65 protein-coding genes, 2 tRNA genes and 1 pseudogene (1 of these 68 only partly in view) are annotated in these 52,629 nt (G+C 63.7%); 45 read left to right on the top strand and 23 right to left on the bottom strand.

What is annotated here, in order from left to right:
• A protein-coding gene (locus J0I42_RS20510) for a threonine aldolase family protein (RefSeq protein WP_366509855.1) crosses the window boundary here: on the top strand, positions 1-816 show its 3' portion. It extends 276 nt beyond the left edge of the window; 816 of the gene's 1,092 nt are visible here — the last part of the coding sequence; the start codon falls outside the window, past its left edge; the stop codon is at positions 814-816.
• A 93-nt stretch (positions 817-909) separates the two neighbouring features.
• Complete coding sequence (locus J0I42_RS20505; RefSeq protein WP_291657555.1) at positions 910-1,878, top strand: hypothetical protein; 969 nt, start codon at positions 910-912, stop codon at positions 1,876-1,878.
• Between the two features lie 66 nt (positions 1,879-1,944).
• Here the strand turns inward: J0I42_RS20505 and J0I42_RS20500 are convergent, their stop codons facing one another.
• Positions 1,945-2,412, bottom strand: a complete 468-nt coding sequence (locus J0I42_RS20500; RefSeq protein WP_291657554.1) for an Hsp20 family protein — start codon at positions 2,410-2,412, stop codon at positions 1,945-1,947.
• 264 nt (positions 2,413-2,676) lie between these two features.
• Between J0I42_RS20500 and J0I42_RS20495 the strand changes: the two genes are divergently transcribed.
• On the top strand, positions 2,677-3,732 hold the full coding sequence (locus J0I42_RS20495) for an alpha/beta fold hydrolase (RefSeq protein ID WP_291657553.1): 1,056 nt from the start codon (positions 2,677-2,679) through the stop codon (positions 3,730-3,732).
• Here J0I42_RS20495 and hisN read toward each other — a convergent pair.
• Together hisN and J0I42_RS20485 are read right to left on the bottom strand one after the other, a co-directional pair.
• Complete coding sequence (gene hisN / locus J0I42_RS20490) at positions 3,637-4,419, bottom strand: histidinol-phosphatase (protein WP_291657551.1); 783 nt, start codon at positions 4,417-4,419, stop codon at positions 3,637-3,639. The two genes, J0I42_RS20495 and hisN, sit on opposite strands and share 96 nt — an antisense overlap.
• Before the next feature lie 296 nt (positions 4,420-4,715).
• Positions 4,716-5,636 carry an N-formylglutamate amidohydrolase gene (locus J0I42_RS20485; RefSeq protein ID WP_291657549.1) on the bottom strand — a complete coding sequence of 307 codons (921 nt, stop codon included), beginning with the start codon at positions 5,634-5,636 and terminating at the stop codon, positions 4,716-4,718.
• Between the two features lie 223 nt (positions 5,637-5,859).
• On the opposite strand from J0I42_RS20485, the gene cpdR reads away from it, so the two are divergent.
• The 6 genes from cpdR to J0I42_RS20455 all read left to right on the top strand — a co-directional run bounded on the left by cpdR (position 5,860) and on the right by J0I42_RS20455 (position 12,486).
• Entirely contained in the window at positions 5,860-6,219 is a 360-nt protein-coding gene (cpdR, locus tag J0I42_RS20480) for a cell cycle two-component system response regulator CpdR (RefSeq protein WP_038363805.1), read from the top strand.
• Positions 6,220-6,387: 168 nt separating this feature from the next.
• Positions 6,388-6,462: transfer RNA gene (locus J0I42_RS20475), tRNA-Val, on the top strand.
• A 396-nt stretch (positions 6,463-6,858) separates the two neighbouring features.
• The gene (locus tag J0I42_RS20470; protein WP_291657531.1) at positions 6,859-7,677 is read left to right on the top strand and encodes an aspartate dehydrogenase; all 819 of its coding nucleotides are present in this window, start codon (positions 6,859-6,861) and stop codon (positions 7,675-7,677) included.
• A 195-nt stretch (positions 7,678-7,872) separates the two neighbouring features.
• The gene (locus tag J0I42_RS20465; protein WP_291657529.1) at positions 7,873-9,321 is read left to right on the top strand and encodes an efflux transporter outer membrane subunit; all 1,449 of its coding nucleotides are present in this window, start codon (positions 7,873-7,875) and stop codon (positions 9,319-9,321) included.
• Positions 9,318-10,523 (top strand): efflux RND transporter periplasmic adaptor subunit, encoded by a 1,206-nt coding sequence (locus J0I42_RS20460; RefSeq protein ID WP_291657527.1) that lies wholly within the window; start codon positions 9,318-9,320, stop codon positions 10,521-10,523. The genes J0I42_RS20465 and J0I42_RS20460 overlap by 4 nt, the downstream gene beginning before the upstream one ends.
• Positions 10,524-10,533: 10 nt before the next feature.
• Positions 10,534-12,486: a MacB family efflux pump subunit gene (locus J0I42_RS20455; RefSeq protein ID WP_291657525.1), complete on the top strand. Its 1,953-nt coding sequence runs from the start codon at positions 10,534-10,536 to the stop codon at positions 12,484-12,486.
• 18 nt (positions 12,487-12,504) lie between these two features.
• Here J0I42_RS20455 and J0I42_RS20450 read toward each other — a convergent pair whose 3' ends face one another.
• Together J0I42_RS20450 and J0I42_RS20445 are read right to left on the bottom strand one after the other, a co-directional pair.
• Positions 12,505-13,563: a phosphatase PAP2 family protein gene (locus J0I42_RS20450; protein ID WP_291657523.1), complete on the bottom strand. Its 1,059-nt coding sequence runs from the start codon at positions 13,561-13,563 to the stop codon at positions 12,505-12,507.
• A 145-nt stretch (positions 13,564-13,708) separates the two neighbouring features.
• Entirely contained in the window at positions 13,709-14,611 is a 903-nt protein-coding gene (locus J0I42_RS20445) for a LysR family transcriptional regulator (RefSeq protein ID WP_291657521.1), read from the bottom strand.
• A 90-nt stretch (positions 14,612-14,701) separates the two neighbouring features.
• Between J0I42_RS20445 and J0I42_RS20440 the strand changes: the two genes are divergently transcribed.
• Together J0I42_RS20440 and J0I42_RS20435 are read left to right on the top strand one after the other, a co-directional pair.
• The gene (locus J0I42_RS20440; RefSeq protein ID WP_291657519.1) at positions 14,702-15,724 is read left to right on the top strand and encodes a bile acid:sodium symporter family protein; all 1,023 of its coding nucleotides are present in this window, start codon (positions 14,702-14,704) and stop codon (positions 15,722-15,724) included.
• A 148-nt stretch (positions 15,725-15,872) separates the two neighbouring features.
• The gene (locus J0I42_RS20435) at positions 15,873-16,085 is read left to right on the top strand and encodes a DUF2934 domain-containing protein (protein ID WP_291657517.1); all 213 of its coding nucleotides are present in this window, start codon (positions 15,873-15,875) and stop codon (positions 16,083-16,085) included.
• A gap of 78 nt (positions 16,086-16,163) precedes the next feature.
• Here the strand turns inward: J0I42_RS20435 and J0I42_RS20430 are convergent, their stop codons facing one another.
• Together J0I42_RS20430 and J0I42_RS20425 are read right to left on the bottom strand one after the other, a co-directional pair.
• The gene (locus J0I42_RS20430; RefSeq protein ID WP_291657515.1) at positions 16,164-16,445 is read right to left on the bottom strand and encodes a hypothetical protein; all 282 of its coding nucleotides are present in this window, start codon (positions 16,443-16,445) and stop codon (positions 16,164-16,166) included.
• Between the two features lie 118 nt (positions 16,446-16,563).
• On the bottom strand, positions 16,564-16,773 hold the full coding sequence (locus tag J0I42_RS20425; protein ID WP_291657514.1) for a hypothetical protein: 210 nt from the start codon (positions 16,771-16,773) through the stop codon (positions 16,564-16,566).
• Between the two features lie 332 nt (positions 16,774-17,105).
• Here J0I42_RS20425 and J0I42_RS20420 point away from each other — a divergent pair, with 332 nt between their 5' ends.
• The 17 genes from J0I42_RS20420 (at position 17,106) to J0I42_RS20340 (ending at position 28,514) form a co-directional block, all read left to right on the top strand.
• A complete protein-coding gene (locus J0I42_RS20420; RefSeq protein ID WP_291657512.1) occupies positions 17,106-18,335 on the top strand; it encodes a tyrosine-type recombinase/integrase in 1,230 nt (409 codons plus the stop codon).
• A 96-nt stretch (positions 18,336-18,431) separates the two neighbouring features.
• Positions 18,432-19,190: a hypothetical protein gene (locus J0I42_RS20415; protein WP_291657510.1), complete on the top strand. Its 759-nt coding sequence runs from the start codon at positions 18,432-18,434 to the stop codon at positions 19,188-19,190.
• Between the two features lie 150 nt (positions 19,191-19,340).
• Entirely contained in the window at positions 19,341-19,550 is a 210-nt protein-coding gene (locus tag J0I42_RS20410) for a helix-turn-helix domain-containing protein (RefSeq protein WP_291657509.1), read from the top strand.
• A gap of 5 nt (positions 19,551-19,555) precedes the next feature.
• Complete coding sequence (locus tag J0I42_RS20405; RefSeq protein WP_291657508.1) at positions 19,556-19,756, top strand: hypothetical protein; 201 nt, start codon at positions 19,556-19,558, stop codon at positions 19,754-19,756.
• Positions 19,753-20,064, top strand: coding sequence for a winged helix domain-containing protein (locus J0I42_RS20400; RefSeq protein WP_291657507.1), 312 nt, complete (start codon positions 19,753-19,755; stop codon positions 20,062-20,064). Before J0I42_RS20405 ends, J0I42_RS20400 begins: the two co-directional genes overlap by 4 nt.
• Positions 20,061-20,393, top strand: coding sequence for a hypothetical protein (locus tag J0I42_RS20395; RefSeq protein WP_291657506.1), 333 nt, complete (start codon positions 20,061-20,063; stop codon positions 20,391-20,393). Before J0I42_RS20400 ends, J0I42_RS20395 begins: the two co-directional genes overlap by 4 nt.
• Positions 20,390-20,854 carry a hypothetical protein gene (locus J0I42_RS20390; protein WP_291657505.1) on the top strand — a complete coding sequence of 155 codons (465 nt, stop codon included), beginning with the start codon at positions 20,390-20,392 and terminating at the stop codon, positions 20,852-20,854. The genes J0I42_RS20395 and J0I42_RS20390 overlap by 4 nt, the downstream gene beginning before the upstream one ends.
• A complete protein-coding gene (locus J0I42_RS20385) occupies positions 20,851-21,108 on the top strand; it encodes a transcriptional coactivator p15/PC4 family protein (RefSeq protein WP_291657504.1) in 258 nt (85 codons plus the stop codon). Before J0I42_RS20390 ends, J0I42_RS20385 begins: the two co-directional genes overlap by 4 nt.
• Positions 21,105-21,350: a hypothetical protein gene (locus tag J0I42_RS20380; RefSeq protein ID WP_291657502.1), complete on the top strand. Its 246-nt coding sequence runs from the start codon at positions 21,105-21,107 to the stop codon at positions 21,348-21,350. Before J0I42_RS20385 ends, J0I42_RS20380 begins: the two co-directional genes overlap by 4 nt.
• On the top strand, positions 21,347-23,503 hold the full coding sequence (locus tag J0I42_RS20375) for an AAA family ATPase (protein ID WP_291657500.1): 2,157 nt from the start codon (positions 21,347-21,349) through the stop codon (positions 23,501-23,503). Before J0I42_RS20380 ends, J0I42_RS20375 begins: the two co-directional genes overlap by 4 nt.
• A 149-nt stretch (positions 23,504-23,652) precedes the next feature.
• The gene (locus J0I42_RS20370; RefSeq protein ID WP_291657498.1) at positions 23,653-23,976 is read left to right on the top strand and encodes a hypothetical protein; all 324 of its coding nucleotides are present in this window, start codon (positions 23,653-23,655) and stop codon (positions 23,974-23,976) included.
• Positions 23,973-24,599: an AsnC family protein gene (locus J0I42_RS20365; protein ID WP_291657496.1), complete on the top strand. Its 627-nt coding sequence runs from the start codon at positions 23,973-23,975 to the stop codon at positions 24,597-24,599. The genes J0I42_RS20370 and J0I42_RS20365 overlap by 4 nt, the downstream gene beginning before the upstream one ends.
• Positions 24,600-24,741: 142 nt before the next feature.
• A complete protein-coding gene (locus J0I42_RS20360) occupies positions 24,742-24,960 on the top strand; it encodes a hypothetical protein (protein ID WP_291657494.1) in 219 nt (72 codons plus the stop codon).
• Between the two features lie 185 nt (positions 24,961-25,145).
• On the top strand, positions 25,146-26,372 hold the full coding sequence (locus J0I42_RS20355) for a hypothetical protein (protein ID WP_291657493.1): 1,227 nt from the start codon (positions 25,146-25,148) through the stop codon (positions 26,370-26,372).
• A 104-nt stretch (positions 26,373-26,476) separates the two neighbouring features.
• Complete coding sequence (locus tag J0I42_RS20350; protein ID WP_291657491.1) at positions 26,477-27,337, top strand: hypothetical protein; 861 nt, start codon at positions 26,477-26,479, stop codon at positions 27,335-27,337.
• Positions 27,337-27,534, top strand: coding sequence for a hypothetical protein (locus tag J0I42_RS20345; RefSeq protein ID WP_291657489.1), 198 nt, complete (start codon positions 27,337-27,339; stop codon positions 27,532-27,534). The genes J0I42_RS20350 and J0I42_RS20345 overlap by 1 nt, the downstream gene beginning before the upstream one ends.
• A 179-nt stretch (positions 27,535-27,713) precedes the next feature.
• Positions 27,714-28,514: a hypothetical protein gene (locus J0I42_RS20340; RefSeq protein ID WP_291657488.1), complete on the top strand. Its 801-nt coding sequence runs from the start codon at positions 27,714-27,716 to the stop codon at positions 28,512-28,514.
• A 26-nt stretch (positions 28,515-28,540) separates the two neighbouring features.
• Here J0I42_RS20340 and J0I42_RS20335 read toward each other — a convergent pair whose 3' ends face one another.
• The 8 genes from J0I42_RS20335 to J0I42_RS20300 all read right to left on the bottom strand — a co-directional run bounded on the left by J0I42_RS20335 (position 28,541) and on the right by J0I42_RS20300 (position 36,854).
• Complete coding sequence (locus J0I42_RS20335) at positions 28,541-28,780, bottom strand: hypothetical protein (protein ID WP_291657486.1); 240 nt, start codon at positions 28,778-28,780, stop codon at positions 28,541-28,543.
• Positions 28,777-28,962 carry a hypothetical protein gene (locus J0I42_RS20330; protein ID WP_291657484.1) on the bottom strand — a complete coding sequence of 62 codons (186 nt, stop codon included), beginning with the start codon at positions 28,960-28,962 and terminating at the stop codon, positions 28,777-28,779. The genes J0I42_RS20335 and J0I42_RS20330 overlap by 4 nt, the downstream gene beginning before the upstream one ends.
• 365 nt (positions 28,963-29,327) lie before the next feature.
• Entirely contained in the window at positions 29,328-29,771 is a 444-nt protein-coding gene (locus J0I42_RS20325; protein WP_291657482.1) for a DUF5681 domain-containing protein, read from the bottom strand.
• Positions 29,768-30,415, bottom strand: a complete 648-nt coding sequence (locus J0I42_RS20320) for a hypothetical protein (protein WP_291657481.1) — start codon at positions 30,413-30,415, stop codon at positions 29,768-29,770. Before J0I42_RS20320 ends, J0I42_RS20325 begins: the two co-directional genes overlap by 4 nt.
• A gap of 137 nt (positions 30,416-30,552) precedes the next feature.
• On the bottom strand, positions 30,553-32,589 hold the full coding sequence (locus J0I42_RS20315; protein WP_291657480.1) for a hypothetical protein: 2,037 nt from the start codon (positions 32,587-32,589) through the stop codon (positions 30,553-30,555).
• Between the two features lie 5 nt (positions 32,590-32,594).
• Complete coding sequence (locus J0I42_RS20310; protein WP_291657478.1) at positions 32,595-35,222, bottom strand: hypothetical protein; 2,628 nt, start codon at positions 35,220-35,222, stop codon at positions 32,595-32,597.
• A gap of 6 nt (positions 35,223-35,228) precedes the next feature.
• Positions 35,229-35,741, bottom strand: a complete 513-nt coding sequence (locus tag J0I42_RS20305) for a hypothetical protein (protein WP_291657476.1) — start codon at positions 35,739-35,741, stop codon at positions 35,229-35,231.
• A 501-nt stretch (positions 35,742-36,242) separates the two neighbouring features.
• The gene (locus J0I42_RS20300) at positions 36,243-36,854 is read right to left on the bottom strand and encodes a hypothetical protein (protein WP_291657475.1); all 612 of its coding nucleotides are present in this window, start codon (positions 36,852-36,854) and stop codon (positions 36,243-36,245) included.
• A gap of 202 nt (positions 36,855-37,056) precedes the next feature.
• On the opposite strand from J0I42_RS20300, the gene J0I42_RS20295 reads away from it, so the two are divergent.
• Positions 37,057-37,773 (top strand): hypothetical protein, encoded by a 717-nt coding sequence (locus J0I42_RS20295; RefSeq protein WP_291657473.1) that lies wholly within the window; start codon positions 37,057-37,059, stop codon positions 37,771-37,773.
• Complete coding sequence (locus J0I42_RS20290) at positions 37,770-38,282, top strand: type II toxin-antitoxin system VapC family toxin (protein WP_291657471.1); 513 nt, start codon at positions 37,770-37,772, stop codon at positions 38,280-38,282. The genes J0I42_RS20295 and J0I42_RS20290 overlap by 4 nt, the downstream gene beginning before the upstream one ends.
• Positions 38,283-38,286: 4 nt before the next feature.
• On the opposite strand, the gene J0I42_RS20285 is transcribed toward J0I42_RS20290, so the two are convergent.
• The 4 genes and pseudogenes from J0I42_RS20285 to J0I42_RS20270 form a co-directional block, all read right to left on the bottom strand.
• On the bottom strand, positions 38,287-38,805 hold the full coding sequence (locus J0I42_RS20285) for a hypothetical protein (protein ID WP_291657470.1): 519 nt from the start codon (positions 38,803-38,805) through the stop codon (positions 38,287-38,289).
• A gap of 419 nt (positions 38,806-39,224) precedes the next feature.
• Positions 39,225-39,716 (bottom strand): hypothetical protein, encoded by a 492-nt coding sequence (locus J0I42_RS20280; RefSeq protein WP_291657468.1) that lies wholly within the window; start codon positions 39,714-39,716, stop codon positions 39,225-39,227.
• Between the two features lie 44 nt (positions 39,717-39,760).
• Positions 39,761-40,047: pseudogene (locus tag J0I42_RS24110) on the bottom strand (BrnA antitoxin family protein).
• A 22-nt stretch (positions 40,048-40,069) separates the two neighbouring features.
• Entirely contained in the window at positions 40,070-40,555 is a 486-nt protein-coding gene (locus J0I42_RS20270) for a helix-turn-helix domain-containing protein (RefSeq protein WP_291657466.1), read from the bottom strand.
• Between the two features lie 48 nt (positions 40,556-40,603).
• Between J0I42_RS20270 and J0I42_RS20265 the strand changes: the two genes are divergently transcribed.
• From J0I42_RS20265 to J0I42_RS20210, 12 genes are all read left to right on the top strand, one after another.
• Positions 40,604-40,870, top strand: coding sequence for a hypothetical protein (locus J0I42_RS20265; protein ID WP_291657465.1), 267 nt, complete (start codon positions 40,604-40,606; stop codon positions 40,868-40,870).
• A gap of 1 nt (position 40,871) precedes the next feature.
• Positions 40,872-41,072: a hypothetical protein gene (locus J0I42_RS20260; RefSeq protein ID WP_291657464.1), complete on the top strand. Its 201-nt coding sequence runs from the start codon at positions 40,872-40,874 to the stop codon at positions 41,070-41,072.
• 2 nt (positions 41,073-41,074) lie between these two features.
• Positions 41,075-41,449 carry a hypothetical protein gene (locus J0I42_RS20255; protein WP_291657463.1) on the top strand — a complete coding sequence of 125 codons (375 nt, stop codon included), beginning with the start codon at positions 41,075-41,077 and terminating at the stop codon, positions 41,447-41,449.
• Positions 41,446-41,685 carry a hypothetical protein gene (locus tag J0I42_RS20250; protein ID WP_291657462.1) on the top strand — a complete coding sequence of 80 codons (240 nt, stop codon included), beginning with the start codon at positions 41,446-41,448 and terminating at the stop codon, positions 41,683-41,685. Before J0I42_RS20255 ends, J0I42_RS20250 begins: the two co-directional genes overlap by 4 nt.
• 9 nt (positions 41,686-41,694) lie before the next feature.
• Positions 41,695-41,928 carry a hypothetical protein gene (locus J0I42_RS20245; RefSeq protein ID WP_291657461.1) on the top strand — a complete coding sequence of 78 codons (234 nt, stop codon included), beginning with the start codon at positions 41,695-41,697 and terminating at the stop codon, positions 41,926-41,928.
• A gap of 35 nt (positions 41,929-41,963) precedes the next feature.
• Positions 41,964-42,386: a hypothetical protein gene (locus tag J0I42_RS20240; RefSeq protein ID WP_291657460.1), complete on the top strand. Its 423-nt coding sequence runs from the start codon at positions 41,964-41,966 to the stop codon at positions 42,384-42,386.
• A 37-nt stretch (positions 42,387-42,423) separates the two neighbouring features.
• Complete coding sequence (locus J0I42_RS20235; RefSeq protein WP_291657458.1) at positions 42,424-42,792, top strand: hypothetical protein; 369 nt, start codon at positions 42,424-42,426, stop codon at positions 42,790-42,792.
• A complete protein-coding gene (locus J0I42_RS20230) occupies positions 42,789-42,962 on the top strand; it encodes a hypothetical protein (RefSeq protein WP_291657457.1) in 174 nt (57 codons plus the stop codon). The genes J0I42_RS20235 and J0I42_RS20230 overlap by 4 nt, the downstream gene beginning before the upstream one ends.
• Positions 42,959-43,294 (top strand): hypothetical protein, encoded by a 336-nt coding sequence (locus tag J0I42_RS20225; protein ID WP_291657456.1) that lies wholly within the window; start codon positions 42,959-42,961, stop codon positions 43,292-43,294. The genes J0I42_RS20230 and J0I42_RS20225 overlap by 4 nt, the downstream gene beginning before the upstream one ends.
• Positions 43,291-43,662, top strand: coding sequence for a hypothetical protein (locus J0I42_RS20220; RefSeq protein ID WP_291657455.1), 372 nt, complete (start codon positions 43,291-43,293; stop codon positions 43,660-43,662). The genes J0I42_RS20225 and J0I42_RS20220 overlap by 4 nt, the downstream gene beginning before the upstream one ends.
• A gap of 91 nt (positions 43,663-43,753) precedes the next feature.
• Positions 43,754-45,496 carry a DNA methyltransferase gene (locus J0I42_RS20215; protein WP_291657454.1) on the top strand — a complete coding sequence of 581 codons (1,743 nt, stop codon included), beginning with the start codon at positions 43,754-43,756 and terminating at the stop codon, positions 45,494-45,496.
• A 120-nt stretch (positions 45,497-45,616) separates the two neighbouring features.
• Positions 45,617-47,185: a hypothetical protein gene (locus J0I42_RS20210; RefSeq protein ID WP_291657452.1), complete on the top strand. Its 1,569-nt coding sequence runs from the start codon at positions 45,617-45,619 to the stop codon at positions 47,183-47,185.
• A gap of 145 nt (positions 47,186-47,330) precedes the next feature.
• On the opposite strand, the gene J0I42_RS20205 is transcribed toward J0I42_RS20210, so the two are convergent.
• Positions 47,331-47,420: transfer RNA gene (locus J0I42_RS20205), tRNA-Ser, on the bottom strand.
• A 294-nt stretch (positions 47,421-47,714) separates the two neighbouring features.
• On the opposite strand from J0I42_RS20205, the gene rplU reads away from it, so the two are divergent.
• The 3 genes from rplU (at position 47,715) to J0I42_RS20190 (ending at position 49,489) form a co-directional block, all read left to right on the top strand.
• The gene (gene rplU / locus J0I42_RS20200) at positions 47,715-48,203 is read left to right on the top strand and encodes a 50S ribosomal protein L21 (protein ID WP_291657450.1); all 489 of its coding nucleotides are present in this window, start codon (positions 47,715-47,717) and stop codon (positions 48,201-48,203) included.
• A 168-nt stretch (positions 48,204-48,371) separates the two neighbouring features.
• The gene (gene rpmA, locus J0I42_RS20195; RefSeq protein ID WP_291657449.1) at positions 48,372-48,638 is read left to right on the top strand and encodes a 50S ribosomal protein L27; all 267 of its coding nucleotides are present in this window, start codon (positions 48,372-48,374) and stop codon (positions 48,636-48,638) included.
• A gap of 155 nt (positions 48,639-48,793) precedes the next feature.
• Positions 48,794-49,489 (top strand): GNAT family N-acetyltransferase, encoded by a 696-nt coding sequence (locus tag J0I42_RS20190; RefSeq protein ID WP_291657447.1) that lies wholly within the window; start codon positions 48,794-48,796, stop codon positions 49,487-49,489.
• Between the two features lie 104 nt (positions 49,490-49,593).
• On the opposite strand, the gene denD (J0I42_RS20185) is transcribed toward J0I42_RS20190, so the two are convergent.
• The 3 genes from denD (J0I42_RS20185) to J0I42_RS20175 form a co-directional block, all read right to left on the bottom strand.
• Positions 49,594-50,574, bottom strand: a complete 981-nt coding sequence (gene denD / locus J0I42_RS20185) for a D-erythronate dehydrogenase (protein ID WP_291657446.1) — start codon at positions 50,572-50,574, stop codon at positions 49,594-49,596.
• A 34-nt stretch (positions 50,575-50,608) separates the two neighbouring features.
• The gene (gene denD / locus J0I42_RS20180; RefSeq protein ID WP_291657445.1) at positions 50,609-51,595 is read right to left on the bottom strand and encodes a D-erythronate dehydrogenase; all 987 of its coding nucleotides are present in this window, start codon (positions 51,593-51,595) and stop codon (positions 50,609-50,611) included.
• Between the two features lie 95 nt (positions 51,596-51,690).
• Positions 51,691-52,437 carry an SDR family oxidoreductase gene (locus J0I42_RS20175; protein WP_291657444.1) on the bottom strand — a complete coding sequence of 249 codons (747 nt, stop codon included), beginning with the start codon at positions 52,435-52,437 and terminating at the stop codon, positions 51,691-51,693.
• Positions 52,438-52,629: the final 192 nt, after the last annotated feature.

The raw sequence follows: 52,629 nt of genomic DNA, 5'->3' as shown, positions 1-52,629 counted from the left end.
GAGGAGGCGCATGTCGTCGAGGACGAATGCGGCGCGCCCGAGTTCTTCAGCAACGGCGCCAAGCTCGTCGACCTGCCCGGCACCGGCGCCAAGCTGAAACCGGAGACGGTGACGAAGGCGCTCTCGCATCTGCGCGCCGGCGACTTCCATCAGGTCCAGGCCCAGGCGCTGACGATCACGCAGGCAACCGAATGTGGCACGATCTATACGCCGGGCGAGGTGCGCGCGCTGAAGGACGCGGTCACACCGCGCGGGCTGAAGCTCCACATGGATGGCGCCCGCTTCGCCAATGCGCTGGTGACCCTCGGCTGCTCACCGGCCGAGATCACCTGGAAGGCCGGCATCGACGTGCTCTCCTTCGGCGGCACCAAGAACGGCGCGCTCGCGGCCGAGGCCGTGATCTTCTTCGACCCGGCTGACGCCGAGGAGATGAAATGGCGCCGCAAGCGCGCCGGGCAGACGCTCTCGAAGGGCCGCGTCCTCGGCGCCCAGTTCGAGGGCCTGCTCGCCGACGACCACTGGCTCGACCTCGCCCGCCACGCCAATGCCCGGGCGAAGCGCCTGGCCGATTCAGTCGCGCAGGGCAGCGAGGCCCGGCTCGCCTGGCCCTGCCAGGCGAACGAGGTCTTCCTCGTCCTGCCGCCAGCCGTCCGGCAGAGGCTGAAGGCGGCCGGCGTCGGCTATCACGACTGGTCGGCGCGCTCGCTGCCGCCGGAAGCACCGCTCAAGGACGGTGAGGTCGTCGGCCGCTTCGTGATGTCCTTCGCGACGCGAGCCGAGGATGTCGAACGCCTGGTCGCCGCGATCGCGGGCTGAACGGGCGCATTTGCGCCCCGTTTCCAGCCGCATACCTGCCGCAATCCCTAACAAGACTGAAAGGCAAGCATTCAGTTGTTAAGGGAACTTGGCATGGCAGATCGTTCGACCGCACCGGGGCGCATCGCGCTGATGGGCCTGGTCGTGGCCGGCGCAATGGCCGGCATGGCGGGCGCCGCCAGCGCCCAGTATTACTATTATGACGACGGCTACGAGCCCTACCCGGTGTACGGATACGGCTATGGCTACCGCTACGACTACGGCTATGCCCCGCGGCCACCGGTTGCCGTGCCCCGGGCGCCGGCTGCGGTCTCGCCCTATTCGGTCAACAGCCTCGCAGCCCGCCGTTACGGACTCGTACGGATCGAGCGTTCGATCCGCCGCGACGACACGTATATCGTCGACGGCGTCACGGCCGGCGGCCAGCGTCAGCGCCTGATCCTCGACGCCTATGCCGGCGAACTGATCCGTCGCATCCCCCTGCGCGGACAGGCAGCGCCAGCCCCCAGCGTCGCCCGCGCCGACCCGCGCGAGGAGCACGCGCAGCCACGCCAGCGCCTTGTGCCCCAGCCGCCGGAACGGCCGCCCGAGTTCAAGGGCCCGGCGGAAGCCAGCGCCCCCGCAACGACCGTGCTACCCTCCCCCGCCGCACCGCCCGCGCCCGAACCGGCCGCGCCCGTGGAAAAGCCGCCGGCAGAAGCGAGCGCACCTGCGACGACCTCACCGCCCTCGCCCGCCGCGCCGGCTGCTCCCGAACCGGTCAAACCCGCGGAAACCGGGCCGGCTGAGGCCAGCGCACCCGCGACGGCCGTGCCTCCGCAACCCGCAGCACCGGCAGAGCCGTCACCCGGCGCAACCAATCCGGAGACCGGCGCCGACAAGCCGAAGCTCGTCAATCCCAGCGACGTCAGGAATACCGAAGGCACCGACCGCAAGCCGCCCCTCTCGACCGCAGCACCCGGGCCCGCGACTTCGGCCATCCCGCCCGTGCAGCATGTCGATCCGAGTCCCTCCACGCCGAAGCCCGAAACGCCGATCGCCCCGGTCGCTCCGATGAACTGACCGGCCCACAAAAAAGGCTCCCGTTTCCGGGAGCCTTTCGCTTTCATCGAAAGCTTCTCGCGTGGATTACGCGGCCTTGGCGACCTTGGCCTCGAGAACCTTGGCCGAACCGCCGCCAATCGGAATCTGGCGGGGCTTCTTCGCCTCGGGGATCTCGCGCACGAGGTCGATATGGAGCAGGCCGTTCTCAAGGCTGGCGCCGGTCACCTGCACATAGTCGGCGAGCTGGAAACGGCGCTCGAAGGCGCGCGCGGCAATGCCCTGATGCAGGACCTCGCGCTTCTCGGCGCCCTCGACGATCTGCTTCTCGCCCTTGACGGTCAGCGCGTTTTCCTTGGACTCGATGGAGAGGTCGCCCTCGCCGAAGCCCGCGACCGCGACGGTGATGCGGTAAGCGTTCTCGGCGGTCCGCTCGATATTGTAGGGCGGGTAGCTCGGGGCGGATTCGTTACTCGTCGCCTGGTCGAGGAGATTGAACAGACGGTCGAAGCCGACGGTCGAGCGATAGAGCGGGGAAAGGTCGAAATGACGCATGATATGTCCTCCGAAGAAGCGACAATGGTATCGGTCCGCCTCGCCTGAGCGCGGACCTTGGCTGCTTTCGCGCAGCCGGTTCTGGCCTGCGCAGACCTGATCTAAGGAGGGCTTCAGGCTTTTCAAGAGCCGCATTTCCGGCACGCGAAATGAAAGCTCGCGTTCTTTTTCGACGTACCGACATGTTTTCGCAGGATATCCGGTGCAGGATGTCGGGCATGCAGCGGCCGTGATTCAGGATGCGGCCGTGATGCGGAGCACTAGATGGCCGAGGCCGCCTTTTTCGCCGATCCGGATTATCCCGTGCCGGGTCATGGCAAGACCTGGCTCGCGACGACGCAGGACGGCGCCGCCTTGCGCTTCGCGAGCTGGCGCCCGACGGTGAAACCCGTGCGCGGCACCATCGTCGTCGTGCAGGGCCGGGCCGAGTTCATCGAGCGTTACAGCGAAACCGTCGCGGAACTGCGCCGCCGCGGCTTCCATGTGCTGGCCTTCGACTGGCGCGGCCAGGGCGGGTCGCAGCGCTTCGTCCGGCGCACGCGCAAGGGCCATGTCGGGCGTCTCAGGCATTACGAAGCCGATCTCGCACTGGCGATGACCGAGATGCAGGCGAAATTCCCAGCCCCCTATTTCGCCCTCGCCCATTCGATGGGTGCCGCGCTCTGCCTGGACGCCGCCCGTTCCAACGCCCTGCCGGTCTCGCGCATGGTCGCGCTCGCGCCGATGCTCGGCATCGCGATGATCGCCCACCCCGGCCGGGCGAAAATCCTGGCGAGTCTGCTCTACTGGCTCGGCTTCGGCCGGGCTTTCGTGCCGGGCGGTGGCGATACCGCGATCGCGACGAAACCCTTCGCCGGCAATCGTCTGACCAGCGACCCTGTCCGCTATGCCCGGAACGCCGCGCTTTCTGCGGCTGCGCGCGAACTCAGCATCGGCGATCCCACCGTCGCCTGGATCAGGACCGCCTTCCGCCTGATGGCGCGCCTCGCCACGCCTTCCGCTCCGCTGGAGGTGAAGGTGCCCACCCTCATCATCGCCGCCGGCCGCGACCCAGTCGTCTCGACGGCGGCGATCGAGCGCTTCGCGGCGCGGCTGAAGACCGGCTCGGCGCTGATCCTGCCGACGGCGCGCCACGAAATCCTGATGGAAAGCGACAACATCCGCGCCCAGTTCTGGGCCGCCTTCGACGCCTTCATTCCCGGCGAGGACCAGGCCCGGCCCGGCTCAGCCGGCGAGTTTGGCCATGGCGGCCTCATGCAGCGCCTTGCTGCCGGCCGCGAGGATGCGCCCGCCCCCGGCAGCGCTGCCACCGTCCCATGAGGTGACGATGCCGCCGGCGCCTTCGATGATCGGGATCAGTGCGACGATGTCATAGGGCTTGAGGCCGCTCTCGATGACGAGATCGACATGGCCGGCCGCGAGCATGCAATAGGCGTAGCAATCACAGCCATAGCGCGAGAGCCGGACTCCTGTCTCGACGCGGGCGAAAGCCTCGGCCTCCTCGCCCTTGAACAGCGCGGGCGAGGTCGTCATCAGCGTGGCGGCGGCGAAATCCGTGGTCGGGCGCGTCCGCAGTTTCTTCGCCCCGCCCGGCCCCTCGTAGCGCGCCTCGCGCCCATCGCCGGAATAGCGCTCGCCCGAGAAGGGCTGGTGCATCATGCCGTAGACCGGCAAGCTGTTGCGCGTCAGCCCGATCAGCGTGCCCCAGACCGGAATGCCGGAGATGAAGGCGCGCGTACCGTCGATCGGATCGAGCACCCAGACATATTCAGCATCGGTGTTCTCGCTGCCGAACTCCTCGCCCAGCACGCCGTGGGCCGGGAACTGCCGCTTGATCATGTGGCGCATCACCGATTCGCCGGCGCGGTCGCCCTCGGTCACGGGATCGAACACTCCGCCACGGGACTTGTCCTCGGTCGCATGCAGCGCCCGGAAGAACGGCAGAATCGCCCGCCCCGACTGCGTCGCCAGCTCGGCAACGAAAGCGCCGAAATCGACTGCGCTCATGAATAGGCACTCCCGTTTGCTGCCCTGCAGCATCAACTCCGCGCATGGACGATTCGAACCGGGGCACGGACGCGGAAATATCCGAAAACCCCAGCATTTTCAGACTACACCATGCACTTATCGCATAGCGCCATTGATTTCGCTGATTTTTGTTGCGTTTTGCAGCGCACTTTAATATTGTGCACTGCGAAGGGGAGATGACCTCAAACCTTCATTGCCCTCCTTGGGCGTTTCCTCCCTAGACTTGGGCCGCCACGCAAGTGTGCGGCCCTTTTTTCTTGGGTGTCTCCCCGCTCCTATTCGGCCGCATCGCGCCATTCGTCGAGCCAGCCGCTCCAGCGCGCAAAGCAATCGGCCATCACCGCCGCCATCGCCTGCTCGACGTCACCGAAGCCCCCATGCGGCTCCAGCGTCGCCTCGTTCATATAGAGCGCACGGTTCACCTCGATCTGCAGCGCATGCACGCCGGCAGCAGGCGCGCCGTAATGCTCGGTGATGAAGCCGCCGGCATAGGGCCGGTTGCGGGTGACGCTGAAGCCCAGCCGCGTGAAGGCCTGCTCGGCGATGTCGATGATGTAGCCGGCCGCGCTGGTGCCGAACCGGTCGCCGAGGATGATGTCGGATTTCGCGAGCCCGTCGCGGTCGAGCCCGGCGGAAGGCATCGAATGCGCGTCGACGAGGATGCAGGTGCCGAACACGCTTTGCGTGCGCTGGACGAGACTGCGCAGGGCCGCATGATAGGGCCGGTAGAATTCCTCGATGCGGGCCAGCGCCTCCTGGACGGGAATCCGGCCGAAATAGATTTCCTGCCCGTCGCCGACGATGCGGGGAACGGTGCCGAGCCCGCCTGCCACCCGCATCGAACGTGTATTGGCGAAGGGTGGAACTCTCCCATCGAACATGCGCGGGTCGAGTTCATAAGGCTCGCGGTTGACATCGAGATAGGCGCGCGGGAACTCGGCCGCGAGCAGCGGCGCGCCCAGCGAAACACTCTGCGCGAAGAGCCGGTCGACATAGGCGTCTTCGGAGCGCCTGAGGCTGCGCAAAGGCAGGCGCGCCGCCTCGACGAAGCCGCGCGGATAGCACCGGCCGGCATGCGGCACGTCGACCACCACCGGCACGACCTGAAGGGCCGGCTGGTAAAGGCTGAACGGCCGCGCGATCTCGGCGACGACGTCGTCCGGCGCGGGCAGGAAAGGGCTGGTGGACAGGCTCATCTCGCGCAGACTGAAGCACACAAACCGGAGCGGTTGAAGCGATGTCGCGAAGCCGGGGAAATTCAGCGCCGGATTCACGCGTTGTTTACCATGATGCTGCCTTATGAAAGGACATGGTTCCAACTGTGCGGCCGGGTGAGTACCCAACCGTTCCAGACCCGGCCTCGGCCGGGGCGCCAGACGCTAAAGAGATATAGGCCTCAGGGACGGACAGATCAGGCCCATGACGAAGATACTGCTTGCGGAAGACGACAACGATATGCGTCGCTTCCTGGTCAAGGCCCTGCAGAATGCGGGCTACGACGTCGCTTCCTTCGATAACGGCCTGTCGGCCTACAATCGCCTGCGCGAAGAGCCGTTCGAGCTCCTGCTGACGGATATCGTCATGCCGGAGATGGACGGCATCGAGCTCGCGCGCCGCGCCACCGAGCTCGACCCCGACATCAAGGTGATGTTCATCACCGGCTTCGCCGCCGTTGCGCTGAACCCCGATTCGCAGACGCCGAAGGATGCGAAGGTGCTGTCCAAGCCCTTCCATCTGCGCGAGCTCGTCAACGAGGTCGAGAAGCTTCTGGCGGCCTGAACGGCGGCTCGGCATCGCGCGATGGCGACTGCCAACAGCCCCTTGAGAATTTATGCGGCAAACGCCTTGCCACCCGCGAAGCGAGCCGCTATAGCCCCCTCACCTCGCAGCGTGATCGCGGCCCACACGGCCCGGACACGCTTCCGGAAGCCGCCTCAGGGCGGCGACGGGCGCGTAGCTCAGCGGGAGAGCACTACGTTGACATCGTAGGGGTCACAGGTTCGATCCCTGTCGCGCCCACCATTTGATGCCCTTGCAATACAGGGACGAAAGGCCGCCTCACCGGGCGGCCTTTTTGCTGCCCGGTACGGCCGGGCGGCCACCGGAACGAATCATCAGCATATCCCGCGTGATCCGCGGCTCGGTCAGCGATCACGCCAGCACCGGGGCCCGCGCATGAATCACAGCTCGGCGATGCCGTGTCCGGCCGAGGCCAGACCATCCTGTCCTGCTCCGGACCGGAACACGGCTCGATGTCGACCGCCCCGAGTGCGACGCCCTCGCGGCGCGATCGGCAGCGCCTGAGACGACATGACAAGCACTGGCGCCTCTGCTCTGTCCGGGCCATCATTTCGGCTTGCTGGCGGTCCTGGACGGCGCCGCCCGGCCCGATCCCGGCCAGCGCACTGCGGAAAGCTCATGACGAATCCAGCCCGCCAGCCACTACGCCTCGCCCTGATCGGCTGGGGCGCCATCAACCGGCGCATCGCGGAGCTGCAGGCGGAACGAGGCAATGGCGATATCGCCATCGTCGCTGTCGCCGTCCGCAACGCCGCCGCAGCCACCGACATCCCGGCCGGCGCCAGGCTCATCACGGCACCCGATGAACTGGCCGGGCTCGACCTTGACCTCATCGTCGAGGCGGCGGGGCGCGAAGCCGTCGGTATCTGGGGCAAGGCAGCACTCGGGAATGCGCCCGCCTTCGCCGTCGCCTCGACCAGCGCCTTCTGCGACGATGTTCTGCTCAATGGCTTGATCGCAAAAGCCGAGAGCAGCGGCAGCCAGCTCCTGATCCCGCCCGGCGCGCTGGCCGGGATCGACGGCATCGCCGCCGCCTCGCTCCTGCCGCTTGACGAAGTCGTACACCGCATCGTCAAACCGCCGTCAGCCTGGAAGGGAACCTCGGCCGAGAGCCTGATCGCGCTCGATGGGCTCGCCGAGGCCGTGGTCTTCTTCTCCGGCACCGCCCGCGAGGCCGCCTCGCGCTTTCCGCAGAACGCCAATGTCGCTGTCATCACGGCGCTCGCCGGCATCGGGCTCGACCGCACTCGTGTCGAGCTTGTCGCGGACCCTGGCGCCGGCGGCAACGGCCACCAGCTCAGCGCGCGGGGCGCCTTCGGCAAGCTCGACATCGCCATCGAGAACCGCGCGCTGGCCACGAACCCGAAATCCTCGGAGATGACGGCACTGGGGCTCGTCCGGCTGATCGAGAACCGTGTGCGGACGCTGGTGCGCTGACCACCCGCTATCTTTCCGCGCCAATCTCGACGAAGCGATTGCGGCCTTCCGCCGCAGGTTTCAGCCTCTCGGGCCGCACGGTGCGGGACGGGTGGGCACGCTATCCTGCTCACAGGAATGCGATAGGCACGAATTATTGCGCATGAAGGGGACGGAAAGCTGGCGGCTGCGGGTTTTACCGGCATTCTGGCCGCAATGATTCGCATCGCCCTCCTGTCTCTGCTGGCATTCAGTCTCGGCGCCTGTGCCGTGGGGCCGGATTACGCCCCGCCCGCGCTCGATCTGCCGCAGCGCTGGAATGCGGCTGCGGGCAACAAGGCGTCGCCCCGGCCCAGCGAATGGTGGCGCGGCTTCCGCGACGCGACGCTCAACGCGCTGGTCGAGCAGGCCATCGCCGGAAACCTCGACGTCGCGCAGGCCAAGGCCCGCATCCGCGAGGCGCGTGCCGCCCGCGAGCAGGCGGTCGGCGCCCTCTTCCCGCAGGTCGATGGCGGCGCCTCCGCCACGCGCTCGCGCTCGGCGACGGTCACCCGCAACAGCTTCCGCGCCGGCTTCGACGCCTCCTGGGAAATCGACCTGTTCGGCGCGCGCGACCGCGCCGTCGAGGCCGCGACCTATGGCACGGATGCCGCCTTCGACGACCTCGACACGGTCATGCTGACGCTGATCGGCGATGTCGCCTCGACCTATGTCGAGGCGCGCGGCCTTCAGGCCCGGATCGGGCTTGCCCGCAGCACGGCGAAGACGCAGCGCGAGACCGAGGCGCTGACCCGCACCCGCTTCCAGGCCGGCGACATCTCCGCGATCGACACCGCACGCGCGACCGCGCAGGCTGCCAGCACCGAAGCGCAGATCCCTGCGCTCGAAGCCTCGCTCGCCCAGAGCCAGCATCGGCTCGCCGTGCTGACCGGCCGCCCGCCGGCCGCGATGGCCGGCTATTTCAATCGCACTGCGGCAGTGCCCGGCACGCCCGCCCCGCCACGCGCCGGCATACCGGCCGACGTGCTGCGCCGCCGCCCCGATGTCCGCTCGGCCGAGCGCCAGCTCGCGCAGGCGACGGCCCGGATCGGCCAGGCCGAAGCCAACCGCTACCCGTCCGTCTCGCTGACCGGCAACATCTCGACCTCGGCCCTCAAGCTCGGCGACCTCGCCAAGAACAGTGCCATCGGCTGGTCGATCGGCCCGAGCCTGAGCGTCCCGATCTTCAATGGCGGCGAACTGGCGGCTGCCGTCGATGCCGCCCGCGCCAGGCGTGACCAGCAGGACGCCGCGCTCAGGCTTGCTGTGCTGACCGCGCTTCAGGATGTCGAGGACAATCTCGTCGGCCTGCGACAGCAGCGGCTGCGGCTCGGCAGCCTCACCGAAGCGGCACGCGCCTCGGCCGAGGCGGCACGCCTCTCGCGCGCGCTCTATACGGCGGGCACGGCGAGCTTCCTCGACGTGCTCGAAGCCCAGCGCACGCTCTACGCATCAGAGGAATCGCTGATCCAGAGCCGGGTCGCGCTGGCCACGAGCTTCATCGCGCTCAACAAGGCGCTGGGCGGCGGCTGGCTGCGGCCCGTCAACGTCTCGGCTCCGGCCGTCATCGATGGCGAGACCGGTCCGCGCCCGCGCATCATCCCGATCGAGGAACCGCAACCATGAGGCTGCGCCGCCTCCTTATCCCCGCCCTGATCCTCGCTGCCGCCGGCGGCTACTACTGGTGGCAGGCCCGCCAGCCCTCGCCGGCCGAGACCGTCAGCCTGCCGAGCAGCGAGGCAGTGATGGGCAATGTCGAGGAGGCCGTGCTCGCCTCCGGCGCGCTGGAGCCGGTCCGGCAGGTCAGCGTCGGCGCGCAGGCAACCGGCCGCATCGTCTCGCTCAAGGTCAAGCTCGGCGACAATGTCGCGACGGGCGACCTGATCGCCGAGATCGACGGCATCACCCAGCAGAACGCGCTGCGTTCGGCCGAGGCCGACCTTGCCGCGCTCAAGGCCCAGCGCGCCGAGCGCGGCGCCAGCCTCGCCTATGCCCAGGCCGTGCTCGCCCGTCAGAAGCAGATGGTCGGCCAGAACGCCGTCTCGCGCGATGCCTTCGAGAATGCCGAGATGACCGTGAGCGTGACCCGCGCCCAGATCGAGTCGCTCGATGCCCAGATCCAGTCGAGTCAGGTCAAGGTCGAGGATGCCCGTGCCAAGCTCGGCTATACCCGCATCACGGCGCCGAGCCCCGGCACCGTGCTCGCCATCGTCGCGCTGGAAGGCCAGACGGTGAATGCGGTGCAATCCGCGCCGACCGTCGTGGTGCTCGGCGACGTCTCGACCATGACGGTGAAGGCCAAAATCTCGGAAGCCGACGTGCTCCGCGTGAAAGCCGGACAGGAGGTCTATTTCAGCGTGCTCGGCGCCCCCGAGCGGCGTTTCCCCGGCAAGATCTCCTATGTCGAACCGGCGCCCGACACCCTGAAGACGCAGAACATGACGTCCTCGTCGAGCGCGAGCAGTTCGTCTTCGGCCGCCAGCACCAGCGCGGTCTATTATAACGCGCTGTTCGAGGTGCCGAACCCGGAAGGGCGGCTGCTGACTTCGATGACAGCGCAGGTCACCGTCATCGTCGGGCGGGCGCAGAACGTCCTCACCGTCCCCTCGACTGCGGTCAGGCGCCGTGGCCCCAACGCCTTCGTCGATGTGCTCGATGCCGACGGCAAGCCCGAGCAGCGCAAGGTCACGACCGGGCTCGACAACAAGATCGTCGTCGAGATCACCTCCGGCCTGAAGGCTGGCGAGCGCGTCGTCACAACCCGCAGCAGCGGCGGCCCGGATGCGACGCGCCCGGCGCGTGCGCGGCGCTCGCCCTTTGGCTTCTGAGGCATCTGCGATGGGCAAGCCGCTCATCCGCCTCGCCGGCGTCCGGCGCGATTTCGGCGAAGGCGAGGCCGCGGTCGCCGCGCTCGACGGCGCCGATCTCGTGATCGAGGCCGGCGAGATGGTCGCGATCGTCGGCCAGTCCGGTTCGGGCAAGTCGACCTTGATGAACATCATCGGCTGCCTCGATCGCCCGACCGGTGGCAGCTACGAGATCGATGGCCGCCCGACCCGCGACCTCGACCCGGACGAGCTTGCAAGACTCCGGCGCGAATATTTCGGCTTCGTCTTCCAGCGCTATCACCTGCTCTCCGAACTGACGGCTCTCGCCAATGTCGAGGTGCCCGCGATCTATGCCGGCGTGCCGCCCGGCCCCCGCCAGACCCGCGCCGCGATGCTGCTGGAGCGGCTGGGCTTGGCTTCCCGCGCGACGCACCGCCCCTCGGAACTCTCCGGCGGCCAGCAGCAGCGCGTCTCCGTGGCGCGCGCCCTGATGAACGGCGCTCGCGTCCTCCTCGCCGACGAGCCGACCGGCGCGCTCGACCGCAAGAGCGGCGAGGAGATGCTCGCGCTGATCGAGGAACTGAACCGCGAGGGCCATACCGTCATCCTCGTCACCCACGACATGAATGTCGCGGCGCGTGCCCATCGCATCATCGAGCTCAGCGACGGCCGGATCATCGACGACCGGCGCACCGCCCCGCGTTCGGAAGCCGTGCCGCCGCCCTCCCCAGTACCGGCCCCGGCGGGCCGCTTACGCGCCGGCTTCGGCCGCCTCAAGGAAGCCTTCGGCATGGCCGTGCGCGCCATGGCCGCCCACAAGCTGCGCACGACGCTCACCATGCTCGGCATCGTCATCGGCATCGCCGCCGTGGTCAGCGTCGTCGCGCTCGGCGAGGGCGCCAAGCAGAACGTGCTCCAGAACATTTCCGGCCTCGGCACCAACACGCTGGAGATCTTCCCCGGCGCCGGCTTCGGCGACACGCGCTCCGGTCGCGTCAAGACGCTGACCGTGCTCGATGCCCAGGTCCTGGCCGCCCAGCCCTATGCCGCGAGCGTGACGCCGACGGTCTCGACCAGCGCGACGATCCGGCTCGGCAATGTCGAGGCGACGGCGCTCGTCAACGGCGTCAGCGAACGCTATTTCGACGTGCGCGGCAGCGTGCTGACGCGTGGCTCCTTCTTCACGGCCGAGGATGTCCGCACGCTGGCGCAGGACGTCGTGATCGACGAGAACACGCAGGGCGTGCTCTTCCCGAACGGTACGGCCAACCCGATCGGCACGGTCTTCCTGATCGGCACGGTGCCCAGCCGCATCGTCGGCGTGATGCGCCAGCAGCAGGGCGGCTTCGGCGGCAGCCAGAACCCGCAGATCTTCATGCCCTATACCTCGGTGCAGGGCCGGTTCCTCGGCGATCTCTCGCTGCGCTCGATCACCTTGCGCGTCGACGACGACACGCCGATGGCGGCGGCGCAGGAGGCCGTGACGGAACTCCTGACCCATCGCCACCGCGCCAAGGACTTCTTCATCTTCAACCAGGACGAGATCCGCAACACCATCACCGCCACGACCCGGACCTTGACGCTGATGATCTCCTCGATCGCCGTCATCTCGCTCCTGGTCGGCGGCATCGGCGTGATGAACATCATGCTGGTCTCGGTGATCGAGCGCACCGGCGAGATCGGCCTGCGCATGGCGGTCGGCGCACGCCGCAGCGACATCATGCAGCAATTCCTGATCGAGGCCTCGCTGGTCTGCTTCATCGGCGGCGCGCTCGGCATCGGTCTGGCGCTCGCCATCGGCTCTGGCTTCGAGGCATCAGGCTCACAGATGAGGTTCATCTATTCAGGCGAAGCCTTCGCCGTCGCGATCGCCTGCTCGACGCTGATCGGCCTGACCTTCGGCTTCCTGCCGGCCCGCAACGCCGCGAAGCTCGACCCGGTCGCGGCACTGGCGCGGGATTAGCGCCGCAGACGGGCGGTGTTACGCCGGTTGGGCGCCCGGCGCGATGGCAACGCCCATGCGAGGCCTCCGGAGACCGACCACCCGCCAGATCACCCAGGCCAGGATCGCTCCCGCATAGCCGTCGACCGCATAGTGCCAGCCGAGCACGACCGAGCCGACCATGATGATCCCGGCGAAGATCCACATCAAAACCCCGACGCGCTTCCAGCGCGCGCTGTAATACAGCGCGAACAGCACGGAGGTGGCGACGTGGATCGAGGGGAAGGCACTGATCCCGAGCGAGCCGGAGCGTTCGCCCTTGAAGCCTTCCCACAGCATGTCCTGGGTCGTCAAAGCCCAGATGGTGTAGGTCTCGGATGAGCGCTTCAACGCGTCCATGAGCGGCTTGTACCGATCGCCGAGTTCGAGATCGTCGAAATAGCAAGGCCCTGCCGAAGAGAAGCCCGTCGCGATCAGGAACCCCGCGATGAACCAGATCGCCATGAACGCCATGAGATATTGCTGGCGCAGGACTGTGTCTTCGCGGGCCGCAGCCACGATCAGAAACGTCCCGATCATGATGAAGAACCACATATTGTAGAAGAAATTGACGACGAAAATCCCGGCCGGCCATTCGATCAGCCACCAGAAATATTCATGCGGCAAGCGGCCGAAATGCATCCATTGATCGAGATCGGCAAACGCGATGTCCCATTTGAACGGATTGAGCAGCGCGATCGCGCCCTTGAGGACACCGAAGCCCGTCATGAAAAGCGCGATGGCGGCCATTCCCACGCAGAGATTGGCCAGCAGGGGAACATCCCCGAAGAAGGACCTGAACGGCCTCAGGAATGCCTTGAGCGGCGCGGGGTCGCGCTCAACGAAGCCGAGCCAGACCAGCCGGCAGACGGCGTAGATGCTCGCCAGGCACCATGCGGCAATCCCCAGATACTCCAGGAAGGCCGAGACCCCGGCGAGATCGAGCTCGTTCCTTGTTTCGCGGCCAACGAAGGCGGCAACGCCAAGCGTGAAGGCCGCCACGACAAGAACGCCCGCGTGGCGGCGCAAAGTTTCAGCGAACATCGACGCAACGGGCATCGGTCCCTCCGAATGAGCTCGGTGTCGCTATCACACCGTTCCTTTCAGGTTTGACAACGGCAGCGCTACATCCGTCGCAACCCCCGATGCTCCCGGTGTCGGAGAGCTTCGCCCAGGATTGCGCCCGCGCGGCACGGAGCCCGCGCTAGCCTTTCCGGCTCCGCCTTGGCGCCTCCGGCATCAGGCGCCCGGCGCTCGCGAGGATGCTGTCGGCAAGGGCCCGCGCCGCCGCCTGATGCGACTGGCCGCCCACGACCACGAACTCGATCGTCCCCAGCGGTGGCAAGGCCTCGCGCGGCTCGACCTCAGCCAGCCCCTGTGGGATCAGGCGGGCGGAATGCGCCGTGATGCCGAGCCCCGCAACCGTCGCCGCGCGCAATCCAGCGAGGCTGCCGCTGGTGCAGGCGACGCGCCAGGCCCGTCCCGCGCGCTCCAGCGTCTCGATGGCATGAACGCGCGTGATGCTCGGTGGCGGATAGAGTACGAGGGGTACGACGGGCTGCTCCGCGAGCCTTGCGCCGGGCCGGCCGGCCCAGACGAGCCGCTCCTGCCACGCAACCTCCCCGCGCACGTCACCCTTCCGCCGCTTGGCGAAGATCAGGTCGAGATCGCCCGCGTCGTATTGCTCGTAGAGCAGGCCGCTCAGGCCGACCGTCAGTTCGAGATCGACCGCATGATGCTGCATGGCGAAGGCGGCCAGAATCTCCGGCAGTGCGGTATAGGCGAAATCCTCGGAGACTCCGAGCCGGAGCCGCCCGCGCAGGGTCGAGCCGGCGAGATAGCGTTCGATCCGCTGTCCCGCCTCGAGCGCCTGTCGCGCGAAGGGCAGGATCGCATCCCCGTCCGGCGTCGGCCGCACCTCGTGCGTGTCGCGCTCAAGCAGGCGCCGCCCCAGCCGCTTCTCCAATCGCGCGACATGCTGGCTGACGGAGGACTGGCGCAGGCCGAGCTGGCGCGCGGCTTCGGTGAAGCTCAGCGTTTCGCAGACCTTAAGGAAGCTCTGCAACAGGACAGGATCGAGTGGTTTGGGGTCGGAGCCGGCGGTCATCATAACTCATGATAGCCGATATCGTGATCAGTCCAGATCAAAATGAACACGAAAGGGCCTAGAAGGCGGTCTTCCACGCAAGGAGCGCAGATGATCCGCCGCACCCTCGCCCGCTTTGGCATCGATCCCTATCTGATCGCCCTCATGGCCACGGTCGCAGCCGCAGCCGTATTCCCGGCCCATGGCGAAGGCGCGGTGATCGCCAACGATGCCGTTTCTGTCGCGGTTGCCCTGCTGTTCTTCCTCTACGGCGCGAGGCTGTCGCCGCAGGCGGTCTGGGAAGGCCTGCTGCACTGGCGTCTGCAATCGCTGGTCTTCGCCAGCACCTATGTGCTGTTCCCCATCCTTGGCCTCGTGCTCGCCCGCCTCTTCGCCGGCCTTCTGCCGTCGGAACTGATCGCCGGGCTGATCTTCGTCTGCATCCTGCCCTCGACCGTGCAGTCGTCGATCGCCTTCACCTCGATCGCGCGAGGCAATGTCGCAGCCGCCCTGTGCAGCGCCTCGGTCTCCAACCTCTTCGGCATGGTGCTGACGCCGCTGCTCGTCGTCCTGCTGCTCGATTCGAAGGGCGGCGGCTTCAGCACGCGCGCCGTCGAGAGTATCGCCTTGCAATTGCTGCTGCCCTTCCTCGTCGGGCAATTGCTGCGCCGCTGGATCGGGCCGTTCCTGCAACGCCACAAGGCGCCGATCTCGCTGGTCGATCGCGGTTCGATCCTGCTCGTCGTCTATGCCGCCTTCAGCGAGGGCATGGTCGCCGGCATCTGGTCTCAGGTCACGCTTGCCGATCTCGGCCTCGTCATCGCGCTGGACGGGGCCCTGCTCGCCGCCGTGCTGGCGATCACCACCATCGCCAGCCGGCGCCTCGGCTTTTCCAAGGAGGACGAGATCGCCATCGTCTTCTGCGGCTCGAAGAAGAGCATGGCGAGCGGCATCCCGATGGCGAACATCCTGTTTCCCGGCCAGGCGCTCGGCCTCATCGTGCTGCCGCTGATGCTGTTTCATCAGGCCCAGCTTTTCGCCTGCGCCGTTCTGGCCCAGCGCTACGCGCGCCGCCCCGCCCGACCGCAAGCCGAAGAGCCTGACAAAGTGCCGCTAGCCGCCGCAAACGCCTGACCATCCCGCCCGCTCCGGGCGGGATACTTCCCGCGCGCGGGAACAACCCGGCCGATCCGCAGTTGTTCCCCCGCACGGCGAAGCCGTCATCCTCTCCGAAACCAGGATTCCCCATATGCGCATTGGGGAGCGATCATGGAGGCGAGACATGAAGCAGGACGACAAGACCCAGCATGAGATCCGGAAGATCGCTTACGGGCTCTGGATCAAGGATGGGCAGCCCGAAGGGCGTGATCGCGAGCACTGGGAGGCAGCGAAGGAAATTTGGGCCTTCCGCAGCCATAATCGCGTGCTCGACGATTCCGATGATGCTGGCGCTGACATGGCGAAGAAACGCCGGCACTCATCCGGCGCTGCATGAGGGCACCCCAGCCGTCACCGACGGGCTGGGGGACGAATCAGCCGCGACGCAGGCGCCGTGATCCGGCGCCCCGCCACGTCAGGGACAGACATACCCGGTTGCGTCGGGCTGGCAGCGTGCGCCCGTGGGCAACACCAGCGCCCCGCGCTCGCGCTTCACGTAGTCGCCATTCGGCAAGGTGAAGCCGCCGGTATAATCCGGCGTGACTCGCGTGCCATCCGGTAGAGCGAGTTGCGCGCCGTCGCGAACGATGCGCTTGGCAGGAGAAGCCGCAGTCTGCTGGACAGGCTGAGGCCGGGATGAAACGCAGCCGGCGGCCAGAACGGCAACCAGGCTGGCGGCTATCGATATCCTGATCATGCCCTTATCTTTGCCGCGCCTGACGGCCGCTTGCAACCCTGTCCATGTCATCTCACGAAATACAAGCTGGGGCTGCAGCAGGGAAACCGGGCCGCAAAATCCACCGGTCCCATGCGGTTCAACCCGCGTCGCCGGCGCGATTCTGCGACGCGGTCGCCGACTGCCGCTCGGCTGCGCGGTCGAGGCATTCGGCCATCTGCGCCGTGCCCCACCCGAATTTCGAGCATTGTGCTGTGCCGACCGTATAGTCGCGTGCGGGATGATGGGACTCCGGCGTGCCGTTGCAGCCGGTGAGAGCCAAGGTGATGATGGCAAGTGCCAGTCGCATTGGTTTTCTCCTTGCTGTGGGAGCCCCGATTAAGGCGCAGACTTGCAGGGTGGTTCAACCCTCCTGGACTCTACCCCCGCCGAAATTTGCTTGCGGAAACGCGGAAACGCACGCGTCACGTGTATTGCAGACACGGAATATCCGCGAATTCGGAGAAGCAGCGGAGATGGAAGTGGCGGACAGGGAGTCCGCGTAACCGCTATCCGTCAATCTCCGTCAGTGCAACCCCGCTCGCGGTCATTCTAGGGGATTCCTTGCCTTTTTCTCTGTCTCTTTCCGTCCCGCTCCGTTAGAACCTTCGTCAGAAGTTGGGGAAAGAGTTGGGGATTGCCATGGGCCGCCCTCTAAAGCGCCTCTCTGCAAGAGCCGTCACAACGCTCACGAAGCCCGGGCGCCACAACGATGGCGAAGGCCTCTATCTCACGATCAATGCGGCCGGCGCCAAGAGCTGGCTGTTCCTGTTTCGCTGGCAAGGCAAGCTGAAGGAGCTAGGCCTCGGAGGCGTCTCGACTGTCTCTCTCGCTGATGCGCGCGACAAAGCTGCGGAAGCCCGCAAGCAGGTGAAAGCCGGGATCAATCCGATCGAAGCTAAGCGCGAAGCAGCTTCCCAGACGGAGCCTGAGGCAGTCCCGACTTTCGGCAAATTCGCTGACGATTTGGTGGAAGATATCAAGGTCGGCTTCCGCAACGCGAAGCATCAGGCGCAATGGTCGACCACACTCAAGACGCATGGGGCGTCGTTAAGGCCCATCCCCATCGACAAAGTCGGAACCGAGCAGGTCTTGGGCGTGCTGAAGCCGATATGGACCATGAAGCAGGAAACGGCGTCTCGGCTCCGCGGGCGGATTGAGCGCGTTCTGGATGCCGCCAAAGCGAAAGGCCATCGCACCGGCGAGAATCCAGCCCGCTGGCGCGGCCACCTCGATCACCTATTGCCACGCAAGCAGAAACTTCAGCGCGGGCATCATCCAGCCATGCCCTATGCCGACGTCCCCGATTTCATCGCTGAGCTTCGCAAGCGCGACGCGACGGCGGCGAAGGCAATGGAGTTCCTGATTTTGTGCGCGAGCCGATCGGGTGAGGTAATTGGCGCGGAATGGACCGAAATCGATTTGAAAGCGAAGGTTTGGACGGTGCCGGCTGAACGGATGAAAGCCGGCCGACCTCACCGCGTACCGCTGACGGATCGAGCCATCGCCATTCTCGAAAGTGTTGAACCCAGCAAATCGCTGGGCGAGTACGTCTTCGCAGGCGCCCGAAAGGGTCGGCCGTTGTCCTCGCACGCAATGCTCATGCTGCTGCGTCGCATGGACAGGGAACAGTTCACACCTCACGGCTTCCGATCGAGCTTCCGCGATTGGGCGGGAGAGTGCACTTCCTTCCCCCGAGAGGTTGCCGAGGCAGCCCTAGCGCACGTGATTGGAGACGAGACCGAGCGCGCATACCGCCGGAGCGATGCGCTGCTGAAGCGCAAGAAACTGATGGACGCTTGGGCGGGATTCGTCGGAACGCCGAAGACCAAGGGCGAAAACGTCACGCCAATCCGGGCAAAAGCCGGATAGGGCACAGTTGGGCAGGGATAGGCCGGCCAGCCGATAAGCCGAGAAGCACCGCTCGGTTTCCCTGTCCTCCACTTCGGTGTTCGCGGTGCTGCGATAATGGATGAATATGTCTCGCTCAATTGGGCTATTGCCTGGATCATCACAGGCGACGAGAAATTCGCGCGGAGTTGCCGGGACGAAAACGGCATCCGATTTGCGCTTAGGATTTCCCATTGGACAGTTCAGAATAATACGAGGCCGCACCGCCATTTTCGCCGTTCGCGCCAGTTCCTTCTGAGCGCCTGCGAGCGAGGGAGAGTTTTAGCGAAAGGTCATCTGCGGCAGAAAGATGAGGCCTGGGAAACGACCGGGAACTATTGGAACTTCGGCCCCAAATCCGAGCGAATAGACCCGGCCGATTGGCTCAGCATGAAACTGGACGACAAGGACGCGCAGCCAAAGCAGGGTGACTACCCCTACTATCAATCTCCGGTGTTCCGACGCGCAGATCTTGAGCGCCAGTTTCTGCCGCCACGCATCGCAGACATGGACGACATCCCACTTAGCACGGTCGTCGATCCAAGCCCCGTGACTGCTCCAGGCGTTTCGGCTTCGGCGGCCCCGAAAAGTGCACGTTCGCAATCTTTCGCCGCGACGCAGCAAATCCGACATTGGCAAGCGATCCGCGCGGCAAAGATAGAGCTCGTGAACGCAGGCGTTTGGCCACCAGGTCCGACCGCTGGTGCACGCACAATTGTCGAGAAGTTGGGGGCAACGAACACGCTCAGCGAGCAAACAATCCGGCAAATTCTCTCGGGCCGGAACAAAGCAGCGAACGAAGCGGCAGCCGAGGGGCTGATCGTCGTTTTCTGGTAAGCCTTACCGGGTAACAGAATTTACCCAGCATAATTTTTCTTACCCTTTGAAAAATCAAGGTTTTCTTCGAATTCCTCGTCGTCGCGGGTAAGCTCTGCGTCTGCGACCATCCTTTCCCAGGCGCTTTGCCTGCTGCGAAAGGGTCGCTCAATGCATCAGAGGACTGAAAGCCCCACCAAGCCACTCGCGTACTCGCCACAAGAGGCCGCGCGAGCCGCTGCGACGGGCGTCAACACGATCTATCAAGAGCTCAACGCGGGTCGCCTGTCCGCCCGCAAGCTCGGGCGTCGCACGCTCATTCTCGCTGCCGATCTGGAAGCCTGGCTCCGCTCCCTCCCGACGATGAAGGAGGCTGCGTAAGCACCATGACCATCAAAGCATCGAGGCCGGTCGCGTGTCAGCGCGAAACCGGCCTCGGGAATGGACTTTGCTTGGCGGCTGTCCTTCCCGAACATACCACGACGGCACTGGCGCTCAAGCGCATTCTCTCCCGCGTTGCCGTTTCTCCGAGCGTTGCGCTCGTCATCGCCGGTCACGCCGGCCTCTTGAAGGAGGCGCGGCATTGACCAAGCGCGCATATCCCAAAGTCATCGCCCGCATCGCTGGCGAAACCACCATCCACTGCAACGGCCGCGAGGCGTTGACGCTGCTCGCGCTCGTCGAGCGCGGTTCCAAAGGCGTCTCTGGCGTCGATTTCCCCGGCGGGCCTGCCTATCGCCTGGGCGCGTACGTCTTCGACTTGCGCGGGATGGGTGTCGGCATCGAGACGGGTTCCGAAAGCCACGGCATCGGAACCCATGCCCGCTACAAGCTGACCACCCCTGTTGAAATTGTTGCGGTCGACCGCGGCACTGCGTCGGGAGTTGCGGCATGAGGAAGCCTCTTCCCGAGCTGCGGGCGCAGCTTATCGCGGGCATCATGGTCCACGTTGCCACGACGCCGGAGCCCGTCTCCTACAGCGCGGTTTTCGAGCGCGCCTTGAAGGAATCAGGCTGCACCGAGGAGCAGGTTGGCCGGGACATCATGAACGCGACTGCGTACCTAATCCTTTCCGATGTGCTGAATTCCAACACCTTCGATAGGCGGCTGGGCGAGATCTACTTCACTGCTGACATGACGGTCGTAACCAGTCGCCGCCTGCTCGGATTCATCTGGGATGAAGTCCTGCCGGCTCGCGAGGAAGACGAAGGAGAGGAAGCATGAGCGACATCGTTCATCCCCTTTCCGCCGCCGCTGTTGGCCTCGCCAACTTGCGCTACTTCCGCCCGCCACTGCCCGGCCATCGGATGGTCTGGCATTCCTGGCAGGACATGCAGCAATGCCTTGCCCTCCCGCGTGATTTGCGCCGCGAGTTCATTGCCCGCCTCCGCAAGGAATGGGGCAAGGATACCCGCGCCGTGATGACGGAAGCCGGCCCGACGACCATTGCGCCGCACTTCATGGCGCAGGGGCTGATCCATTCGATGCAGGAATTCGGCCGGGCCGATGCCCAGCTTGAACATCAGTATGTGCTCGGCTTGGTCGCGGCGACGAAGGTCTATCATCGCGAGTTGGGCATCACGGACGAGGCCGAAAGCGTCAACTACACGCTCCGACCCTTCCGCGAGGAGAACGGCATCGCAGGCCCGCATCCGGTGCTGGAATTTCGGAGGGACGGCGAATGAGCGCCGCCCTCATCATCGTCGCGGAATGGCCGAAGAACGAGCGCGAAACCGTTCGCGTCGCGCTCGATGAATTCAACGGCCATCCCGTCGTCAACGCCCGGCTTTGGTTCCGGGCAGATGACGGCAGCATGCGGCCTGGCAAGGCTGGGCTCGCCATCGGCGTCCGCCATCTGCCGGCGCTGGCCAAGGCGCTCAACCAAGCGCTCGCAATCGCGACCGCGCAAGGGCTTTTGCCCGAGGAGGCTTCCCGATGAATGGCGAAGTCTATCTCGCGGAGGACGCTCGCGGCTGGCTCGTGATCCACGAAAGCGAGCACGGCGATAGCTCTGGAATGGAGGGGCCCTTCCCCTCCTACCCCAGGGCAGTGAAGGCCGGACGGGATTTAGCTGCTCGGCTCGAAGCAGAGTTCGCTCCCGACCGGACGCATTTCGCCTCGCTGGCATCGTCAATGCTCGATCGCACCTTGCGCTCTTTCCGGCGGAGGGAGGATCAATGATGTCTCTCAACGCGATTGCGAAAGCGCTTGGCGGCGTCGTTTCCAGCGGACAGGTCATGGCTCCCGGCCCCGGCCATCGGCCACACGACCGCAGTATGGCCGTGAAGATTGGCGAGGGCGGCAACCTCATCGTCCATAGTCATGCCGGCGACGACGCGATGAAGTGCAAGGCGTATGTCGAGCAGCGGCTTGGCATCGTCTGGCAGCCAGAGCGCGGCGATGCCGATGGGGCAGCCCAAGCCATCGACCGCATGCAGGCCCGCGCCAGCAAAGCGAATGGGCATCACAACGGCAATGGGCCGCAATCCCAGCCCGTCGACAACCGGCAAGCTTCCGCCTTGAAGCTATGGGCGGAGGCTGTCGACCCGCGCGGGACCATCGTGGAAACCTATCTGGCCTCGCGTCGGCTGGAGCTTCCCGATGGCGTCGCCATGTCCACGATCCGCTTTCATCCAGCTTGCCCGTTCGGGCCGGGCGTTCGCCTGCCCTGCATGGTGGCGGCGATGCGCTCGATCGAGACGGGCGCCATCGTTGCTATCCACCGCACGGCGTTGACGGAAGACGGCCGCAAGCTCGATCGAAAGATGCTGGGGCCGGCGGACGGTTCGGCCATCATGCTCGGCGAGCTGGACGCGGAGCGGGGCGCGCTGACAGTCGGCGAGGGTATTGAGAGCGCCTTGTCGGGCCTCATGATGGGCTATGCCCCCGCCTGGGCGATGGGGACGGCCGGCGGCATTGCCAAGCTGCCGGTCCTGCATGGCGTCGATAGCTTGACCATCCTGGGCGAGCACGACGGCGGCGCCAGCGCCAAGGCGATCCGGCAGGTTGGATGCGCGTGGCGTGAGGCAGAGCGCGAGGTTTTCATCGCCCTCCCCAAGGCCGGCATGGGGAAGGATGCCAACGACGCCTGGCAGAAGCGCGAGAGCGACCATGCTGACGTGCTGGAAGTTCGCGAGTTCGGAACGGCTCCAGACTTGGATGCGTCGATTGAAGCCGGAAATCCCGGCATCAAAGCGACGCCATTCGTCCTGATGGACCCTCGCACTATTCCCACGCGACAGTGGCTCTACGGACGCCACTACGTACGCCGATTCGTCAGCACAACGGTTGCGCCGGGCGGCCTCGGCAAATCCTCGCTCTCCATCGTGGAAGCCTTGTCCATGGTGACGGCTCGTGACCTGCTGGGCATCCGCGTTCGCGATCCGCTGCGCGTCTGGCTCTGGAACGGTGAGGATCCACGCGACGAACTAGACCGGAGGATTGCCGCTGCCTGCCTTCACTATGAGGTGACGGCGGCGGACATGACCGATCGGCTCTTTGTCGACAGCGGGCGCGACCTGCCTATCCGGTTGGTTGAGATGGCGGCGGGCGGCAGGGTGAGCGTCGCGGTCCCGACCGTGGAGGGCGTGGAGCAAGCTATCCGCGAAAACCGGATTGATTTGCTCGTCATCGATCCCTTCGTCGCCTCGCACGGCGTCCCTGAGAACGACAACGGCGCGATTGATCGGGTGGCCAAGACATGGGCCGGCATTGCGGAGCGATGCAACTGCGCGATCGAGCTGGTTCACCACGTCCGCAAAACCGCGAGCGGGCCGGAGGGCTATTCGGTCGAAGACGCGCGCGGCGGCTCGTCTCTGATTGGCGCGGTCCGCAGCGCCCGCGTCCTCAACGCCATGTCGAAGGATGAGGCAGAGCGGGCTGGCGTCGAGCCCGAGAAGCGCCGGCTTCATTTCCGGGTGGACGACGGCAAAGCCAACATGGCTCCGCCGATGGAAAGCGCGAGCTGGTTTCGCATGGAGAGTGTCGGCCTGGGCAATGGCCGCGGTTTCGAGCCGGAGGACAACATTGGCGTGGCGACTGCGTGGGTAATGCCCGGCGTGCTCGAACACGTGACGGCGGCCGACTGCGAGCGCGTCATCGCCATGGTGAAGGCTGATCCAACCTATCGGGCGGACAGTCAGGCGGCGCACTGGATCGGCTACGCGATTGGCGAAGTCCTGGGCCTCGATACGGATACGAAGGGCGGCAAGGAGCAGGCCAAGCGCATCCTGAAAATCTGGCTGGACAACGGTGCGCTCGCAAAGGAGCGGCGCCCCGACAAGAACCGCGATCCGCGCGATTTCATCATCGTCGGACCAGAGGGAAAATCATGATGTGCCGCACGTTCAAAGGTGCGGCGCGGCAAGGTGCGGCAAGTGCTGCAAAATCTGCCGCACCGCACCCACCCTTAAGGGGGTGCGGGTGCGGCAGGTGCGGCGGATTTCAAAGGTGCGGCAAAATCGAGATTGGAAAGGGCATCGGAGTGACGATCGAACCAGATTTCAAAATCCCGAACCGCGAGCCCGTCATCTCGCTTATGGACCTCGCCCGGCTGGACGATGAGGAGCAGGCTGAAGGCTATCGCGATGGCGCAGAGGGATTGCCCTGCGGCGGCAATCGCAGCCGGTCCTATTGGCATGGCTGGCGGAACGGCGCTCGCGACGGAGGCCACCGCGATCGAAATGGCGACTTCTGGGATAGCATGCTGACCAGCAACGTTGTGCCTGGCGGCGCCGGCATCGTCAACTTGGGCGAGCGGATCGAGGCCTGCCGCAAAATCCTACGAGAAGCGGGAGAACTCGCGTGACGGTCGCCTGGGATCTGGAAGGAAAGCTGCAAACCGCTCTCGCCCCTGTCGAGGTGGAGGCCGGCTATGGAATGACGGATCAGCCGTGGATATGCGGGTATGCCGGTTGGAACTTTGGGCAACCAGTGACGCCGGCACTTATCGCGGTTTTGAATTCAGCCCATCCAATGCCGGACAATCTCGCTGGGGCATGGGCAGAATATCGGCAATGGCAAGCCCGAGCCCTGGAAAGCCGCGAGCCGCATATCTCTGCGCGAATGGCCGGCCTGGAGCATCTCATGGATACGTTGCCGGATGCATCGGCCCCGGGCATTGCGGCACGGCTGGCGTGGCTCTCTCACCTCGCGACGCTCGATCACTTCCGCACAAATGCCGAGGATGCGGCGCTGGCGGCCCGTCTCGCAGCCGATTTCCAAGCGTTCACGACGGCTGTCCAATCTGAGCGACCAGCAGAATCAGGCGCCGCAGACAGGCGCACTCAGGCAGACCGTCGCTCTGAGGTGCTGTCCACTCTGAGCACGTCGCCGGATTTGCCCGATCGGGAAATCGCCCGCCGCGTCGGAGTGAGCCCGCAAACGGTATCCAACTTGCGGAAGAAGCTCGGAACCCGCTGTCCACCTTGAGCAGGGCGTCATAAAAAAGAGGCTCAATACCTCAGATTTTGTGCGCCCCCGTTTCGGAGGCTCAATACCGCAAACGTGACGCGCTAAAAAAGGCGCTCAATACCGCAGTTTTTGTGCATGGCGATTGAGGTTGGAGAACCCAATGGCGGAAACCCGGATCGACCTCGCCATCGAGGCGGGGGCGAAAGCTCTCCACGAAAATGCTCGCGAGAAGCGCCAGTTCAGTTGGGAGCAATCGTCAGAGGAGTGGCGCCGCGATCTGCGGGCCTTCGTTCGGCCCATCGTAGAAGCTGCGCTGGAATCCTCCGATGAGTTTCTTGCTGCGGCTACGCGCAGGAAGCTTACACCGGAAGATAGATAACCTCGCTATGACTCTGGCGTCGTCGCTGGCTGGCTTTGATGGGGTCGCGGCGGGGTGAGTAGCCGGATCTGCACGAATGCCGCCCACGACTCCCAAAACGCCGCCTGCGCTTTGACGTCCAGCTCACTCCCGAATCGCTGGTAAGCTGGCCTGAGCCCGGTCGGCGGGATGAACAGAGGCGAGCCATGGCGAGGAGTTTCACCCGCGAACAATTTTACAAGCTGGTTTGGTCAAAGCCGCTGACCCACCTCGCGAAAGAGTTCTACATTTCCGATGTGGCACTCCATAAGATCTGCCGGAAGCACGATATTCCTAATCCACCGCTCGGCTGGTGGGCCAAGAAGGAAGCTGGGAAGCCTGTCGAGCAGACACCACTTCCAAAGGCTAAAGCTGGCACCGCTCGCGAAATCATCATCGCCAACGCCGATCTGAGTAAGGAGGCCGCGACATTATCCGCGGTTCGCGAACAGGCTCGCGTCCAGGCGTCGAGCGGTGACGGCGCCGACGACGGCCCCCAGCATCCCATCATCACGCGGACGCTGGCGGCCCTTCGCAAAGCAAAAGACCCCGAAAAGGGCCTTGTCTCCGTTGCCGAGCCTGGCCTTATTCACTGCACGGTGGCCCCGGCATCGATCGACAGGATTGCAGTCGGGCTGCCGAGAATCGTTCGGGCCATGGCACTCCAGGGCTTTCAACTCGTTGAAGCTGGTGGGCGAGTGCGCTTTGCATCGGAGGTGGAGTCGCTAGGGTTCTCGATCACCGAAACGGTGAAGCGGGAAGCGCACGTCCTTACCCCCTCGGAGCGCAAAGAGCAGGAGGCTTACGAGAAGCGACGCGAACGCGCTCGGCGGCGACCTTGGGACGACAGCTGGGAGATGCCCCCGCGGTTTCAGGAATGGGACTATCGGCCCACTGGCCAACTCGCCATCGAGCTGGAGCAGGTGTGGGGCGACGTTCGGCCACGTTCGACTTTTCGTGATGGGAAGACACAGCGGTTTGAAACGTTCGCAAGCGACGTCGCAGTTGCCGCTGCAGTCCTAGCTGCCGCAAAGATCGAGAACCGGCTCAGGCAGGAAGCCAAGGAACGAAAGCGGCAGGAAGAGCGGGACCGGCGTGACCAAGGCCTGCGGGCCGAACATATTCAAGAAAGACGGATAGCCGCGTTCGGTACAATCCTGACGGAACTCGAGAAGCTCGATCGCATGCGGCAGCTTGTGGCGGCGCTAAATTCGCAATTGGCCAGTTCCGAGACTGCTCGGGTCGCGAATTTCGTCACTTGGGCGAATGACCGGCTCACCGAGCTTGAGGCGGCTATCTCGGCGTCAACTCTGGAAGAGAAGTTCGAGGAGGCGCGGCTTTTCGGAGACGACGATGACTATAAGTTCGTTTCTCCGCCCTACTACGGATACTAGCAACGAGTACGGGGCCGGCAGTTGCAAACGCTGCGTTCACTCATAATTTCCCAGTTGACCCGATCGGTCGGCCCAGAGCATCCATTGGTGATCTGGGGGAACACGTGCCTGAGTCGGCCGAAAAAATCCAAAGTCGCATCAATCAATGGCTTGGGGACGAGTATTCGAAACCGCGCCGCTACTTTATGGCGGCCGAGGGCATTTTCTATAACCGCGTCCCTAGGCGATTTAGGCCGTTACCGCTGCTTTATTGGTTCGGGCAGCATAGCTGGGCCGCCGCCGCTCCGGTCGTTGGTTATTTCGCCGGCGCAGTCCCGCTCCAGATCGCTGCAATCTCAGCGCCAGTGCTCTTTGTTGGCAGCGCTACTCTCTGGAGCCTAAAGGCGCTCTCAGAGAGAAAAGGATCCGACCTCACGCAATCCGACGCAATTGTGCGATTTGGTGACCTGATATCCGCGGTGAAATCAGGGGCCGTTCCGCGTGGAAAGCGAGCCGAGGCCATCCGAGCCTGTCTCGGCATTCTGGAAATCCACGCGCGGCAGATCACGAAGGTTGGGAAGGGGGAGATATCGGTCTCGCTGGTTGAATACGTCGGCAGTAGCCAAACCAAAATGACCATCCGTCATCGGAATCCGGGCAACGAGAGACCTATCGGTCGCGAATTTGACGGCTCGAATCTCTTAGGGCACCATGCTTGCATGGCTGGAGCAGAGCCGCGCGTGGTCCATAGGCTCGGCGCCATCGATCGGGGGACACCTAGTCCGACCCAGTCAAAGGTCTCGTACAGTTCGCTGTTTTTTATCCCTGTCGAAGTGAGCACCCCCGAGGGTCCACGGGTGCGGGCATTTGTCTCACTCGATTGCAATCGGCCTTATGCGTTTTATGGAAACCGTAGCCGAGAGATTGTCGTTACTTGCAGACCATTTGTCGATCAGATCAAGGAACTGCTTCGGGAGAATGGCTGATGTCACTTGCGATAGCGTCGAAGCCCGCAAAGAAAGAGAAATCACCGACGCCTGCCCATATGCGCCGACTGAGTGATGAGACGGCTGAGATTATTCGCCGCCACCAAGCTGGCGAAATTGATGGTGATGAGGCAGGGCGGCAGCTGAACGATCTAAAGCGGCGTTATCGAACTTTTCTGGATAGGCTCATCGGCTGAACGCCGCCTTTGGTGTTGGCTTAGTCCTGACACAAGGCCCGTCGCTTCCCGAGCGGCGGCCTTTTTTTGTTCGACATGGCCATTTCATGCCTGAGAGCCTATTGAGGCAAAGTTTTTTGGGCTTGGCCATGACATCAGTTCGGATATTCCTGCAGGGTCACATTGACGACCTATACGCCTTGAGCCTGCTTTTCCCGGTCGGTGCCCATCCCGACCTATATGTCTGCACCAGTATAACCGGTGAGAAAGTCGGCACGCTCAATCGGGCAACCGATCCTGGACAAAGCCGCCCTTATGTCACGGGCGAAGGTTGCCTGCCCCTGATTGATTATGCCGGGGACCCGCAGCGGCAGGCAGAATGGGCGGCTCGGGAAATCATCGCCCCCTTGAACGGGTATGCTGTTCTCGCAGATAGCAACTATACGCCGGTCACACCGATCGGGGCTCGATTTGATCGAGATGGTCATGTTTGGTTGGAAATGAGCTTCGGCACGATGCCGAACAACTCGCCGATCCGCCTTGTAACCACTGATCGCCATCCAACCCTTAGACAGGGCATGATGGATCGGGTCCGCTTTATGACGGAGAACAATCTAGCGGCATATGCAGCAAATGTTATTGCAGGCCCACCATCATGGGCCGAGTATTATCGGCTCCTGGAAGATATCGCGGGCCATTTAAATACGACGCTCGATAAGCTCCATCTGGCAAATATCGCGCGACGAAAAGCTCTGAATGCCTTCAAGAATGCGGCCAATAATCGAGCATTTGGGCGCCATGGAACGTCGAACCGAAACGTAACGATACCCCAAGACGACCTAATGAACCTCTTGGAAGCCCGCGAATTTGTCCGTCAGGTCGTAGCAAGTTGGCTGGACCGGGAATGCGGTGGCTATATGCCGCGCGACCGGGTAGATGGTCCCATGCTCCGATTCGGCCTCGATGAGAGCCACATCGCCCATGGCAGCGACGAAAGCTGACGTGTGGCCGCTCAGAATGCTGGCGCTCATGTAGGCAGCCCACGCCAGCTCGGAGCATCGGGGTCATCGACTCTGGCCAGCCAGGGCATGCGCCGGATCACAATGAAGAGGTCGGTGGCGCGCGCATCGCCAGATGCAATCAGGTCCGCTTCCTTTTGCGCCGCCTCGTCTGGCGAGGCTGCTTCAAGGATATGAATGCCAGACCGCCCCGAGTCTCGCTTGTTCTCCAGCCTCTCAAGCCGCTGCTTGATGGAAGTCGTGCTCATTGCGGGCGCTCCTCTAGGATGGTGACGAACATCACGAAGTCATCCAGCTCAGACGCCTTGCCCGCCTCGATCATGGCTTTGCGCTGGGCGTGCACCTCGTCCCGGCTATGCCCGAACAGGACATGGCTGCGGGCCGGCCCGCGACGCTGCTCCAGCTTTGCAACTCGTGCAGCGATGCTCATGGGGCGACACTCCCTGTCACGCAGATGGTTGGGACGAGTTGGCCGCTCGTAAGGCCGCGTCGCTTTCGTTCTTCATCGACAGCCCGCCGGGCCTCCGCTGCCGTTGCCGCGATGGCAATGATGGGTTCCCAGGAATGACGGAGAGCGCCTTCCAGCTTCGCTATGCGCGCCCGGAAGTTCATGTGTCCGCTCTCTGTGCGGCCCGGATCGCCGCCGCTTGGTTCGGCGCCAGCAAGTCCATGTCGATGCTCACGGAACCGATTTTACTCCCCCACGCCGCCACACGCGCGTCTCGCTCCGCCTTGCTCTCCAGACAGGAGACGGCCGGCGCCTGCTTTCGAGCTTCTGCACTCTGACCGAGAGGCTCACGGCTTGCCCTCCAGCGCTTCAAGCCGGCGCATGAGATCCGTCACCTCGATCGCCTTCACATGCGCTTCCACCGTGCGGCTCACCGCATCAGCCTCCAGCGGCGTCAAGTCTCCAGTCGCGACGGCCTCCATGATAGCTTGCGTCGCCTTCGTTAGGTCCGCCGCCGTCTCGATCTTGGGCAGGTCGAATGTCACCGCGCGGTCGCGCCGGGCGGGATAGAGCCTATCCATGCAGATGCGCATTGCGGTCATATCGCCGGCATTCGCCAGTTCGACGAGCTTGCGCGTCATGGCTTCCGCATCCGCTTCCATGATGGCCTCCATGGCGAGCGTCGTCTTGTTGCGCGCGCCTTTTGGCTTCCCGGCCGGGTTGCCGGACTGCCCAGGCTTGAAAGGTGTCCCGCGCTGCTTCGGCGCTGCATTTTCAGCGGCAGCCTTCATTGGATCCTGCCGCCTTCGCCCGCGCTGACAATGAGCCTTTCCACGTCCGCGCCCGTCAGCCGTTCATGATGAAGCAGGGCGAGCATGACCGTCTCGATTGCATTTCGGACAGCTGGAATCCTCGCAATTCGCAAAGCTTCAGCCTCCGCATCTCGAAACATCGCCATCACCGCTGCGCATTCCGCCCACGGAAGGGTTTGAACGATGAGAGCAAGGGCAATGTCTTCATCGTCCTCGGCCTGGCTCTCGCCGCCTTGCTCCTGCCAGCGGCTATGCTCGCGGATGGTGCTGTCTGCCCGCGTTCGAAGTTCCTCCTCCCCGATAGAGCCGGCGAAGAGCGAGGAATCAGGTATGAGGACCGCAACGGCCGCGTCACCGGCCAAGGCTGCGACGACCTTCGCCCAGGGAGTGCCGCCGCGAAGCGTCGCCTCGCCCTTACCTCGTGCATTGATCCAGACTTCGCAGTCGGCGGGGACGCGGTTGCCGACATAGTAACCGACCACGGCATGCCCCGCCTCATGGGCCGCGAGTGTGATGCGATCAACCCGAGCCGAGACCCCATCCAGGCGCTGGTCGATATAATCCCATGCCACCTGGTCGGGTCGTTGACGTTCCGCCGACTGTCCCGCATCTTCCGCCTGCATGAGCCCTGCCCTTCAATTCGTCGCCGTTACGGTGCTGGGACTGGTCACAACGTGGCTGGTCCATAGGTGGATTGGGCTATTCGACAATTCCAACTCAGCGTTCTTTCTCGGCTTCGGTCTGCTCCTGGCCTACGGCTTCATCTACGACCGCTGGCAGGCGAAGAAGCGCCGAGATACGCAGGCTGGGACAAGGCACGACTGAGAGCCGCCGCCCGTTCGTTTGTCCGCTGAGCTCCCTCAAGCAGTGCCGTGGCGATTCGCTCGTAAGCAGGGTTCGCCATTAGCCTCGCCACCTGATCTTTCGTGGTTTGAGAGCTGGCACCCATCAGCGCCCGCGAAACCGCGCGAACACCTGCTGAGGCGAGTCCGGTCATGGTCATATCCGTGCGAGGTCCGTCGCCGGCCTCCAACGATTTCGCCGCGGCCGATGTCGGAGCCGTGCGCGACCCGTCCACGATCCGCTGCATCGAATCCCGGAAGGTCCGATTGGTGCGCAGCGCATCCGTCACGCGATCCACCGCGTCATCGCCCCAGGTGAGCCTACTCTTGACGTTGTTCCAGTCGCGAGGCGTGGCGAAGGTGCGCTCCAGCGCATTCAGGTCGTTGATGTTGGTCCCGACGACCCTGTCCAGTTCCGCGCGAGCGCCTTGACGGACCATGACGGGCGCCGCCGAAGGTCCGACCATCTGGCCTTGGGGGAGGCCACCGTTGCGAAGGGTTTCCGCCAGCTCAATTGGACGAATGACGGTTCCACGCCCGGTATCGAAGATGGTTTGCCCCATCTCCAGAGCTTCGCGCTGCCGAGCAAGTTCGGCATACTGCGCATCGGCCGCCTTGATCCCCGGAATCTTCGCCGTCAGCTCGGTATCGATCCGGCGCCGAATGTCGCCAAGCGCAGACTGGACGTTGCGCGGAGCGCTCTCCAGTGCGTCGTCGATCGACTGGCGGACGCTGAGCAGGGCACGCGGATTGACTTCGAGGTTTGCCGGATTGCCCGGAATGTTGAGATCCGACCGGACTTGCTCCAGCGCAGAGCGGACGGGGCCACGGCTGTCAGGAATCAGCGCCTCGATATGCTCCGCGATGGGGCGAGTGTCGACGGCGCGGGCGTCCCGGAATGCCTCATTGTAGACGGGGCTCAAGGCCCGCTGATTGGCCCGAATTGCAGCGTCGACCTGCGACGGGATAGGCGCAGGGCCGAGAGCATCATCCACGACGCTCGCCAACCGGCCAGCCGTGCCAGCATCGCGCTCGCGGAGCGCATTGACGAGAGCCGTTTTGCCCGGGCCATTGCCCGTCGCCGCGCCCTGGGCAATGCCGAGCATCGAGGGTCCCGCGTCAGGGAGCATGGCTTCCGCTCCGAGGTTCGGTAGGTTGCGCAAGCCCGCCTCATCCGCGCTCGCCGCGGCCCGCAAGGCGGCTGATCCGGCTCGTCCAACGCCTTCGACATTCTGCCCCGCGAGAGCCCGAGCGATTTTGTAGACCGACGACGATGCCGAGCCGACTGCCGGCAGAGCGCCGCCGATCAGCGCGCCAGTCTTCGCCCCACTCCACCCGTTGTCGACGTAATCCTGAGCGTTGCCGGTGTACGTGTTGCCCGCGCCAGCGGCAGCGCCATAGAGCCCGCCTTCCGCGCCGAAAGCCGCGATCCGGGGCATGAGACCGGAGCCAACGCGCCCGGCCAGCGTGACGCCGTTCTTGATGAGCCCGACGCCACCCGTGAGGCCGCCCGCTGCCTCTGCGATGCCGGCAAGGATTGGCGCCTCATCACGGATTGCTTGGGTACGCACATGCTGCGCATCGACGCCAGAGCTATAGCTGGGCGCCTGTCCGGTGAGGGCATCCATGCCGCCCGCGAACCGATCGGCCATGCCAAAGGTGAGGCCGTTGGCCGCCATGCGGACGCCCTTGTCCACGAGGCTGCCAATCTTCCCCATCTGCTCGCCGTAGCCCATCGTCACGGGTGCAGGAGCCGCGACCATGCCGCCAGTCGGGTTGCCCATGGCGTCGTATTCCGGGACCATCTGGGCCGGCGCCGCTGGAGCAGCGCCCTCCAGCTCAGCGAGCAAAGCCGGATCTGTCACCTTGCGCCCGCTCGTCTCGATCGGCAGGCTGGGCGTGTCGGGAGATTCGAGAGCGCGCAGGAGCGCCGGGTCTGTGACCTTGTTCGCCATACCCGTCACTCCTCAAACCATTCGGCGCCGCGCTTGACATAGCTCTTGCCGCCTACCGACTTCCGGGCTTCTGGCGCAGGCTGTTGCGGGGCCGCCGCTCCGCTCGCACCTTCCTTCTGCGCCTTCTGGTAATCCTTGAGGCGCTGGAACGGGCTGGGCAGCTCCTTCAGTGCCTTGTCCGCGTCCGCTTGGCTGATTTCGCCACGCAAGGCTTGGCGGGCGATGTCGCCAGCTTGGGCCTGATAGTCGAGCATGCCGCGATATGTATCCGACACGATGGCGTTGCCGCCCGGCTGCTTGAGTAGGCTCGGCAGGGCATTGCGGAAGGTCCGCATCTCCATGTCGGAAGTCGCGCCCGAACCGGGGACGCGCATCCGGGGCGTGAGTTTGTCCATGATGGACAAAGCCGCTTCCATCTCGTCCATCTTGCCGCCGGTCAGCTTGTCTGCCACGGCATCGAGCCCGACGCCTTTCGCCATCTGAGCGAGGCCGAGACGGGCTTCCGTTCCGCGCCCGGTCTGGATACCGCTCAAGAGGCCGGAAAGCGTCTCGACATCGCTGCGCAGCACGACCGCTTCGTCTGCCGACGTGGCCATGTCGAAGTAGCGCTTCGCCTGATACTCGTTCGCCTTCGTGGCGAAAGCCTGCGAGCCCTTCGTATCGATGTTGAGCTGCGTCGCTCCCGACGACTTGTTGCCGCGCATCCAAGTCGTGAAGTCGCCAGGCGTCCGCCCTGCGGCTTTCTCCTGCGCCACGTAGATATCGTATTCCTTCATGTCGCCGGTTCGATCCTCCGGCTTGTTCTGCGGCCCGAAGATCTGGACGGGCGAGCCCTGGCCGTTCTTCGGAACGTGCCACACGCTGCCGTCAGGACGGTTGACAGTCTCAAGCTCGCGGCCCCGGAAAGCCTGCTGGATGACCTGCTGCGCGATGAGCTTGGAACCGGCCGTGGCGTTCGGGTTGTTGAGCGTTCGCATGGCTGCCCCAATCTGGGCTTGGCGCTGGGGCGTGCCCGGATCAGCGGCTTGCGGGACCGGAACCGGACCATTTGCCAAGGGGCTCGCGCCCTGCGTCTGGGGCTGGGAACTCCATGCCGCTTGCGGCGCCGTGCCGCTGCCCGTCTGCGTCGGAGCGGCCGACGCTCCCGGCGAAAACGTGGCAGGCATGAGCGCCGCCGCGACGCGCTGGATTGGCGTGCTGGCAGTGGAGAGCGGATCACGGCCGGCCCGGCTCTGCATCAGTGCTGCCGCAACGGCTTTCATGCCCTCGGACGGGGACATGATGCCGGCGCCAGAGGGAAGGCCGAGCCGGGCTTCCTCGCTGGCAAGCATCCCGATCCGTGCTCCGCCATCCGGGCTGTTTGGATCGATCTCGCCATAGGACGGCTGCGGCGCCGGCTGGCTAACTGGAACTTGCCCCATCGCCTGGACGGCGCCAGGTGCGGGCAAGTCAGCCTGCGGCATCGCAAGATCGGCCGGGCGCGACGGAGGAAGGGTTTGCGTCTTGGCAAGGGCGCGGGCAATCGCCTCGCGCGGATTGGCGGAGGGCGTGAACGTGCTGTTCATCCACGGCTGATCGACGCCTTCGCTCATAAAGACAGGGTTGAGCGGCTGAGGCGCAGGCTGGGCCTCCGGGGCCGCGACAGAGGGCTGCGGCGGATCGGGCTGGATGGCCGCCGACGCGGGGGCGGACGGGCTCGACCCCAGCCAACGCCCCGTCGCCGGGTCGAAGTTGGGGAAAGCCCCATTCGGTTGCATCGCCGGCAGGTCGCTTTGACCGGGCGGGATGAAGAATCCCTCAGCGCCGCCACTGCCCTGAACAGGCACCGCGCCCGGCGCCGGCATGTCAGCCTCGGCCGTCCGCATTTTGCCGCCGTGCGTGGTGAAATAATCCATCAGCGACGTGCCGTTGGCGTCGGCCGGGTTGTATCGCCCGCCCGTCTCGATGAAGCGCTGGAGACCGCGATTGCCGCCGAGGTGCGCCACGGCCCGCATGCCGCCCATCGTAATGGGCACGCCGTTGATGCTCTGGCCGATCATGCGATCGAACCCGTTGGCGCGAATGTTCTGATCGATATCGCCGAAGTGCCAGTTCTCCGCCGCTTTTTGCAGCTCCGGTGACTTCATGAACATCTGCGGCGTCGTGCCCTGGGGAATAGCTCCAGCGGCGGCGGCTTCCTGCAACCGCGCCTGACCGAACTGCGCACGGCCGAAATGTCCGGTCATGCCCCCAGCGCCTACCGCACTGTTCTGAGCCTGCCAGTTGCCGCCGCTCTCGGTCGTGTTGAGCGAGGCGGGGAGCGCGCTGCCGGTGTCCCCGTCCGTCGCGGTAGGCGCTAGGCTTGCGGTCGCGGTCGTGGCGGGCGTGCCTCCCAGGCTGAAGGCGCCGCCTCCTCCGTTGAGAATGGCATCGTCCTTGGCCTGGAGCGCCTGATTAGCTTTCTCAGCCTTATCGAGCTCGCTCATTTCCCAGCCGCCGATGAGGGCCTTGGCCACGCGGTCAACGCCCTGCAACCAGTGCTGGACGGGCGCCGTGCTCGTGCCTTCCTTCATCAAAGAGTACGCCATGCGGCGCTTGAGGTCGGTCGAAGAGAGCTTTTGCCCGCCCTCGCCCCAGGTGAACGTGTCAGCCATTGGCCCTTATCCTTTCAGCCATGGGCAGGTGTTGGCGAACATCACCCACACGGTGGCGTCGATGTCGTCCGTGAAGTAGTGGCGAGCGCGGCCCTCCAGCGTGAAGCCAAGGCGGCGAGCGTAGTCCTGGAGCTTGGGCTGGTTGGCCGGGATCCGGCAGACGAGGCGACGCACGGGGTTCTCGCAAAAGATCCAGAACGCGAGATAGCGCAGCGTGCTGCGATGCCAGATGCCGGGCGTGGATGAAGCGATTAGCTCCGCCTCCATCGTGGCCGTCACGTTGTGAAGAGCAACGGCGCCGGATCGGGAGCGGTCGTGAGTGAAGATGATGAGGTTCCGTTCGACCGTGCCGATCGGAACTGACTTCTCTTGTGCGAAAAGGGTGGCAATCACGGAATTGTCGGGCCACGCTTGGAGGAAGATGCGCCGATTGGTTATGGCCTGGGCGACCTCCGCCTGGCTGTCAGCGAATAGGGTAGCACCCTCGCCAATGACCGCGCCGTGATGCAGATCTGTCATTACGCTTTCCGACCGAACCGGAGTTTCGGATAGGGCGGCAGGTCGACGCCGTTAGCCTCGATGGCCTTGCGGAGCGTCTGCCGCATGAACTCGCTGGCGCTTACGCGTTGACGCTCGGCCGCTTTCGCGACCGCTTCAGCAAAGCCCCTCTCTGCTTTCATCTGGACTAGCTCGGGATACATGGCTCATGACCCTGATGCGGACCGCGCCAAAATACCCTCGAAATGAAATTTTCACAATGAAATCATACTGTTAGATACGTCAACTTCCGTCTGCGCCCGTCCAACCACGTAGAGCAAGCCGCAGTTACGCGGAGAGGTCATCCGCGCCAGATAGAGCACAAGATATTGATAAAGTTCAGACCCAATGCGAGTGACCTGCTCGATCCCCAACAGATTCCCCAACTTTGGGAGAAGGCTGCCCCGTCGGCACATGCCTATTGCGACGGCTGCCAGCGAAGGCAGGCAACGCGAGAACCCTGGTGCTAGTGAGGCTGGATTCTTACCGCGCCGGCCGATCGGGTTCTTGACCAGCCAAGACGGCCTGAACTGCTTGGTTGCCCGCCTCGGTCAGCTCCCAGCCCTCCAAGAGATTTGCGTCATTGTCGCGATAGCGAGTGGCAATGAACCCACGCGCTTCAAGGCGCTGTTCGGTATCTACCCCAAGGCCCTTGATCCCAGCAGGCCGGACCAGACTTCCGGGTTGAATGCCCTGAAATTGTCGAAGTACGTCGCGCTCACGCTTTCCCAGTCGCGTGAAAATGAATTCGGACTTCCAGCGGTCGAATGCCTCTTCCTGCAGACGCTCCATGTCGGCGTCCGTCATCGTATGAGGATCGAAGCCAAGCTTCGAATACCACCGGTCCAGGTGGTCACCTGCGCTAGACGGCAGAGGCCATCTGCTAGGCTCAACGCGGCCTGCGGGTAGATCGCGTTTCTTCTTGAGGTTCTTCACCCCTTCAAGAAACGGATCGGGTTCATGACTCGGCCCATCATTTATCAGGTGGCGCTCTAGGCTCGGCCAATGCCAGCGAACAATCTGACCGCGCTCGATATGCGGTCCCGGGATGAAGCCAGCGCGCAACCATGTGTCGAAGGTATCGACGCTGATCATCAGCCTAGCCGCGGCTGTCTTTCTGTCGACGAATACCGGTTCGACGGGCGTTCGCATCATCGAGTGGCCTCATTGCCCTTCTGAGGCGAACGAATTTGATCGCACCCGACGCGCGACTCAATCCTGTCACCCTTCGGGCGCAACGCTTGCTTAAGTGACAGCGTTCATGGTGTATCGCCGCAGCACTCCCCAAGGGGCAGGGATGTCCGCCGCCGAGTTCGAATTCCGAATTGAGGGGTATACCCCCGAAACTCTGCCGATGGAGCGCATCGCCGAATATTTGCTCGGCTTTGCCCAGCTTCTCGGGTCGAAGGATGGTGTCCATTTCGGTGGCGTCGAAAAGGGCAGTGTGCGCCTTGTCGCGAAGGTCGATCAGGAAGCTTTGCCCGTCGTTAGCCCGCGCGTTCGATCGGCCGCGACAGGAGAAGGCGGAAAGGAAGCAAGAGCAGCTTATGCCCGCCTCAATGAGATGCTGGGAAAGGACAAGACGGTAGCGGCGCTCACGCTGCCCGGCAGCAGGGTTATTCCGTTTCCAGGTACCACTCCGCCGGCCAAGCCCATCGGCCCGCTGCGTCAGCCGACATCGCTACAAGGCCGGCTCGTTCGCCTTGAAGGCAATGGCGACCTAGTAGGCGTTGGCATCGAGGATGGCAGCGACATTGCGGGCCGCATTGTCGTGAAGGCGGATTTGGCGAAGGAAATGGCAACATACTTCCACACGCACGTTCGCCTCTCCGGCAGCGGAAAGTGGCGGCGCAATTCGGAAGGTCAATGGGATCTGGAGTTGCTCGACGTCTCCTCTTTCGAGCCCCTTGAAGATGAGCCGATCGGCGAGGTCTTGCGAAAAGCCGGGCAGATGCTCCCAGAGGGAAGCGCCAGCCAGGCGGTGAAAGCCATCCGGGATCTGCGCCGGGCATGATTGTCGTCGACGCGAATTTCCTAATCCTGCTCCTCGATCCCCAAGGGGCTATGCCCCATCTCGATAGAGGCAAGGAGCGGGTCGAGTTCTTCACCCAAGAGCTTGCACGGACGAAAGAAGAAATCGTCATCCCTGCACCCGTCGTTGCGGAGATTGTGGCAGGCCGCATCGATCGCGTGGAGGAAATCGTCGCCTTACTCCAGCGCAACCGCTCTTTTATCGTGCAACCGTTCGACCAGATCGTTGCCATCGAGGCGGGCGAAATGATCCGACGCGCGCTCGATCGAATGCCTGAAGCCAACCGTCCGGCGGGCTGGAAGGTGGCGATGAAGTACGACGCGATGATAGCCGCGACGGCGAAGATTTGGCGTGCTCGTGCCGTCTGTACCGACGATGACGGGTTGGGCGGTTATCTACGGGGAACCAAGATCGAAATCATCAAGATCGATGAATTGCCCTATCCACCCGAAGACCCTCAGAGAAAAATGGACTTCGAAGACGAAGCGTGATGCTTCAATCGCGCGCTGCCGCAGCTTTTGCCCTTACCGCGGCGACTGCGATACCGCCCCACAGAGTGACGAAAGACAGGACGATCTTGTCCCTAGGCTCAAGTCCAGATGGCGAGCTTGGTTTATCCGCGGCCAACTTCGCTTTTGTGCTCTTATAGCTTTTGTCCCGAATTTGCTTGCCCTCAGAGCCAAGCGCCCGCTCGAAATTTGTAGCCTCCTCTTCCCCAAGACTCGCAGTGAGGGTGTGGGCGAACTTATTCCGTAGGGTACCGACAAAATTCAGCGCGGACTTGAATTTATCAGAAAGACCCAGAGCCAAGGCGAGCCGGACTCGCATCTCGAACGGCACCTTGCTCAACTCCAATTGCTCGGGCTGGACGAGCCGAGCTTCAATGAACTCGGAAAGCCTGCTTTCGATATGGATATGGGCTCTGACAACCATGCCCAGGTCGTCCTCCCCGAGCAGAGCCTTGTTGAAAGCCTCTTGTTCAGCCTCGATCCCAAGCCTCTCAGCGGGCGTCATTCCGCTCTCCGTCACCAGCGTTAGCTGCGCTAGCCAGAAGGTGCTCTGCCGTAGCAATTGCCCTCGTCCTGGCCTCCGGTGTCATCATCGCGGCAAGCAGAGCCGGCACCCAAGGAGGGACCGGCACCTCGTCATTCAGCCATTCATGCACGCGGCTGACCCGCCCGTTACAGAATAAGGCTGCGAACCTGTCCGGCGCCATCTCGATTTGACGAAGCCCATAGCGGAATTGCTCCCCGCTGATGTGAGCGACCTTTGTCTTCGATGCGGGAAGTTGGAGTTTGCGGGCCACGTCAATGCTCTCCGCTCATCCGGTCAGCGCGCTTCTCATAATGGATCCTGACGCTCATTCGACCGACGTCGCATTCAGGAGCAGACCCAACTCCGAATTTTGCGGCTTCGCTCAATTCACCCCCCTCTCAAGCTCGGCGTCGCTTGCGTTTCGCGACCGGCCGTTCAATGGCCGCCTCATGACCACAGGCCGCGTCGGAGCACCTCAAGAAAATCACTCCAGCCTCAGCAACGCCGATCATAGGCGAATTGCATGTCGGGCAGTCGGTGTTGCCGCTAGCCGGAGCGAGGCGCTTTTCGAGGTCACGACGCACCGGGGCATTTCGCTGGACCAATTCTTCGTCTCGCTTCCGCTGGACAGCAACGACGTTTGCCGGCTGCCGCTGCGGCGCCGAGTTTCGCTTAGACACCCAATTGCCGACGGTGATGCCTGCGGCAGCGCTGGCCAGGAAGCGCAAGAAGCCGGGCAGGCGATCCACGCCGCCGTGATGAGAGCATGCGCCCTGCGAGCCGATCGACGGCGAGGCCCAACCAGAATTACAGGTTAGCGGACCCGAGATCAGGTTGAGGAAGATGAAGGTCGCGACGAAAGTGGCGACGCCGAATTTCACTGCTTTCATGGATTAATTCGCGCGCTCTGAATCCTCGTGTACAACGATATCGTTCAGCCGTCGTTCGACGAATTCAGCTCGTCAGGCCTGAGGCCCTCGTCTATCGGACCCGGCATTGCATGGCGGAGAATGTCGTTGATGCGGTCCTGCCAACCGGGTCCGCCATCTTGGAAATAAGCTAGAACTTCGCTGTCGATCCGGAGCGTCACCATCTCCTTAGCGCCAGGCAGAACCGTCCTCTTCTCCACTGGCGCAGCCACTGTCGGCGCCTGCGCTTTGACAGGGCTTCCGCCTTGTCACGCGCGCTGGTTGGGCGGCGGGTAATTCGATCGTTGCTCATTCAATCCTCATGAGAAACTGGTTCACTTTCGGGGCCGTCCTTTGTCGCGCGCCTTCTCCACCATTGCCGGTTCGCCCGTCAGCGCGCCGCGTCGCTCAGCCTTTTCCTGCTTGGTCGCGTCCATATCGCTCATGGCTTCGTCGGCCGCGCTCGCCGCCCGTGAGCGAACCTCGGTAGCGCTGGCCTCCATCTCGTCCGGCGTCGCCCGCGGAACACCGGATGGCTTCGCCAAGCGCACGCCAGCGCCGCCGCCGTTTTCGGGAATGAACTGAACTCCGCGCGCCTCCAAAGCACCTTTGATCGCGAGTAGATTGTTCTCCACCGGCACTGAGCGGCCCGCTTCGAAATTCCGAACCGTCGATATGCCGACTCGCGACGCGGCGGCCAGCTCGGCTTGGGAAAGCTCCACCAGACCACGGGCGGCCCGGCACTGCGCAGGTGTCATCGAAATCCCCTGTAACGTTTCGCGCCATCTATAACGCTTTTCGTTTGACATGACGATATGCATCGCTTATCACTCACCTTAACGTTAATCGTTAGGTATGAGGTATCAGCGATGGCCACCCATCACGAACTGCTGCCGCCGGCATCGCTCCGCATTCGGACGCGCCTCGCGGATACCAGTTGCGGATTCTGCGGCTGCCGCGAGGAGCCGGACCAAACCGGCCGGGTCATCCCCATCGCTCACCCCAAGCGCGCCATCTGTGAACTCTGCATCGATTATGCGGACGAGCAGGCAGAGGCTGCACGCCTCGCGCGCCGCGCTCCGAAGGCCAAGTGCGGCCCGTTCCGCCGCATCAACCGCCACCGCATTGGAGCCTGAAATGGCGAGCGCATCCGCAACGCTGCTCGACGCAGTGAACCACCTTCACGAAACGATGGACTTGCAGGAAGCCGCTTACATGGCGGCCGGCGCCATCGAAGGCGAGAAGCAGAAGAACGCCATCACCACCATCATCGACCATGTGTCCATCCGCCTCGCGGAACTGGAAACCATGCTCGGCAGCATCCGCAAGGAGGAGTAGCCATGGCGCCCGATATCTCCCAGCTCAACCACATGCAGCTTTTCGCCCTCTGGGAAGCGGCTCGCGCCACCAGCGATTTGCTCGACAATTTCAATTGCCAGCCACGGTTTCGCGACCATCGGGCGAATGATTCGCGCGGCGTCGTCACCTGGACCGGCGCCGGGGACATCGTTGACGATTTCGCCCGCGAATTCGGCCTGCTGGCGGACGCCATCGCGCAACGTGCCCGTACTCTGCCGGCCGCCACGGAAGAAGACCGCACATACCGCCTACGGCTGCTCATCATGGATGAAATCGGCGTCTTCGAATGCACGACCGAGGAAGCGGAGCAGGCCTTCAACCTAATCGATAGCGAGCGCGAGGGAGATGCGACATGAACGACGCTCGCGCCTGCTTCAATCGCGCTATCGGCCTCTCGCTCGATTATCTCCGGTTCGCTCTCGATGATGAGCGCCGGCTTCCCGCCCCAAGCGGTTGGTTGGACCTGTCCGTTATCGAGCTGCGCCGCGCCCTGGCTGCCGCGAATGCCATGGGCTGCCCCACCCGAAAGCGCCTCTGCTTCCGCAACCTGTCCAAGCTCCGCGCGCGTCGCGCGCGAGGCACCGCCGCCTGAGAGGGAGCCATGACAAAGAAAGCCCAGCCTGACGCCTACGACGCCAACAGCGCCGAAACCGATGCCGGCAACCTTGCCGAGCTGCTGGACATCATCGTCAGCGAGGAGTGCGAACTGATCCGAGAAGGCATGACGCCCGAGCAGACTGCGACCCTCGCCCGTATCGGCGCGCTCGCCTGGGTCGGACGGGATATTGCCCGCCGGCTCACTGAAAACGTCTTCGTCGCCGTCAAGACGATCTAACCCGCCACACCATCAACATCTTTGGAGAAGATCCAATGCCGAGCGCAACCGCTCCGGCAGCCGCTACTGGCTTGCCGAAATTCGACGCCGCCGAGGTCGCCTCCTGCATCTTCCAAGCGGACAAGCTCGCTCGCCTCTCGATGAAGGATCTGCACGAGCTTTCACGCACACTTGATGCAGCGTGCGAGCTAATCGCACTCAGCCACGTCTCGCATCTCGAACGGCTCACGCCCTCTTGCTCCATGCTGGAGCGCCTAAACGGCATCTTTGTGTGCGCGCTCCACGACATTCGTGAAGCTGCTCAGGCGCGTCAGCCCGAAGGCCATCTCGAGACCATTTGGCGGGCGCTGCTCTCGCTCCGGCATGCGGCGCTGGTCTCCGAAGACCTTGCCGACATCGCGGCCTTGAGCGCCCAGGCATCGGCCGCCGAACGGGAATTCCTGACCACTCGCCGCTGACCCCGCAACCCCTCCCTTTCCAGAGGAGTGCTCTCGTATGTCCGTAGAACGTCGATCGATCCTCAAAGGCGCCGCCGCCATAGCTTGCGCAGGCAGCATCGACCCCTCAGCAGCCGCGAGCCAGGATCCGCTCGTTGCGCTCATTGAAGAATACCGGCACGGGACCGCAGCATTCAATGCGCGCTCCGTCACCGAGGAATGGGAAGGTCTGACTGAGGCCACCTACGGCCCGAGCATGGATCGGCTCTGTACCTCGCCACCCATGCCGACGACCTTTGCCGGTGCGATGCACGGAATTGAGTTCGTGCTGAGCGAGATGGCCGACTTCATCGACTCAAACGCAAACGAGGCCGTTCTGAAGGTTTGCGCTGCCTTCCTGCGCCAGCATGTGGGAGCGAGCGCATGAGCTCTATTCGCATCAACCGCCAGCGCGGCAAGGGCAAGCCCGCGCGCTCCTATGGCATGAAGCCCGTCAGCCTCCCGACGTTCTCCTTCTACGGCCATCTCCCCGTCGTCTACGTCGATGGAGAACTGGTTATCGGGCGTCGCGTCATTCCTCTGGAGCCACGCCAATGAATGCGCAGCCTGATCCTGTCTTCGCCGCGATCGAGCGCTGGCGCCCGCTATGGGCTGTTTTCATAGCTGATTGCGACATTGAGGACGGCATGGCCTGTGACGCTGCCGTGAAGATCAGCATCGGCCCGGCCTATGACGCGCTCCGCGCCATCTACAAGATCGAGCCGACGACGCCGGCCGGGCTGGTCGCGATGATGACCGTCATGCTGGAGGCAGACGGCGACCATCTCAACCTCAATGACCCCGACAATCCCGAAGTGCTGGACGATGGGGAACGCGGCCTGGTCGCCGTCTTTCACTACGCCAAGCGCATGCTGGAGCAGATGCAATGAGCCTCATTGATCTTCGCCCCTCCGCCGAATTGTTCGCTACACTCAGCCAGCTTGACCCCGATGACGGCCCTTTCGGCGACGGCATCACCCTGAGCGATGTCGAGCGGCAGGAGGTCCGAAGCATCCTATTGGACGTGGCGCGCCGCCTGACAGACCGCGCCCTCTCCATCGACGGCGTGCGGCGCCGGCTGGGCGCCATCGTGGAATCACTGATCGGCGTGGCCAATGCGCTCGATGGCGACTCTGACCTGGAAGACAGCACTGATCAGGAATCCGTTTGCGAGGATGAAGGGGCGCAGTGCGACGACGAAGGCCAGTCGGATGACAATGGCATTGCCGACTGCGATGGGTTGAGAGAGCAGGGCTAATGAAGCTCAGGGAGCCGCCACGAGATTAACCTAATATGACATAAATTGACGTAATTTCCTGTCAGTCATTTGGCTGGCGGGGCGTTGCGTAATGAACCGACTGTTCTTCGGCGACAATTTGGAATGGCTGCGGGGCGGCAAAATCAAGGATGAGAGCGTAGACCTCGTCTACCTCGACCCTCCCTTCAATTCGAAGGCAACATACAACATTCTGTACAAGTCACCCGTTGGTGCAGATGCTCAAAAGAAAGCTTTCGAGGATACATGGCGGTGGGAGGACGGGGCCGAAGCTGCTATGGAAGCAGTCAGGCGATCTGACGTCGCCATCTTTCGAGTGCTTCAGGCTTTGCAGGGCTTTCTAGGGCAAAGCGACCTCATGGCATATTTAGCCATGATGACAGTCAGACTTATCGAACTAAAGCGGGTCCTTAAGTCAACCGGAAGCATATATCTCCACTGCGACCCGACCGCCAGTCATTATCTGAAAGCCGTAATGGACGCCATTTTCGGGGCCGCAAATTTCAGAAATGAAATTGTATGGCTTCGTTCCAGAAACCCGAAAGGCTCCCAGCACTCGATCAAGAAATTCAGCCCCAGCACTGATACGATACTGTATTATGCCCGATCAAGCGAAGCGCCATTCTATGACGACGCGATACGGCGCCCTCTGTCTGAGGAAGAGCTGATCGAAAAGTACGACCGAGAAGATGAACACGGCCGCTATGCCGATGGCCCCATTATCTGTTCGGCGAGCATGGGTCCCCGCCCGAATCTGGTCTATGAATACAAGGGCTACACGCCTCCGCCTTATGGGTGGAGGGTCAATATCGAAAAGCTTCGTGCGATCGACGCGGCTGGGAATCTCGCGTGGTCGAAATCGGGAGCGCCGAGAAGAAAGCTACGGCCTGACCAAGATAAAGGCGCGCCTGTTGGTAGCTTTTGGGGAGACATTCCTCCTCTGAACTCGCAAGCGGAAGAGCGCATTGGCTATCCCACGCAGAAGCCGCTGGCTCTGCTGGAGCGAATAATTTTGGCTTCCAGCAAGCCCGGAGATGTCGTGCTCGACCCGTTTTGCGGTTGCGGGACTGCTGTTCACGCTGCGGAACGGCTGGGCAGGTCGTGGGTCGGTATCGATATCACCTATCTTGCGATCCAAGTCATTGAGGATCGGATAAAAACCTGGCTTCCCACCACGAAATATGTCGTCGAGGGAATACCTAAAGACGAATTCGCGGCTCGCAAATTGGCAGAGCTCCAGCCGTACACCTTCCAGGAATGGGCAGTTGGTCGCATTGGCGGCCAGGCGAAGGGACGCGGCCCCGACAAGGGCATCGACGGCGAAATCTCCTTCATCTCTGGACCGGGGCGCTACGGACACGCAATCGTGTCGGTCAAAGGCGGCCGGCATGTTGGGCCGGACGCTATTAGGGTTCTCAAGAGTGTTGTTCAGCGCGAAGGCGCGGACATGGGCGTGTTCATCTGCGTGAACGACCCGACGCCTGATATGCGGACTGAGGCCGCGTTGGGAGGACGAATCGAGCTCCCAGGCGGAGAGCGCCCGAGAATCCAGATCGTGACTGTGAAGGATCTAATCACGGGTCCGAATCTGGGCATTCTAACCGAACTCAACACTGTACGGGCCACACAAGAGGCCCGCGCCGTTCAGCGTAAGAGGCCGGCTCGCAAGCCTACGCCAGAGGAGTTGCGCAGGGAGCCACCGTTGCCGCCAATGCCAATTACCGGGGGCAAGCCGACCCGAGACCAGCAACCCTTACCCTTGGACGAGCCTCTGTTGGTGAACCAGGTCGAGAAGAAGGCCAGAAGGCACCGCTAGGCTTGCCTCGGCCCAATCTCGTTGGTGAGGTCCGGCTTACGCCGCCAAAGAGGAGCAGCATTTGAACCTTCAAGGAGAGTGGTGAGAGCGTAGATTGATCGCTCTCACTAGGGCGATTCGATGAGCCGACAGAAAAAGGAACTCTACCGGCGGAAACTGGATGAGCTGTTGTCGCGCGCCGATGATGCCGCGTTCTTGATAATGTGCTGGGCCACGCGGACGCTGCAGACAGGCAACGTCAGAGCAGCCGCGAAGCATTTGGAGTTTCCCGAAGAGGCCGCCAATTCCGACCTGACCAACCGACTGGCGATCTATCCCTGGCTGATCGAAACCCTTGCAAACGAGCTGCTCGTAGTTCCGAAGGAAACGCCCAGGCTTCGCACCAAAACTAAAACCCTGAACTGTCGCGCATTTTCGGCAATGGGAAGAGCCCGCAATTTGGTGAATGAGTTAGAGAATGCCGAAGATGGCATCGCGCGCCGAAATGTCGGGATTCTATATGAGCTGCATCGCTTAAGTCAGCGTCAGTTCGAGTGGCAGCGTGGATTTTTATCGTTCCAGCAGCTCTATCGCTCTGGCTTCCTCTATGGCGGACCTCTGACAACTGCCTATTTTCAGGCCAAGAACGGCTTTTCCCTCTCAGAATACTCCCATGCTTGCTTTGCGCTCCGCGCTGCTTTTAACGAACGCCCAAACGTCAGGCTCGATTTCGACTTTACGGGAGTGAGCATTCCATCGGAACTTTCGGTCGCCGTCATTAAACATATCAGCTGCACGCACCAAGATGCGCGGCGTGAGGCCGCACGGATCCGCACTGTACCGGGCCAGACCGCCTACAAACCAAGTATTCTCCGCTCAACGCCCCTAATTGTGTTCGGGGAGGCTGCCGTTTGCCCTCTTCCAGAACTCATAAGCCTAAGGGCGGCAGGCGGTGTCTTCTACGATGTTATTGACGGACCGGATCCGGTGAAAAACGAGATTGCGGCGAGGTTTGAAACGTACTGCGTCGATTTTCTCCGTGCCGTTCTCCCATCGTCCCAAATCTCGCCGAGCTTCAAATACAAGCAGGGCAAGCGCCACTTCGATACGCCTGACGTCCTGATTTCACGCCGCGGGGGGATGGCCGTCGTCCTCGAATGCAAGGCTAGGCGAATGTCTTTCAGCGCTCGCTTTGGCGATGATCCGATCAGCGCAGCCGCCCGTGGATATGACGAGATGGCCAAAGGCGCCTTTCAGATCTGGCGTTACGTCTCACACCGCCGAAGGGGCATTCTTCCACCCGTCGAATTCGCCAGCGACGTGCGCGGCATCGTCGTGACGCTAGACACTTGGCTTTCTATGGGCGGCCCCATCATCGATGAGGTACTCAGCCGCGCCAAATCCATAGCTCGCGAAAGCGATCCGGAAATCACAGACGCTGACCAGATCGCGGTGCGTTTCTGCCATATTGACGACCTGGAGAAGACTTTTGCCTCAGCGACCGAGGACAGCTTTTTCGAAGCGGTTGTTCGAGGCACGGATGACGAGCATCGCGGCTGGATGTTGGAGCGCGTCCACAACAAGCTTCACCCTGAACTCCCAGAAGCCCGGCCATATCCGTTCACAGATCGGATTCCCGATGTCGTGGGGGACTGGTGGGCGGTGATGGTAGCGCACGCCCATCGGGAAACTCCTCCGTCCTCGCATTGAGGAAGGCACGCGCCCAGTGCGATTGGCTACGTCAGCGTTTATGGACTTCCGTCCACTCTCTCGGCGCAAGTTGGGGAATAAGTTGGGGAACAAGGTCACCGCGCCGGAGCGGCGCTAATGATTTCAACTACTTAGATGGAGAAGGTGGCGGACAGGGAGGGATTTGAACCCCCGATACCCTTGCAGGTATGCCGCATTTCGAGTGCGGTGCATTCAACCACTCTGCCACCTGTCCGCGGTCGCCTTCGGTCGAAGCGAGGCGCTTACTACACAACCCTCCGCCGGGGGGCAAGCCTCCCGACCGACAGAAATCCACTCTTCACAGCCGCTTTCGCTTGACCTCCCCCGGCCTTGCGACTATCGAGCACCGTCCGGCGTGGAGAAATCCGCGCCCGATCTCTTTTGGCATGTGCGCTGCGTCGCATGCCGGCAAGAGCAAGCCAGATCACGCAATCGACTGCCAAAAAGCCGTCCCGCGAGGCTCCCGACCGGAAGCCGCGACAGGACGGGGCCGAACATGGAGGACAAAATGTTCGCAGTCATCAAGACCGGCGGGAAGCAGTTCCGCGTTGCCGCCAACGACAAGATCACCGCTGCTAAGATCGAAGGCAATGCCGGCGACACAGTCGCGTTCGACTCGGTGCTGATGCTCACCGAGGGCGAAAAGACGACGCTCGACGCCAAGGCCCTCTCCGAGATCACCGTCGTCGGTGAGATCGTCGAGCAGGCCCGTGGCGAGAAGGTCATCGCCTTCAAGAAGCGCCGCCGCCAGAACTCCAAGCGCAAGCGCGGCTTCCGCGCCGAGCTGACCGTTATCCGCATCACCGACATCCTCACCGGCGGCAAGAAGCCGGAGATGAAGAAGGCCGATGCCGCCGCTGCTCCGGTCGCCGCCAAGGCGAAGGCTGCGCCGAAGGCCGCCAAGGCCGAGGCTGGCGAGGAGGCTGAGAAGCCGAAGAAGGCCGCGGCCAAGAAGGCCCCTGCCAAGAAGGCCAAGGACGAGGCGTCCAAGGCCTGAGACCGGGTTTCCCGGCATCGAATTCCGCGCCGGATCACCACTGACGGGGTTCAGTCTCCCGCCTGTCACTCCTGACAGAATGGTGTTCCGGCATTTCGTATCCGAGACGGGTGGCTTTCGCCGCCGATTCGGGTTAGAGAGACACGACAAGTTTTGAGGTAGGGCGTTATGGCTCACAAAAAGGCAGGCGGCTCGTCCCGCAACGGTCGCGATTCCGACGGAAGGCGCCTCGGCGTCAAGAAGTTCGGCGATCAGGCCGTCATTCCCGGCAACATCATTATCCGTCAGCGCGGCACCAAGTGGCATGCCGGCGCCAATGTCGGCATGGGCAAAGACCATACCCTCTTTGCGACAGCGAACGGCCGCGTCCGATTCACGACGAAACTCGGCCGAGCTTTCGTGAACGTAATTCCGGGCCAAGAGGCCGCAGAGTAAAAGGCGGATAGGGAATTCTCTCGATCCGCCGGTTCCATCGAACCGAACGGATCAAGGGTTAAAAGGCCCGAAGAGGGTCTCCCGAAGGTCAGCGAAGGGGAGATGGGACCAAAGTCCCAGCTCCCTTTTTTCGTTTGCGCCGACGGAGAGACGATATGTTCCCCGAACTGACCCGCGACGATGTCTTCCGGCTCGAGACCCGCCGTCTCTGGCTGCGTTGGCCCCGCATGGCCGATGCCAATGCCATCCTGCGCCTTGCCGGAGAAAAGGCCGTGGCGGAGATGACGGCATCGATTCCCCATCCCTACCCGTCCCAGGCGGTGGAGCCCTTCGTCTTCGCGATGCGCAAGGGCAATGCCCTGGGCGAGCATCTCGCGCTGGCGATCACCCCGCGCTCCAAGCCCAATGAGCTGATCGGCATGATCAGCGCGCACCGGCAGGCGACGGGCGTGCCCTTCATCGGCTACTGGCTCGGCACCCCGCACTGGGGCAAGGGCTATGCCACCGAGGCGGTGCAGGGCCTGATCGACAGCCTGTTCTCGCTGATCGACATGGCCGCGATCGAGGCGGACACCCGTGTCATCAACCCGGCCTCGCGGCGGGTCCTGGAGAAGTCCGGCTTCCGCTCCGAGGGCTCGTTCCTGAAGTCGCTGCCGGCGCGTGGCGGGCTGTTCCCCTGCGAGCAGTTCCGGCTCGACCGCTCGACCTGGGCGGCACTCAAGAGCTGGAGCGCCAGCGGCTGGGCGCATGCGCCCGGGCTGGAGCCGGTGGAAGAGCCTGTGCGTGGTGCGCCTGCGTCCGGCATCCCGCCGCGTCGCCAGCAGGAACAGGCCGAGCCCTGCCCGGCTTGAATATTCACGCCCTGGCCGGGCCAGCCCCGGCCAGGGTATCTCGCTGTCCTGCAAAGAAATGCCCGGCTCAAGGCCGGGCATGAGGGTTGTTCAGGCGCAGTGCCTTACTTCACGAACGTCCCGTGCAATTCGTCCTCGATATGCACGCGGATGATCTCCTCGAAATTCGCTTCCGCCCTGAAGCCAAGCGCCAGCGCCCGCTGCGGATCGAAGTTGCGCGGCCAGCCGGCGACGATCCCATCGATCACCGGGTCGGTCTCGCGGCGGATACGCTTCACCACATTCTCGCCGGCGACCTTGCGCAAGGTCTCGATCTGCTCGGCGACCGTGCAGGAATAGCCCGGCATGGTCAGCGCCCGGCGCGGGCCGATGGCGGCGGTATCCATCGTCGCGGCATGGATCAGGAAGCCGACCGCCGAACGCGGGCTGGCATGCCAGTGGCGCACCTGGTCCGAGACCGGCAGCACCGCTTCCTCGCCGTTCAGCGGCTCGCGGATGATGTTCGAGAAGAAGCCCGACGCCGCCTTGTTCGGCTTGCCCGGCCGCACGCAGATCGTCGGCAGGCGGATGCCGACGCCGTCGAAGAAACCGCGCCGCGAATAGTCGCAGAGCAGCAATTCGCCGATCGCCTTCTGCGTGCCGTAGCTGGTCAATGGCGTGGTGAAGAACTCGTCCTCGATCTTCTCGTGGAAGGGCGCACCGAACACCGCGACCGACGACGTGAAGACCACGCGCGGCTTATAGGCCTCGGCGTGGCGGATCGCCTCGAAGAGATAGCGCGTACCGTCGAGGTTGATCCGATAGCCCTTGTCGAAATCGGCCTCGGCCTCGCCCGAGACCACAGCGGCGAGATGGACGATCACCTCCGGCCGGGTCGCGATCAGCTTCTCGGCTTCGCCCTGGATCGAGAGATCGGAGACCACCGCCTCGAAATCGAAGGGTGCGGCCGGCGGCGGCGAAGCGACGACCACATCCTGCGCCGTCACGCGCCTCACCGGCTTGCCGCCGAGCTGGCCATCGCGCGCCAGCCGCTCGATGAACTTGCGCCCGACCATGCCGGCGCCGCCGAGAACGAGAATATGCATCGGTTCTGTCCTGAAGGTTTGCTCTGAGGTTTCGTCAGTTCGGAAGATGGCCGCCGAGATCGTCTGCGATATGGACACGAATGATCTCGTCGAAATCGCGCTCGGCCGTGAAGCCCAGAGCCAGCGCGCGCTTGGCGTCGAAACGGGTCGGCCAGCCTGCGACGATCGCCGCGGAAGCCGGATCTGGCGCACGCCGGATCAGCTTCACCGCCTTGTCGCCGGCAATGCGCCGCAGCGCCTCGATCTGCTCGCCGACAGTGACGCAGACGCCGGGCATGGTCAGGTTGACGCGAGGGCCGAGCTGCTCACGGGACAAACCGGCGGCATGGATCAGGAAACCGACGGCCGAGCGCGGGCTCGCGTGGGTGAAGAGCACCTCATCGCCGACCGGCAAGAGCGCTTCCACGCCCTGCAGCGGCTCGCGGATGATGCCGGAGAAGAAGCCGCCGGCCGAGGCATTGGGCTTGCCCGGCCGGACCACGATCGAGGGAAAGCGGATGCCGACGCCCTCGACGAAGCCGCGCCGCGAATAGTCGGCCAGCAGCAACTCGCCGATCGCCTTCTGCGTGCCGTAGCTCGTCAACGGCGTGACGTGGAATTCGTCCGAAATCGACGCTGGGAACGGAGCACCGAAAATGCCGCTGGAGCTGGTGAAGACCAGCTTCGGCACATAATCCGCGCCGCCCTCGTGTCGGATCGCCTCCAGCAGGTTCAGCATGCCGTCGAGATTGACGCGGTAGCCCTTGTCGAAATCGCGCTCGGCCTCGCCGGAGATGATCGCTGCAAGGTGGAAGATCAGGTCCGGCCGCAGCGCCGCGAGCTGTTTCGCGACAGCGGCATCGCCGGCATCCTCGACGCGGATCGTCGCCCGTCCCCCAAGCTCCGCCGGCAGCGAAGCCGGCACCACATCGGTCAGCGTCAGCCTGTCGATCGCCTGGCCGGCGCATTGGCCCTCACGCGCCAGACGCTCCGCCAGCCTGCGGCCGACCATGCCGGCCGCACCCGTGATCAGGACATGCATGATCTCTCCCTATCCGGTTCGCGTCTCGGGTCGCTCTCGGCGGCAACCGCGTCAGGAAAACGGAGGGCGGCGAGCGCCCTTCGTCCGGAAGCGCTTCAGAGCGCGAAGCCGCCATCCGCCAGATGGATCTGGCCGGTGGTGTAGCTCGACTCGTCGGCCGCGAGATAGACGGCGAGCGCCGCGATCTCCTCGGCCGTGCCGAGCCGGCCCATGGGCTGACGATCGATGAAGGCCTGCCGGGCCGCGGCCTCGGTGGTCTTCGTCGCCTGGGCGAGATCCTTGATGCGCTGGTCGAGCGAGGGCGACTGGATCGTGCCGGGGCAGATCGCGTTCGCGCGGATGCCCTTCTTGATGTAGTCGGCCGCAACCGCCTTGGTCAGGCCGATCACCGCCGCCTTGGTCGCTCCATAGGCGTAGCGGTTCGGGATGCCGCGCACCGAGCCGGCGCCAGAGGCGATATTGACGATCGAGCCCGAACCCTTCGCCAGCATGCCCGGCAGGAAGGCCTGGATCGTGCGGTGCATCGACTTGACGTTGAGGTCGAAAGAGAAGTCCCAGGCCTTGTCGTCGGTGTCGAGCACCGTGCCGTGATGGACGAAACCGGCGGCGTTCACGAGAATGTCGACCGGGCCGACCTTCTCGGCGAAGGCGTTGACCGCCTTGGTCGAGAGCACGTCGAGCTTGCGCTTCTTCGCCTTCGGAATGCCCTCCAGCAGGGCGACGTCCTTGTCGGTCGCCCAGACGATGGCGCCTTCGGCAACGAAAGCCTCGGCGATGGCCCGGCCGATTCCCTGCCCTGCGGCGGTGACGACCGCGACCTTGCCCTTCAAACGTCCTGCCATGCCCGTTCCCTCTTTCAGCCCGCTTTTGCAAAGGTCTTGCGCATATGGGTCAGCCGGCGGTCGGCCATCTCCTCATGATGCGTGACGGTGAAGCCCAGCCGCTCGTACCAGCCGATGCGCTGGGTCAGCTTGGCATGGGTGTAGAGATGCACCGAAGCATAACCGAGCGCCTGCGCCCTCTCGTCGGCAAAG

Origin of the sequence: Allobosea sp., assembly GCF_017308015.1 — a bacterium.
GTDB lineage: Bacteria > Pseudomonadota > Alphaproteobacteria > Rhizobiales > Beijerinckiaceae > Allobosea.
Note: the sequence above shows the minus strand (reverse complement) of the source record. Positions and strands in the feature narration are given on the sequence as shown.

Excerpts from the sequence above, each read along its gene's own strand:
- J0I42_RS20395 (WP_291657506.1), top strand. The coding sequence starts at position 20,061 with ATGAGGAAGCCTCTTCCCGAGCTGCGGGCGCAGCTTATCGCGGGCATC.
- J0I42_RS20450 (WP_291657523.1), bottom strand. The coding sequence starts at position 13,563 with ATGCCCGTTGCGTCGATGTTCGCTGAAACTTTGCGCCGCCACGCGGGC.
- J0I42_RS20230 (WP_291657457.1), top strand. The coding sequence starts at position 42,789 with ATGAGCTCTATTCGCATCAACCGCCAGCGCGGCAAGGGCAAGCCCGCG.
- J0I42_RS20270 (WP_291657466.1), bottom strand. The coding sequence starts at position 40,555 with ATGCATATCGTCATGTCAAACGAAAAGCGTTATAGATGGCGCGAAACG.
- J0I42_RS20425 (WP_291657514.1), bottom strand. The coding sequence starts at position 16,773 with ATGCGACTGGCACTTGCCATCATCACCTTGGCTCTCACCGGCTGCAAC.
- J0I42_RS20250 (WP_291657462.1), top strand. The coding sequence starts at position 41,446 with ATGAACGACGCTCGCGCCTGCTTCAATCGCGCTATCGGCCTCTCGCTC.
- J0I42_RS20440 (WP_291657519.1), top strand. The coding sequence starts at position 14,702 with ATGATCCGCCGCACCCTCGCCCGCTTTGGCATCGATCCCTATCTGATC.
- J0I42_RS20500 (WP_291657554.1), bottom strand. The coding sequence starts at position 2,412 with ATGCGTCATTTCGACCTTTCCCCGCTCTATCGCTCGACCGTCGGCTTC.
- J0I42_RS20485 (WP_291657549.1), bottom strand. The coding sequence starts at position 5,636 with ATGAGCCTGTCCACCAGCCCTTTCCTGCCCGCGCCGGACGACGTCGTC.
- J0I42_RS20315 (WP_291657480.1), bottom strand. The coding sequence starts at position 32,589 with ATGGCGAACAAGGTCACAGACCCGGCGCTCCTGCGCGCTCTCGAATCT.
- J0I42_RS20330 (WP_291657484.1), bottom strand. The coding sequence starts at position 28,962 with ATGAGCATCGCTGCACGAGTTGCAAAGCTGGAGCAGCGTCGCGGGCCG.
- J0I42_RS20225 (WP_291657456.1), top strand. The coding sequence starts at position 42,959 with ATGAATGCGCAGCCTGATCCTGTCTTCGCCGCGATCGAGCGCTGGCGC.
- J0I42_RS20210 (WP_291657452.1), top strand. The coding sequence starts at position 45,617 with ATGAGCCGACAGAAAAAGGAACTCTACCGGCGGAAACTGGATGAGCTG.
- J0I42_RS20390 (WP_291657505.1), top strand. The coding sequence starts at position 20,390 with ATGAGCGACATCGTTCATCCCCTTTCCGCCGCCGCTGTTGGCCTCGCC.
- J0I42_RS20435 (WP_291657517.1), top strand. The coding sequence starts at position 15,873 with ATGAAGCAGGACGACAAGACCCAGCATGAGATCCGGAAGATCGCTTAC.
- J0I42_RS20420 (WP_291657512.1), top strand. The coding sequence starts at position 17,106 with ATGGGCCGCCCTCTAAAGCGCCTCTCTGCAAGAGCCGTCACAACGCTC.
- J0I42_RS20445 (WP_291657521.1), bottom strand. The coding sequence starts at position 14,611 with ATGACCGCCGGCTCCGACCCCAAACCACTCGATCCTGTCCTGTTGCAG.
- J0I42_RS20320 (WP_291657481.1), bottom strand. The coding sequence starts at position 30,415 with ATGCAGGCGGAAGATGCGGGACAGTCGGCGGAACGTCAACGACCCGAC.
- J0I42_RS20385 (WP_291657504.1), top strand. The coding sequence starts at position 20,851 with ATGAGCGCCGCCCTCATCATCGTCGCGGAATGGCCGAAGAACGAGCGC.
- J0I42_RS20290 (WP_291657471.1), top strand. The coding sequence starts at position 37,770 with ATGATTGTCGTCGACGCGAATTTCCTAATCCTGCTCCTCGATCCCCAA.
- J0I42_RS20495 (WP_291657553.1), top strand. The coding sequence starts at position 2,677 with ATGGCCGAGGCCGCCTTTTTCGCCGATCCGGATTATCCCGTGCCGGGT.
- J0I42_RS20355 (WP_291657493.1), top strand. The coding sequence starts at position 25,146 with ATGGCGAGGAGTTTCACCCGCGAACAATTTTACAAGCTGGTTTGGTCA.
- J0I42_RS20460 (WP_291657527.1), top strand. The coding sequence starts at position 9,318 with ATGAGGCTGCGCCGCCTCCTTATCCCCGCCCTGATCCTCGCTGCCGCC.
- J0I42_RS20305 (WP_291657476.1), bottom strand. The coding sequence starts at position 35,741 with ATGACAGATCTGCATCACGGCGCGGTCATTGGCGAGGGTGCTACCCTA.
- rpmA (WP_291657449.1), top strand. The coding sequence starts at position 48,372 with ATGGCTCACAAAAAGGCAGGCGGCTCGTCCCGCAACGGTCGCGATTCC.
- J0I42_RS20255 (WP_291657463.1), top strand. The coding sequence starts at position 41,075 with ATGGCGCCCGATATCTCCCAGCTCAACCACATGCAGCTTTTCGCCCTC.
- J0I42_RS20295 (WP_291657473.1), top strand. The coding sequence starts at position 37,057 with ATGTCCGCCGCCGAGTTCGAATTCCGAATTGAGGGGTATACCCCCGAA.
- J0I42_RS20465 (WP_291657529.1), top strand. The coding sequence starts at position 7,873 with ATGATTCGCATCGCCCTCCTGTCTCTGCTGGCATTCAGTCTCGGCGCC.
- J0I42_RS20505 (WP_291657555.1), top strand. The coding sequence starts at position 910 with ATGGCAGATCGTTCGACCGCACCGGGGCGCATCGCGCTGATGGGCCTG.
- J0I42_RS20240 (WP_291657460.1), top strand. The coding sequence starts at position 41,964 with ATGCCGAGCGCAACCGCTCCGGCAGCCGCTACTGGCTTGCCGAAATTC.
- J0I42_RS20325 (WP_291657482.1), bottom strand. The coding sequence starts at position 29,771 with ATGAAGGCTGCCGCTGAAAATGCAGCGCCGAAGCAGCGCGGGACACCT.
- J0I42_RS20405 (WP_291657508.1), top strand. The coding sequence starts at position 19,556 with ATGACCATCAAAGCATCGAGGCCGGTCGCGTGTCAGCGCGAAACCGGC.
- rplU (WP_291657450.1), top strand. The coding sequence starts at position 47,715 with ATGTTCGCAGTCATCAAGACCGGCGGGAAGCAGTTCCGCGTTGCCGCC.
- J0I42_RS20260 (WP_291657464.1), top strand. The coding sequence starts at position 40,872 with ATGGCGAGCGCATCCGCAACGCTGCTCGACGCAGTGAACCACCTTCAC.
- denD (WP_291657446.1), bottom strand. The coding sequence starts at position 50,574 with ATGCATATTCTCGTTCTCGGCGGCGCCGGCATGGTCGGGCGCAAGTTC.
- J0I42_RS20265 (WP_291657465.1), top strand. The coding sequence starts at position 40,604 with ATGGCCACCCATCACGAACTGCTGCCGCCGGCATCGCTCCGCATTCGG.
- J0I42_RS20410 (WP_291657509.1), top strand. The coding sequence starts at position 19,341 with ATGCATCAGAGGACTGAAAGCCCCACCAAGCCACTCGCGTACTCGCCA.
- J0I42_RS20360 (WP_291657494.1), top strand. The coding sequence starts at position 24,742 with ATGGCGGAAACCCGGATCGACCTCGCCATCGAGGCGGGGGCGAAAGCT.
- J0I42_RS20345 (WP_291657489.1), top strand. The coding sequence starts at position 27,337 with ATGTCACTTGCGATAGCGTCGAAGCCCGCAAAGAAAGAGAAATCACCG.
- J0I42_RS20300 (WP_291657475.1), bottom strand. The coding sequence starts at position 36,854 with ATGATCAGCGTCGATACCTTCGACACATGGTTGCGCGCTGGCTTCATC.
- J0I42_RS20280 (WP_291657468.1), bottom strand. The coding sequence starts at position 39,716 with ATGAAAGCAGTGAAATTCGGCGTCGCCACTTTCGTCGCGACCTTCATC.
- J0I42_RS20175 (WP_291657444.1), bottom strand. The coding sequence starts at position 52,437 with ATGGCAGGACGTTTGAAGGGCAAGGTCGCGGTCGTCACCGCCGCAGGG.
- J0I42_RS20375 (WP_291657500.1), top strand. The coding sequence starts at position 21,347 with ATGATGTCTCTCAACGCGATTGCGAAAGCGCTTGGCGGCGTCGTTTCC.
- J0I42_RS20220 (WP_291657455.1), top strand. The coding sequence starts at position 43,291 with ATGAGCCTCATTGATCTTCGCCCCTCCGCCGAATTGTTCGCTACACTC.
- hisN (WP_291657551.1), bottom strand. The coding sequence starts at position 4,419 with ATGAGCGCAGTCGATTTCGGCGCTTTCGTTGCCGAGCTGGCGACGCAG.
- J0I42_RS20430 (WP_291657515.1), bottom strand. The coding sequence starts at position 16,445 with ATGATCAGGATATCGATAGCCGCCAGCCTGGTTGCCGTTCTGGCCGCC.
- denD (WP_291657445.1), bottom strand. The coding sequence starts at position 51,595 with ATGCATGTCCTGATCACGGGTGCGGCCGGCATGGTCGGCCGCAGGCTG.
- cpdR (WP_038363805.1), top strand. The coding sequence starts at position 5,860 with ATGACGAAGATACTGCTTGCGGAAGACGACAACGATATGCGTCGCTTC.
- J0I42_RS20415 (WP_291657510.1), top strand. The coding sequence starts at position 18,432 with ATGGATGAATATGTCTCGCTCAATTGGGCTATTGCCTGGATCATCACA.
- J0I42_RS20455 (WP_291657525.1), top strand. The coding sequence starts at position 10,534 with ATGGGCAAGCCGCTCATCCGCCTCGCCGGCGTCCGGCGCGATTTCGGC.
- J0I42_RS20335 (WP_291657486.1), bottom strand. The coding sequence starts at position 28,780 with ATGAGCACGACTTCCATCAAGCAGCGGCTTGAGAGGCTGGAGAACAAG.
- J0I42_RS20245 (WP_291657461.1), top strand. The coding sequence starts at position 41,695 with ATGACAAAGAAAGCCCAGCCTGACGCCTACGACGCCAACAGCGCCGAA.
- J0I42_RS20310 (WP_291657478.1), bottom strand. The coding sequence starts at position 35,222 with ATGGCTGACACGTTCACCTGGGGCGAGGGCGGGCAAAAGCTCTCTTCG.
- J0I42_RS20380 (WP_291657502.1), top strand. The coding sequence starts at position 21,105 with ATGAATGGCGAAGTCTATCTCGCGGAGGACGCTCGCGGCTGGCTCGTG.
- J0I42_RS20470 (WP_291657531.1), top strand. The coding sequence starts at position 6,859 with ATGACGAATCCAGCCCGCCAGCCACTACGCCTCGCCCTGATCGGCTGG.
- J0I42_RS20215 (WP_291657454.1), top strand. The coding sequence starts at position 43,754 with ATGAACCGACTGTTCTTCGGCGACAATTTGGAATGGCTGCGGGGCGGC.
- J0I42_RS20285 (WP_291657470.1), bottom strand. The coding sequence starts at position 38,805 with ATGACGCCCGCTGAGAGGCTTGGGATCGAGGCTGAACAAGAGGCTTTC.
- J0I42_RS20190 (WP_291657447.1), top strand. The coding sequence starts at position 48,794 with ATGTTCCCCGAACTGACCCGCGACGATGTCTTCCGGCTCGAGACCCGC.
- J0I42_RS20235 (WP_291657458.1), top strand. The coding sequence starts at position 42,424 with ATGTCCGTAGAACGTCGATCGATCCTCAAAGGCGCCGCCGCCATAGCT.